General features: G+C 41.2%; 44 protein-coding genes and 2 pseudogenes (2 of these 46 running past the window's edge). 19 read left to right on the top strand and 27 right to left on the bottom strand.

All coding sequences use genetic code 11. From position 1 onward, the window contains the following. From B4Z90_RS12235 to B4Z90_RS12215, 5 genes are all read right to left on the bottom strand, one after another. Positions 1-974, bottom strand: the 5' portion of a protein-coding gene (locus B4Z90_RS12235; RefSeq protein WP_070567410.1) for a hypothetical protein. The gene continues 139 nt to the left of window position 1, outside the view; 974 of the gene's 1,113 nt are visible here — the first part of the coding sequence; the start codon lies at positions 972-974; the stop codon falls past the left edge of the window. Positions 975-1,017: 43 nt separating this feature from the next. Beyond that, complete coding sequence (locus tag B4Z90_RS12230; protein ID WP_070567412.1) at positions 1,018-2,700, bottom strand: RagB/SusD family nutrient uptake outer membrane protein; 1,683 nt, start codon at positions 2,698-2,700, stop codon at positions 1,018-1,020. A gap of 45 nt (positions 2,701-2,745) precedes the next feature. Continuing rightward, positions 2,746-5,871 (bottom strand): SusC/RagA family TonB-linked outer membrane protein, encoded by a 3,126-nt coding sequence (locus tag B4Z90_RS12225; RefSeq protein WP_286802370.1) that lies wholly within the window; start codon positions 5,869-5,871, stop codon positions 2,746-2,748. A gap of 86 nt (positions 5,872-5,957) precedes the next feature. Then, on the bottom strand, positions 5,958-6,908 hold the full coding sequence (locus tag B4Z90_RS12220) for a carbohydrate kinase family protein (protein ID WP_088160623.1): 951 nt from the start codon (positions 6,906-6,908) through the stop codon (positions 5,958-5,960). A 199-nt stretch (positions 6,909-7,107) separates the two neighbouring features. After that, positions 7,108-8,430, bottom strand: coding sequence for a sugar porter family MFS transporter (locus B4Z90_RS12215; RefSeq protein WP_075991614.1), 1,323 nt, complete (start codon positions 8,428-8,430; stop codon positions 7,108-7,110). Positions 8,431-8,722: 292 nt separating this feature from the next. Here B4Z90_RS12215 and B4Z90_RS12210 point away from each other — a divergent pair, with 292 nt between their 5' ends. Then, on the top strand, positions 8,723-11,476 hold the full coding sequence (locus B4Z90_RS12210; RefSeq protein ID WP_286802369.1) for a hybrid sensor histidine kinase/response regulator transcription factor: 2,754 nt from the start codon (positions 8,723-8,725) through the stop codon (positions 11,474-11,476). A 29-nt stretch (positions 11,477-11,505) separates the two neighbouring features. Here the strand turns inward: B4Z90_RS12210 and B4Z90_RS12205 are convergent, their stop codons facing one another. The 7 genes and pseudogenes from B4Z90_RS12205 to B4Z90_RS12175 form a co-directional block, all read right to left on the bottom strand. Further along, positions 11,506-12,276 (bottom strand): ABC transporter permease, encoded by a 771-nt coding sequence (locus tag B4Z90_RS12205; RefSeq protein WP_286802367.1) that lies wholly within the window; start codon positions 12,274-12,276, stop codon positions 11,506-11,508. Beyond that, a pseudogene (locus tag B4Z90_RS12200) lies at positions 12,269-13,174 on the bottom strand (ABC transporter ATP-binding protein). Before B4Z90_RS12200 ends, B4Z90_RS12205 begins: the two are co-directional and overlap by 8 nt. A gap of 4 nt (positions 13,175-13,178) precedes the next feature. Next, positions 13,179-14,369, bottom strand: a complete 1,191-nt coding sequence (locus B4Z90_RS12195) for an erythromycin esterase family protein (RefSeq protein ID WP_286802365.1) — start codon at positions 14,367-14,369, stop codon at positions 13,179-13,181. Positions 14,370-14,670: 301 nt separating this feature from the next. After that, positions 14,671-16,287: a RagB/SusD family nutrient uptake outer membrane protein gene (locus B4Z90_RS12190; RefSeq protein WP_286802362.1), complete on the bottom strand. Its 1,617-nt coding sequence runs from the start codon at positions 16,285-16,287 to the stop codon at positions 14,671-14,673. 9 nt (positions 16,288-16,296) lie between these two features. Next, a complete protein-coding gene (locus B4Z90_RS12185; RefSeq protein ID WP_286802361.1) occupies positions 16,297-19,410 on the bottom strand; it encodes a SusC/RagA family TonB-linked outer membrane protein in 3,114 nt (1,037 codons plus the stop codon). A gap of 402 nt (positions 19,411-19,812) precedes the next feature. Then, entirely contained in the window at positions 19,813-22,068 is a 2,256-nt protein-coding gene (locus B4Z90_RS12180) for a GH92 family glycosyl hydrolase (protein WP_286802358.1), read from the bottom strand. A 97-nt stretch (positions 22,069-22,165) separates the two neighbouring features. Further along, complete coding sequence (locus B4Z90_RS12175; protein WP_286802355.1) at positions 22,166-22,291, bottom strand: hypothetical protein; 126 nt, start codon at positions 22,289-22,291, stop codon at positions 22,166-22,168. Positions 22,292-22,481: 190 nt separating this feature from the next. Between B4Z90_RS12175 and B4Z90_RS12170 the strand changes: the two genes are divergently transcribed. From B4Z90_RS12170 to B4Z90_RS12135, 8 genes are all read left to right on the top strand, one after another. Next, positions 22,482-24,311 (top strand): right-handed parallel beta-helix repeat-containing protein, encoded by a 1,830-nt coding sequence (locus B4Z90_RS12170; protein ID WP_286802353.1) that lies wholly within the window; start codon positions 22,482-22,484, stop codon positions 24,309-24,311. 33 nt (positions 24,312-24,344) lie between these two features. Next, the gene (locus B4Z90_RS12165) at positions 24,345-25,946 is read left to right on the top strand and encodes a sulfatase (protein ID WP_286802350.1); all 1,602 of its coding nucleotides are present in this window, start codon (positions 24,345-24,347) and stop codon (positions 25,944-25,946) included. A 586-nt stretch (positions 25,947-26,532) separates the two neighbouring features. Further along, positions 26,533-27,123, top strand: a complete 591-nt coding sequence (locus B4Z90_RS12160; protein ID WP_075991593.1) for an RNA polymerase sigma factor — start codon at positions 26,533-26,535, stop codon at positions 27,121-27,123. A gap of 83 nt (positions 27,124-27,206) precedes the next feature. Continuing rightward, on the top strand, positions 27,207-28,223 hold the full coding sequence (locus B4Z90_RS12155; RefSeq protein WP_286802348.1) for a FecR family protein: 1,017 nt from the start codon (positions 27,207-27,209) through the stop codon (positions 28,221-28,223). 24 nt (positions 28,224-28,247) lie between these two features. Next, positions 28,248-31,598 (top strand): SusC/RagA family TonB-linked outer membrane protein, encoded by a 3,351-nt coding sequence (locus B4Z90_RS12150; RefSeq protein ID WP_286802347.1) that lies wholly within the window; start codon positions 28,248-28,250, stop codon positions 31,596-31,598. An 11-nt stretch (positions 31,599-31,609) separates the two neighbouring features. Then, the gene (locus B4Z90_RS12145; RefSeq protein ID WP_083663526.1) at positions 31,610-32,995 is read left to right on the top strand and encodes a RagB/SusD family nutrient uptake outer membrane protein; all 1,386 of its coding nucleotides are present in this window, start codon (positions 31,610-31,612) and stop codon (positions 32,993-32,995) included. A 28-nt stretch (positions 32,996-33,023) separates the two neighbouring features. Further along, positions 33,024-34,496, top strand: a complete 1,473-nt coding sequence (locus tag B4Z90_RS12140; protein ID WP_286802344.1) for a redoxin domain-containing protein — start codon at positions 33,024-33,026, stop codon at positions 34,494-34,496. Positions 34,497-34,728: 232 nt separating this feature from the next. Then, positions 34,729-35,352, top strand: coding sequence for an MBL fold metallo-hydrolase (locus B4Z90_RS12135; protein ID WP_286802342.1), 624 nt, complete (start codon positions 34,729-34,731; stop codon positions 35,350-35,352). 2 nt (positions 35,353-35,354) lie between these two features. On the opposite strand, the gene B4Z90_RS12130 is transcribed toward B4Z90_RS12135, so the two are convergent. The 9 genes and pseudogenes from B4Z90_RS12130 to B4Z90_RS12090 all read right to left on the bottom strand — a co-directional run bounded on the left by B4Z90_RS12130 (position 35,355) and on the right by B4Z90_RS12090 (position 45,269). Continuing rightward, entirely contained in the window at positions 35,355-36,164 is an 810-nt protein-coding gene (locus B4Z90_RS12130; RefSeq protein WP_286802341.1) for a helix-turn-helix domain-containing protein, read from the bottom strand. Positions 36,165-36,435: 271 nt separating this feature from the next. Further along, positions 36,436-36,639 carry a hypothetical protein gene (locus tag B4Z90_RS12125; RefSeq protein WP_286802339.1) on the bottom strand — a complete coding sequence of 68 codons (204 nt, stop codon included), beginning with the start codon at positions 36,637-36,639 and terminating at the stop codon, positions 36,436-36,438. 146 nt (positions 36,640-36,785) lie between these two features. Continuing rightward, positions 36,786-37,241: a hypothetical protein gene (locus tag B4Z90_RS12120; RefSeq protein ID WP_286802336.1), complete on the bottom strand. Its 456-nt coding sequence runs from the start codon at positions 37,239-37,241 to the stop codon at positions 36,786-36,788. A 5-nt stretch (positions 37,242-37,246) separates the two neighbouring features. Continuing rightward, the gene (locus tag B4Z90_RS12115) at positions 37,247-37,504 is read right to left on the bottom strand and encodes an Imm32 family immunity protein (RefSeq protein ID WP_286802334.1); all 258 of its coding nucleotides are present in this window, start codon (positions 37,502-37,504) and stop codon (positions 37,247-37,249) included. Between the two features lie 126 nt (positions 37,505-37,630). Continuing rightward, complete coding sequence (locus B4Z90_RS12110; RefSeq protein ID WP_286802331.1) at positions 37,631-39,397, bottom strand: RagB/SusD family nutrient uptake outer membrane protein; 1,767 nt, start codon at positions 39,395-39,397, stop codon at positions 37,631-37,633. A 12-nt stretch (positions 39,398-39,409) separates the two neighbouring features. Further along, positions 39,410-42,646, bottom strand: coding sequence for a SusC/RagA family TonB-linked outer membrane protein (locus B4Z90_RS12105; RefSeq protein ID WP_286802328.1), 3,237 nt, complete (start codon positions 42,644-42,646; stop codon positions 39,410-39,412). Between the two features lie 591 nt (positions 42,647-43,237). Then, a pseudogene (locus B4Z90_RS12100) lies at positions 43,238-44,027 on the bottom strand (alpha/beta fold hydrolase). A gap of 268 nt (positions 44,028-44,295) precedes the next feature. After that, positions 44,296-44,805 carry a DsbA family protein gene (locus B4Z90_RS12095; protein WP_182982482.1) on the bottom strand — a complete coding sequence of 170 codons (510 nt, stop codon included), beginning with the start codon at positions 44,803-44,805 and terminating at the stop codon, positions 44,296-44,298. Positions 44,806-44,807: 2 nt separating this feature from the next. After that, a complete protein-coding gene (locus B4Z90_RS12090) occupies positions 44,808-45,269 on the bottom strand; it encodes a redoxin domain-containing protein (protein ID WP_286802322.1) in 462 nt (153 codons plus the stop codon). Positions 45,270-45,478: 209 nt separating this feature from the next. Between B4Z90_RS12090 and B4Z90_RS25200 the strand changes: the two genes are divergently transcribed. Then, on the top strand, positions 45,479-46,090 hold the full coding sequence (locus B4Z90_RS25200) for an SDR family NAD(P)-dependent oxidoreductase (RefSeq protein ID WP_422663642.1): 612 nt from the start codon (positions 45,479-45,481) through the stop codon (positions 46,088-46,090). Positions 46,091-46,781: 691 nt separating this feature from the next. Here the strand turns inward: B4Z90_RS25200 and B4Z90_RS12075 are convergent. Next, positions 46,782-47,306: a hypothetical protein gene (locus B4Z90_RS12075; protein ID WP_286802320.1), complete on the bottom strand. Its 525-nt coding sequence runs from the start codon at positions 47,304-47,306 to the stop codon at positions 46,782-46,784. Positions 47,307-47,539: 233 nt separating this feature from the next. Here B4Z90_RS12075 and B4Z90_RS12070 point away from each other — a divergent pair, with 233 nt between their 5' ends. Further along, positions 47,540-47,677, top strand: coding sequence for a hypothetical protein (locus B4Z90_RS12070; RefSeq protein WP_286802317.1), 138 nt, complete (start codon positions 47,540-47,542; stop codon positions 47,675-47,677). A 610-nt stretch (positions 47,678-48,287) separates the two neighbouring features. Here the strand turns inward: B4Z90_RS12070 and B4Z90_RS12065 are convergent. From B4Z90_RS12065 to B4Z90_RS12055, 3 genes are all read right to left on the bottom strand, one after another. Beyond that, positions 48,288-48,887 (bottom strand): hypothetical protein, encoded by a 600-nt coding sequence (locus B4Z90_RS12065; protein WP_286802314.1) that lies wholly within the window; start codon positions 48,885-48,887, stop codon positions 48,288-48,290. Between the two features lie 53 nt (positions 48,888-48,940). Continuing rightward, positions 48,941-49,192, bottom strand: a complete 252-nt coding sequence (locus tag B4Z90_RS12060) for an FUSC family protein (protein ID WP_153846684.1) — start codon at positions 49,190-49,192, stop codon at positions 48,941-48,943. 259 nt (positions 49,193-49,451) lie between these two features. Continuing rightward, a complete protein-coding gene (locus tag B4Z90_RS12055; RefSeq protein WP_153846683.1) occupies positions 49,452-49,841 on the bottom strand; it encodes a DoxX family protein in 390 nt (129 codons plus the stop codon). A 105-nt stretch (positions 49,842-49,946) separates the two neighbouring features. On the opposite strand from B4Z90_RS12055, the gene B4Z90_RS12050 reads away from it, so the two are divergent. Continuing rightward, the gene (locus B4Z90_RS12050) at positions 49,947-50,948 is read left to right on the top strand and encodes an energy transducer TonB (protein ID WP_286736601.1); all 1,002 of its coding nucleotides are present in this window, start codon (positions 49,947-49,949) and stop codon (positions 50,946-50,948) included. A gap of 6 nt (positions 50,949-50,954) precedes the next feature. Here B4Z90_RS12050 and B4Z90_RS12045 read toward each other — a convergent pair whose 3' ends face one another. Further along, a complete protein-coding gene (locus B4Z90_RS12045) occupies positions 50,955-52,319 on the bottom strand; it encodes a hypothetical protein (protein WP_070567511.1) in 1,365 nt (454 codons plus the stop codon). A gap of 258 nt (positions 52,320-52,577) precedes the next feature. On the opposite strand from B4Z90_RS12045, the gene B4Z90_RS12040 reads away from it, so the two are divergent. The 3 genes from B4Z90_RS12040 to B4Z90_RS12030 all read left to right on the top strand — a co-directional run bounded on the left by B4Z90_RS12040 (position 52,578) and on the right by B4Z90_RS12030 (position 54,354). Then, positions 52,578-53,288 carry a DUF6454 family protein gene (locus tag B4Z90_RS12040; RefSeq protein ID WP_070567514.1) on the top strand — a complete coding sequence of 237 codons (711 nt, stop codon included), beginning with the start codon at positions 52,578-52,580 and terminating at the stop codon, positions 53,286-53,288. A gap of 62 nt (positions 53,289-53,350) precedes the next feature. After that, positions 53,351-53,527: a hypothetical protein gene (locus B4Z90_RS12035; RefSeq protein ID WP_157698392.1), complete on the top strand. Its 177-nt coding sequence runs from the start codon at positions 53,351-53,353 to the stop codon at positions 53,525-53,527. 215 nt (positions 53,528-53,742) lie between these two features. Beyond that, positions 53,743-54,354, top strand: coding sequence for a DUF1269 domain-containing protein (locus B4Z90_RS12030; protein ID WP_286736607.1), 612 nt, complete (start codon positions 53,743-53,745; stop codon positions 54,352-54,354). 218 nt (positions 54,355-54,572) lie between these two features. On the opposite strand, the gene B4Z90_RS12025 is transcribed toward B4Z90_RS12030, so the two are convergent. Continuing rightward, a complete protein-coding gene (locus tag B4Z90_RS12025) occupies positions 54,573-55,118 on the bottom strand; it encodes a helix-turn-helix domain-containing protein (protein ID WP_286802311.1) in 546 nt (181 codons plus the stop codon). 7 nt (positions 55,119-55,125) lie between these two features. Here B4Z90_RS12025 and B4Z90_RS12020 point away from each other — a divergent pair, with 7 nt between their 5' ends. The 4 genes from B4Z90_RS12020 to B4Z90_RS12005 all read left to right on the top strand — a co-directional run. Continuing rightward, complete coding sequence (locus B4Z90_RS12020; RefSeq protein WP_286802310.1) at positions 55,126-55,941, top strand: TonB-dependent siderophore receptor; 816 nt, start codon at positions 55,126-55,128, stop codon at positions 55,939-55,941. Between the two features lie 2 nt (positions 55,942-55,943). Then, positions 55,944-57,107 carry a PepSY-associated TM helix domain-containing protein gene (locus B4Z90_RS12015; protein ID WP_286802309.1) on the top strand — a complete coding sequence of 388 codons (1,164 nt, stop codon included), beginning with the start codon at positions 55,944-55,946 and terminating at the stop codon, positions 57,105-57,107. A gap of 319 nt (positions 57,108-57,426) precedes the next feature. Beyond that, positions 57,427-57,630, top strand: coding sequence for a type II toxin-antitoxin system Y4mF family antitoxin (locus B4Z90_RS12010; protein WP_070567525.1), 204 nt, complete (start codon positions 57,427-57,429; stop codon positions 57,628-57,630). Beyond that, positions 57,630-57,671, top strand: partial view of a HipA N-terminal domain-containing protein gene (locus B4Z90_RS12005; RefSeq protein ID WP_286736611.1) — the 5' end (the start) only. The gene runs 294 nt beyond the window's last position; only the first 42 of its 336 coding nucleotides appear in the window; it begins with the start codon at positions 57,630-57,632; its stop codon lies off the right edge, out of view. The genes B4Z90_RS12010 and B4Z90_RS12005 overlap by 1 nt, the downstream gene beginning before the upstream one ends.

Below are 57,671 nucleotides of genomic sequence, written 5' to 3'. Positions count from 1 at the left end.
ACCAACTCTTGCCACTCCCCAACGTGCTCCTTTGCATAATTAGCACGCAACCAATCTTTTTGCTGTTCACCATCCGATTGAATCTCCAATTGTACATCTCCCGCTACATCCTTCAATATCATAATGGAAAAACGGCCATATTCTGCCGGATTGATCGTCACTTTATTTGCATTCCACAGCGCACCACCATGCCAGCCTTCGCCCGTTTTATTATCCCGTACAAAAGACGCACAGAACGGTGTTGCATTAATTCCCGTAGTTTTCGGGTTGGGATAAGGTGAATCTACGGCGCTCACCCCTAACCCGTCGAAATGTGGAACGCTTGTTTCGCCATTATAAATCATCAGGATCTGTTTGGGTTCCGTGCCCAAAATCGCTGTTACCGTATACTGGAACGTCTGCCCCATATACGCAAGGCTGTATTTTATCGGAGAACTTAAATCCACGGGGCCACTCTGATTGGGCGTTATGCTCGCGCCAGCTGTAAATTCTATCGCAGGTGATAAGTTCTTCAGGTCTGTCCCCAGGGGTAGGTAAATTTTAATGCTTTTATTTTTCTGATCGATGATTCCAGCTTTTTCTCCGATATGGAATGCCGTTATTTCCGCTTTGATTTCTTTGACGGTTACTTGATAGGTGTTGAATAGATTTCCATTAAACACGCGGTAAGTAATTGGTGTTGTTCCAGAAAATGAAAAGTTCTGGGCGATACCTGAAGCTGGAGAAACCTTGGCATTATTGGGCAATTCAATCGTCGGAGCCACCGCTGAAAGATCTGTGCCTTCAGGAACCATGACAAGAATGGTACCTTTTGCCGGATCTATTTTTCCAGCGGTATTACCGACCTTGAAGGAAAGTACCTCTACATCTGCGTTCAAATTGAGTGTGCTATCGGCATCACGCTTGCAGGCAGCAATAAGCCAGATAAGCAGGATAGTAATCCCTACTTTTATCGTATTTTTTAATGTGTGCATTGGAATAATTGGTTATGCTAATCGTTCAACAATAAATGCTTATTTAATAGCCTGGATTTTGTTTGTACAGATATTTACTTAATCTGATCTGTGCTTCAGGAATCGGCAAGTATTCGTTCCTATCTGCAGTAAAATGTGCCGAAGAATAATAAGATCGACGTGACTTTTCCGCATCATAATAGGCATTCATGGCCTGGTCTGCAATTCCCCAGCGTACAAGATCAAAGAACCTTCCGTTTTCCATCGCAAGCTCCAATCGTCTTTCCCAACGTAACGCCTTCCGGGCATTTTCTTCGTTCCATACAATATTATCTCCATTTTTGTACGTTTCGATCAGGGTTTTATCATTTGCATAGCCCGTAAGTGCAGTGCTATTTTTTGCCCGCGTACGTACTTGGTTTATCAATGGCAGTGCTTCAGCCGAACGATGCAGCTCGATAAGCGCCTCTGCCCGCATCAACAGCACATCGGCAAAGCGCAATACAATTCGATTTTTTGTATTGGCATAGAAAGGTACCATCGGGACAAAGCAATCGCAATCGGGATCTACATTGTCTTTCAATGAGGCGTAAACCGAATATTCTGCCGGGTTACGGTTCCAGCTTTCTTCATACGTTCTTTTGCTACTATACTTGTACGGTAAGCCCGGAATTGCAACCGTATGAAATAACCGTGGATCGTACTTTTCTGAGGTATTAAAGCTATTCAACGCATTGTAGTTATCCAGTGGTAGACCTTTACCCGTTGTGCGAAACGCGTTGACAAGGCTTTGACTCGGTTTATTGAAATCACAACAGCCTACGCCCATAGGTACTGATAGCACATCAGAAAAATTAACACGCCCAAATTTTGTGCCGTCATCTTTTGAAAACTGAACTGAAAACAGGGCTTCGGTCCCATTTTCATATTTGCCCGGCAAGAAATTAAATGCAAAATCGGTTTCCAGCGTATGATTGGATGAAAGTACAACATCCGTATTTTGTACAACCTTTTCCAAATCTCCGGCATCGATGCCCGTCACCACATTACGTTCGGCATTGTCCTGACGGTATCCCTTATAGAGATAGGTTTTGGCAAGATATGCCGCAGCAGCAACACGGTTGGCACGCCCGACCTCCGTTTGTACAGCCGGGAGATGATCTACAGCATACTGAAAATCATCCACAATCTTTTGCCATAGCGCATCGTTGCTCAAGGCCCTATTCGATACGGTTTCATAGCTGTCTACCGCGACATTTTCATCAATATAAGGCACATATTTGAAAAGGATCTTGAGCATAAAGTAAAAATGACCGCGTAGAAAGCGTGCTTCACCCAGCTTTTCTTCCTTCCCATCGAAATTATCCATCTCCTGTATGGTCTTGATTGTTGTATTGGCACGCGAAATTGCAACGTACAATTGAAACCACAATTTATCCAACTCTGCAAAATTGGTTGTAATGTTATTGGAGACCTCCAGGAAATGAAAGGTCTGGATATCCTGTGGTCCCGATCCGCCTTTATAAGCATCGTCCGACCGAACCGTACCATAGGGCCATAAGCTAAAAGGGACATCATAATGATCGTTACCCAATGCCGCATAGGTAGCTGTCAATAATCGTTCAGGCTCCTTAACCTGATCGGAGCTTAGTACACCATTGGGTGTTTGATCTAAAAATTTGGTGCATCCTGGAAGTAGTCCAGCAAGAACCATGAATATCGCTATTTTAGTGGTTATTTTTTTCATCCGTATAAATTATTTAGAAGTGTATCGCCTTATTTCGCTCCCATTTTAAAATCCAATATTTACCCCAGCTGTCCAGGTCGTTGGAATTGGATAACCCCAACCTACATTTTCAGGATCCACACCGGTGAAATTTTTTGATTTAACGGTAAATAGATTCTGACCAGTTACATAAATCCTTAATCGGCTCATACGTAGGTGTGCGGCGGTTGCTGTTGGCAAAGTGTAGCCCAGAGACAAATTCCGGAGCTTCATATAAGATCCATTCTCGATAAAGTAATTTGACAGACGGCCCTCGTCGTTGTTATTTGTTGTTTGTAAGGCCGGGATCGTTGACGTTGGATTTTGTGGTGTCCAGGCATTGAGCAGACGTACACCTTTATTGGAATTGACGTCGTCCACACTCCAGAAGTCCGTTTGCTTTTTCAGCCAGTTTTCAACATCTATTCCCTGTACCCCCTGAAAGTACGCAGATAGGTCAAAGCTTTTATATTTTAGCACAATGTTCAAACTATAAGAAAAATCAGGATGAGGACTACCAATCCATGTACGGTCCATATCGGTGATCTGCTTGTCCGCATCATAGACGTTGACATAACGTAAACGCCCTATCCCTTTACCGGTCTGATTGACGTGCGCATCCACCTCGTCCTGATTCTGAAAAATGCCGTCGGTGACATAGCCATAAAATGACCCCAGCGGCCGGCCGATAATATTGTCTCCTTGACGACCACCATAGGAGTTTTCTACTGCTTCGGGTAAATGTGTCACCTTGTTTTTATAGGTCGAGAACACAGCCATTACATCATAATCCAATCCAAAGGTTATTTTATTACGATATCCGGCCGATATGTCCAAACCTTTATTTTCCATGGAGGCACCATTCGCCCAACGGTAACCGCCCTCTCCGACCACACCGATATAGGCTGGATTGATCAACATATCTTTGGTTGCTTTAACATACCAGTCAATCGAACCATAGAGACTTTGATTAAACAATGAAAAGTCCAAGCCTATATTCGTCTGCGTGGTAGTTTCCCATTTCAGATCATTATTTTCCGTTTGGATTTTGCGGTATCCCGATGGTAACTTTCCCGTTCCTGCACCCGATAGATCGTATGCTGTACCGTCCACGATATTCCATGTTGGATCAGCAACACCATATTCGGGGACGAACAGGGCATAGGTAGCCAGATTACCAATACCCTGGTTGCCTGTCTGCCCCCATCCCACACGTAACTTGAGGTCAGAAATATAATTTTTTGTACTTGCCATAAAGCGTTCAGAAGAGATCCGCCAGCCTGCCGTTACTGCTGGAAAAGTGGCAAAGCGGTTATTTTTACCGAAGCGGGAAGAGCCATCGTGGCGTACGGTGAAAGAAGCCAGATAACGGTCATCATAGGAATAATTGGCCTTTCCAAAATAGGATAGCAGCGAGAAGCCTGTAGAGCCACCTCCTACTGCCGCTGTACCCGTACTCACACCTGGCCACATATACTCTGGTGTTTCTATGGCAAATGCACCATCACCAGCGGTATAGGCGTTAAAATTAATATCATTCTGACGGTTCATTTCGATACCAGCAAGCACATCTATTGTATGTTTGTCGATTGCCTTCCGATATGTCGCCGTATTGGACCAAGTCCACTTCATTCCATGGGACTGTTCCATATTAACCCCACTCCGGGTGCTATTCATAAATCCCGAACGATAGGATACTTCCAAATTACGTTTGTAAAAATTACTATAGTCCAAACCGTAACTGGTGCGGACATGCAGACCTTTTATAAGCTGTAGATCCGCATAGGCATTTCCAAACAACCGCCAATAATTATATTTATTGTTCCGGTTATCATAAAGTACACGCATGGGATTATGGCGGTCGTTCATTCCCAATGCTGGTCCACCCCATCCTATTCCATCTACTGTATGGACAGGAATAATGGGCAATGCTTTTAACGAAAGGTCAAGCACATCGCCCGGTACCTGCACTTCACCGGTATTGTTTACCGTAAAATTCTCGCCCACCACCAAGCGTCCATCAAACAATTTATAATCGGCATTCATCCGGGCAGATATCCGCTGGAAATCCGTGTAACGGAGTGTCCCATTGTTGTGCAAATAACCTAAGGAGAAAAAGGAACTGGATTTTTCTGTCCCGGAGCTTAATGTCGCATTGTAAGATTGTTGCAATCCCGGTTTTGAAACTTCCTTAAACCAATCGGTATCGGAAGCGTACATGGTATGTTCACGGTCGATATACTTGGAAACAAAAACAGTATTGAGCTGAGGTACGCCATTTGCGTCGTTATTCCATTCAAACTGATAACCAATATTATTTCCGTTGGGGTTTCCGCCATTATTGATGGTGGCCTGCCACAATGCACGACCATATTGTTGGGCATCCAGCACTTTCATGCGATTATTAAAATGCGTACTGGTGGCATAGGCGTCTACTGTAAGTTTAGGGGCACCCATCTTTCCTTTTTTTGTCGTGATGACAATAACACCATTCGCTGCGCGCGAGCCATAGATACTCGCCGAAGAAGCGTCCTTTAAAACCTGAATACTTTCGATATCATTCGAATTGAGTTCATGCATTCCTCCCTGTGTGGGGGTTCCATCAATGACATACAAGGGATCCTGACTACTGTTGATGGAACTGATTCCGCGCATACGCACTGTTGCCGCTCCACTCGGACTACCATCCGAAGTTACTGTCATACCAGCTACCCGTCCTTGCAGCGCTTTCATCGGGTTATTTTCCGGAGCCTTCATCATCTCAGCAACATTAACAACACTCACAGCACCCGTCAAATCCTTCTTCCGTTCTGTTTGATATCCCGTAACGACCACTTCATCGAGCCCCTTTTCGGTAGGCGCAAGCTGAATATCGAGGAACTTTCTTCCTGCCACAGCAATCGTCTGGGAGGCATAGCCGACATAGCTTATTTCCAATGTACCCTGATTGCCCGAAGTCTGAAGGACAAATTCTCCCTTTTCATTTGTCTTGGTGGCTATTGTGGTTCCCTTCACCACTAAAGATGCCCCTACTATAGGTGCTGCTGTCCCACTATCCGTAATTCTTCCCCGGATTTCAGTCTGTTGCGCAAATGCGACAACAGAAAAAAGTGCCAAAGACGGGAGCAGCATTGCTTTCTGTCTTGTAAACATAATTGGTTATAAGTAAATGGTTAATGATTTAGATTGATTATTTGATTATGATAGCGGGTAAACTGCTTCGTAAAGAAGCAGTTTACCTACTGTTGCTTCTGAGCTCCATTGAAGATCGGATGCAACCATTGGAATCGATTGATGACCTCATCGTTATATTCAGGACAAGCCCCCCGGCTCTGTGTCACAAATCCACTTAAGGTGGCCGCAAATTCCAGTACTTCCTCCAGCTGAACACCTTCCTGCATCTGAAACCTTTTGGTCAGGAAAGCCGCCAAAAAAGAATCACCACTTCCGATGGTATCTTCTACCTGAACTTTCAAGGCTGGAAAATGATAACTGATATTGTCTTTTTTATAATGATATACCGCACCATCTGCACCATAGGTTACTATTGCCTCCTGAATTGCAAAACGCTCCATGATCAAGTCCACACGCTGCTGATCGGTATAGGCATCCGTTGCGCCATTCCAGTCGGAAATAACATGCAGTTCCTCGGCATTCATTTTCACAAAATCAGCGTATCCCAACAGTTTATGTATTTTTTCCGGACCAAAATAAGGTGTACGCAGGTTGACATCCATCACCCGGAAGCGGGCTTTTTCCAGCAGTAATAGCAAGCTTTGAAAACTTACTTCATCCCGACAGGCTAGACTACCATACACCAAAAAATCCACCGCTGCAACTGCCTCAAGAACAACATTGTCCACCGCTATTCTATCCCAAGCTACAGGATAAACGATATCGTAATGCACGTCGCGTTTTGCATCGATCGAAACCTCTACTGTTGAAGTTGGTAACAGGTCATCGTACTGGAAGAAATCGGTCGGGATACCCAGATCTTCACATACGTTACGCAACTCGTAACCATTATCGTCACGCCCTATGCGCGTTAGCATACGCGTCGTAACCCCCAATTTATTGAGGTGATAAGCCACATTCAAAGGCGCACCGCCTAATTTTTTACCTGTAGGAAGATTGTCCCAAAGAACCTCGCCAAAACAAATACCCTGTATTGATTTATCTCCGTTTTTCATATTTTCTCCTTTTTATACGAAGCTTCGGCCGAGCGCCAAAAACCAAGTAACAAATTGATTATTATATTTCCCTTTAAATTCAATGTTGACAATAGATACACACAACATGTTATCACATTGTCTTTGATTAAATAACTTTCGATAGGCGCCAGTCGCGTCATGGCTACTTCGACACCTATTGGTGTAGTCCAGCTAAAGACTAATGTAGATTGATGGTATGCCCAAGATCTTCCAATGATTTCCCTTTTGTCTCCGGCATAAACTTAAGCACATAAACAAGCTGCAGCACCATAAATAGGGCAAAGATCAAGAAGGTACCCCCGCCACCGAGCATTTCTGTCAAGGCTGGGAAACAAAAGGTGATAATCGCCGCCATCACCCAATGTGTCAAGCTACCAAATGTCTGCCCTTTGGCACGGACATCATTCGGAAAAATTTCCGAAATAAATACCCAAATCACCGCACCTTGCGAGAATGCGAAAAAGGCAATGAAACTCATCAGATAGATTGTGATCGCAAAACCCGTCGTTTGGTTGGTATAAAAAGCATGTGAAACGAGTGCCAATGAAACAATCAGCCCGATCGAGCCCACCAACATTAATTTTCTTCTGCCCACCTTATCGATGAAATTGATCGCCAGCAACGTAAAAATAAAATTGACAACCCCTATACCAACTGTCGAAAGCAATGAACTCTGTGAGCCTAAACCAGCCATTTCAAATACGCGGGGCGCATAATATATAATCGCGTTGATACCTGAGACTTGATTGAACAGCGCAAAACAAAAGGCCAATAAAATAGGTTTGGCATTTTCGCGAACGAAGAGTTTGCCTTCTCCTGCGGAATTGTTTTTGGACTCCTGAATTTTTGAAATCTCCAGCTCGTAACCATCCGAATTAATTTTTTTCATAATCCGCGTTGCCTCGGCCAAATTCCCTCGGTGCAGCAGCAACCATCTCGGACTTTCCGGGATGAGGAAGATCAAACAGAAGAATAACAACGACGGAAAGCACTGCACCCCCAGCATCCAGCGCCAGGACTCTTCGCCAACCTGACCGATAAAATAGTTGGACAAATAGGCTATCAAAATACCTAATACAACGTTGAATTGAAAAAGCCCTACCAACTTACCTCGCGATGCTGCCGGGGAGATTTCTGATATATAGATTGGTGCCGTTACCGAAGAGACGCCAACTCCTATGCCACCCAAAAAGCGGAATAAAATAAATATCGTCCAGTCATTCGCCAGTGCACTACCAATCGCTGAAATAAAGTAAAGGGCTGCAACAGCAAATAAGGTATTTTTACGGCCTAATTTATCGGAAGGCAGTGCACCTAATGCTGCGCCGACAACTGTCCCTATCAAGGCGATGGCCATTGTCAGTCCATGCTGAAACTCACTTAAATGCCAGTGTTCCTGCACGGCCTTTTCTGCTCCTGAAATAACCGCTGTATCAAATCCAAATAAAAATCCGCCTAAAGCCACTACAAAGGACCAAGCTAGTACCGTGTTTTTGTTCATGTTATGATCTATAATTGATTAATCCAAATTTAACCCTAGTTTCATCTTAACTTAAATTTGAGCTTCGCAAAAACATTTATTTATGTAACATTTTTTAAAAAACGTTAAAACACTAAAAATCTGAACCTTATACCAGCATTACTTTTTAAAACTTTCACTTTTTAAACAGAAAATTTAGAAAATGATACATTTTTGAAAGTTTCCATATCAGTGTAAAGAATACACTAACAAAGACGAGGTTACCCTAAAAAAACTAAATAATGTATATTCGGATATTGAAGGGAAAAAAATCATGGGAAAATATTTCATTTATGGTGGCATATTGATCCTGCTTCTTTTTTGTGGATGCCAACCAATGGTCCAGAAGAAAAAGCGGATTATTGCTTTTTCACAGTGTATCGGAAATGATGCCTGGCGACAAACCATGCTCGAAGAAATGAAAAGGGAACTTTCCTTCAATCCGGATATTGACTTTCTTTATCGAGATGCCCATGGCGACAATAATGTCCAGATTAATCAAATTCGCGAATTAGTCAAACAGGATATCGATCTTCTGATTGTATCGCCAAATGAGGCCGAGCCCCTTACCCCTATAGTAGATTCGGTATTTCAACGCAATATACCCGTCATCGTAACTGACCGTAAGACATCCTCAGGCCAATATAATGCCTATGTGGGGGCAGACAATCTTGCTATCGGAAAACTGGCGGGCCAGTATAGCCGCACCATTTTACAAAACAATGGTTCGATCGGCCTGGTTACTGGATTATCGGGTACATCCGCCTCCATAGAACGTGAAAAAGGCTTTATGCAGCAAATTGGAGATGCTAAAGGGATTCGAACGAGCGGAATCATTCACGGCGGATGGGAAAAAAACAAAGCTTATTTGGAAACGCGTAGGCATATAGACCAAATGATCCAGAGTGATATCATCTTCACCTTCAATGATCAGATGGCCATGGGGGTAAAAAAAGCATTGGACGAAGCCCAGATCAAAAAGGACATTAAGATAATCGGTGTTGATGCCCTTCCTGGTCCCGGAAATGGCCTTGAACAGATCATACAGGGCAAAATGTTCGCTTCCATACTCTACCCCACTGGCGGAGCCGAAGCCATTCGAACGGCCTTGGCTATCATCAACCACCAAAACTACCGCCGCGAGAATATACTCGCAACCTCTGTCATCGATAAAACCAACGCGGAGTTGCTTGCCCTGCAGTCGGATAAAATAAAGCAACAGCAGCTCGATATAGACAAAAGACAGGAATTCATTACGGAACAGAATAAGATTTACCAAAGTCAAAAGTCGGTTCTTAATGTACTGGTCGTTAGCTTGGTGCTTGCTGTTGTCTTTGGTGGCATTTCTATTATCGTGATCAGGAGCAACTGGGAAAAGAACAAACATCTGGAAATCCAAAATAGTGAGATCCTTGCGCAACAAAAACAGATCGTCGAGATGAATAGTCAGATCCAGCAAGCGGCAGAAATCAAGAATAATTTCTTCACCAACATCTCACATGAATTTAAAACACCACTGACGCTTATTATAGCGCCTATCGAGGACCTTGAATTACGAAAAGACCTGCCAGAAGAAGTCAAAGAACAGTTGTCGCGCGTCAAGCGGAATGCAAAAAAACTACAGCGTTTGGTTACCGACCTCATTGATATCCACCGAATCAGTAAATCAAAAATTAGGTTACATGCGTCTATCGTTTATATCGATCCATTCATCCAGCAGGTAATAGGTAGTTTCAAACCGCTATTTAAGAAAAACAGAATCTCGGTCAGTTATGTCAACAAAACAAGTTTGAAAGAGGTTTGGATGGACGAATACCTCATGGAACAGGTCCTATCCAACTTATTATCCAATGCGATCAAACATACGGCGGCAAGTGGCAGAATTGAAATTATATTGGAAGAAAACAATTTCAAAGACTATTTCTATCTACGGGTTTTGGATAATGGTCTGGGAATTGCGCCGGTTGATATTGAGCATATTTTTGATCCTTTTTACCAAGGAGCCGGCAGCCGTAACGGATCCGGAATCGGACTCGCATACAGCAAACAGATCGTCGAACTGCATCATGGCCAGATCACCGTGAGCAGCAAGCCCGGCCATGGATCGATCTTCACCCTCCGCATGCCAATTGGGAACGGTCATTATGAACCTGCTGAACTGGCCGGTTTCGACAGTGGAGAAAAACCATTGTTTCAGCAACAAGATCTACTGGACACGACAGCAAAGGTGGTAGACAACAATCTTTCTTTTCGATCCAACAAATCGAAGAGCATTATGATCGTCGAAGATAATGATGAAATCAGAGACTATCTCCGCTCGTTATTGGAACAGGATTACAACCTGTTTCTGGCGAAGGATGCCCAGCAAGCCACTAGTATGATGAAGACACATTTTCCAGACCTGGTGATCACCGATATTATGCTTCCTGATGGAAGCGGACTGGATATTTTGAAAGACATCAAAGCCTTTTATCAGACCGCACATATTCCCGTCATCTTACTGAGTGCACTTGCCAACGAGGAGACCATGCTTGAGGGGAGCAAATTAATGGCCGATGACTATATTACTAAGCCATTCAATGCCGAACTGCTGCGGATACGTATTTCAAATATCCTTCAATCGCGTCATCAGCTTAAAGAAAAATATAGCAGCAACGTCGAACAGTTTGAGCGTACTCAAGCCGAACAGGTCAACGATAGCGACAGAAGATTCCTAAACAATCTCTCCGCCATTGTCGAATCCAAGTTATCGGATCAGCGGTTAAGCGTCGACGGGATTGCCAACGACCTCCATCTCTCACGCGTTCAGCTCTATCGTAAGGTGAAACAGCTGCTCGACTGCAGTGTCAATGAGTATATTGTGGAACGAAGATTAAAGAAAGCCAAAAGCCTGATGGCTGAGGGTCTAACCATCAACGAAATATTTAGTAGTGTCGGCTTTTCATCAGCATCTTACTTCGCGTCGGCCTTTAAAAGGAAATATGGACAGTCACCAAGCGCCTATAAAAAAGAATTTGACAAAAAATAGCCGATCAGGGGGCATGCACGAACGAAACGTTAAAACTGCCCCTTTCGTTTAAATAGATAAAAGCTGATCAATAGAAATACAATAACCATCACCATGTTGCAGTAATCGAGCCGTGCAAATGAGTCATTTTCGGATAGGATGTTCATGACCGCATTATAAGCACCCGTATAAGGTATAAAATCCGAAAAGCTTTTTTGCGCCACCAGCACTGAAAACACCAACATAAACATCCCCACCCCAATCGGGTAAATAAAGCTTCGGAACAATAGACTTAAAGCCAGCTGGATCATCCCAATAGCTGATAAGGTAATGAAAAGCTTCAGAAATGTATAAAAAATCACCTGCCTATAGTCGTAATTCTGGAAACCAAGGACGGGATAAATCAGACTGAGCAAATAGCCGCTGATCAAAAATGCAGCGTACGCAAAAAGAATTGAAAAAAGTAATGTTAGTAGAATAAAGGTCGCTTTGGAAAAGAAAATATTCGATTTACTGATGGGCACAGTAAAGAGTATTTTATAATTGTTATTCTTATACTCCACATCACAGCAAGCATATACAAACAAAGCGACAAGAATGGGGTAGAGTAAATAAAAAAATTGAAATACATATCGACCCAATAAGACTTTCCAGGGATTGGGAATGGCGCTGGCACCACCCGAATCGACAATATCATAGATAATATAAGCGCTAATCGCAAAAATGAGCAGCATAGGTGCGATCAAGACCCCAAAAATTTCCCTGTTACGAAGAAGTTTGTACTTTTCAGACAAAAAAGCAGTATAAAATGTATTAGCCATTTGCACGAGCGATTAGGTTTATAAAAATTTGTTCAAGGTCAGCACCACGGGATTCCAGCCCATAAATAGCAATCTGCTGTTCAACCAATGATTTGATCACAAAATCAAATTGTTGATCATCCCCTATACTGACGACAACATTTTGACCATCGATCTTAACGGTAGAAAAACCTGCATTTTGCAAAATAGAAACTGTTGCAGCAGGATTGGATGTCCGTAAGAACACTTCTCGGTCAACCTGTCCCAGCAGCTCATGCTTAGTTCCTTGGAAAATCATTTTCCCACCTTCTATGATACCAATGTGTGTTGCTATTTTTTCAAGCTCACTCAAAATATGGCTTGAAAGAAAGATCGTTTTACCCTGTTCATTGAGGTGACAAAACAAGTTGCGCATTTCCACAATACCCTGTGGGTCGAGACCATTTAATGGTTCATCCAGAATGAGTAATTGGGGATCATGAAATATCGCCATTGCAATCCCTAACCGCTGTTTCATACCCATAGACAAAGCATTCGTTTTTTTCTTTTTCTCCCGATGAAGATCAACCATTTCCAACACTTCATCAATGCGTTTATTCCCTTTTTTATGAATGATATCCAAATACTTTAAATTTTCAAAAACGGTTAACTTAGTATAATAACAAGGCGATTCGATCAGGTTTCCAACATTCGTATAGATACGTGTTCAATTTGTCCTAAGACTATTTCCCTGAATAAAAATCGTATCTGCCTGATCCTCCAAAAGACCTAAAAGCAATTTGATTGTTGTGGATTTTCCCGCCCCATTTCGGCCGAGATATCCATAAATACTCCTGTCTGGAACTTGTAGGCTAATATTATCCAAGATTGTTTTTGTGCCTATTTTAAAACTAAGTTGTTGTGTTAAGATACTTTCCATGCTATTAGCGGTAAATTGGATCTTTATTGATATCGATATAGAAAATGCCATCGATAAACTCGTGCCATTTTCTTTCTTCATCAATCCCCTGATTAATGACTGAACTAAAACGCTGTTTTAACATACTATTGTTGGGCAACTGACGAAGATCCAAAAAGAAATAGGGTGATTTAGTGGCATGAAATACATTTTCCACTGCCAACTTACCCACTCTATCGACAACACGGCCAGTTTTATCGTATCGTCCATAGGAGGTAAAGTCCAAGCTATACGCTTGAGCTCCATATTTACGCTTTATATAAGTCCCGAGCGGTCGATAATCTGTATTGTATGGGGCAGAAAAACTATGGATATTGGCACACCAGACGATAATCTTTTTGCCGGCGTAAAGCGAATCGATCTGATAGGTTAGATTTTCCGCCATCAGTGAATCTCTAAAATGCATGCTCTGCATCGACCCAGTTTTAAAGCGCCAAGATTTGTCAAAGTTGTTTTTCATATCAGACAGATACCGACTATAGATCAAATGTTCTGAGTCTTTTACGCCGCTGCGGATCCTACGGTTCAACTCATCCAGTTCTGCCAGAAACTGTTTTTTTTCGTTCGCATTGAGCCGTTTACTGGCAAAACGTTCATATGTCAGGTATTCCAGTTTGTTTCTATTTTTTTTCAATAAAGGATACTTGGTTGAATCAATCCCATTTTTGACTAAGAAATCTTCTAATAATTTCGCCCGCTTATCAGACAATTCCCTACCCGAAAACTGAATATCAAACCCACCGAGAGAAATAGGATTCTGGGATGTTTTCGTATTTTTATAATAAGTTAAGAGCAGTTGATTTTCCTCATTTTGCCACCAAAAGTCAAATAGACCGATACCGCCGACCGTTTTTACTTGAGACCGACTCGTAGGGGTATCCATCTGTGCATTCATCATCCACATATCATATTGCCCTGCCTCATATAAAACTACGTCATAATCGAGATGCTCATGCAGATAACGGATGAGTCTGGCTTTCGCTTTGAAAGTTTCGCCATCATTGTGCAGCATTTCACCCAACATCAAAATTCTATTATTTTTTAGCGTAGCATCAAAAAAGCGTAGATCCGAAAAATTACTATCGGTCATCAAGATACTTTTGATTTCTTTTTTATGGCGATTCACTTCGGTTAATAATGTTGCATGATTCGCCATGGGCGTATCATTATAGACAAGCTTATTAAACGATAAAATTAAAACTGTAGTTATCGCAAGTGCACATAAAACACCTCTCATGCATTTCAGCTTATATAATTCATAATTGATCTGTCTACTGCGTATCGCGCTAAAGTAGGACATACTTAATATAAGATGATCATTTTTTCTTTTTCCACAAAAAATTACACAAAAAAATTAGAAATATAACATGACAATAAAAAGGCGGTTAAGTGAGTATAACACTTAACCGCCTTGCTTGCTTGCTTGCTTGCTTCGTAAAAAATATAGCAGGAGAAAATTAATACCCTACATTTTGCTTCAACGTTCCTTTGCTATTATCGATGACAGCTTGTGGAATTGGCCACAATTCATTTTTTCCAGCTTTGAACGATCTATTTTCAGAGAAAAAACGATCAGTTAACGAAGTATAGGTAACCTTGCCTGTTTTAGGATCCACCGTACCTTTGGACAGCGCGCCATTTACAGGACCATTCATTACGTCTTTGGCTATTCCCCAACGAATAATATCAAAGCGACGACGTCCTTCTCCGGCGAATTCTACACGCAGCTCACGACGTACCAATTCACGCAGTTTGCTCTGGCCACTGTATACGGCTTTGTCTACTTTTGGCATCTTAGCGCGCTGGCGAACTAGATCGATATTATCATATACGGTATTATCGATAATCCCCAATTCAATCTTTGCTTCCGCATTTAACAAAAGCATTTCGGCATAACGCATCACAATAATGTTGGTACCTACGTTCCAAATGTTCGCATAACTGCTCGGATTTTGGATATATTTTTTATAGTTGTAAGCTGTGCTGGATGCATTATCTGGACCAGATGGATAATCTTCCGATTTCGGATTTAATGGATCGAAATATTTACCATTGTACAGTGCTCCTGGGTAAACAATTGTTGCGCCCAGGCGTGGATCTCTTTTTTCATATGGACTGGCAGGGTCATAAGATTTTGACTCGCCAATAGTCTGTCCATCGGCAGTTTCGTAAGCATCTACCAGACTCTGTGTTGGTACAATAGACCCCCATCCCCCCATTGAATTGGGCAGCATAATACCAAGTGAAGTATATCCTTGAATATTTACCAAATATTCGATATTCATCATGACCTCACTGTTATTTTCATTTGCCTCTTCAAATAAGGTCGCATAATCATCGAATAATTTATAATTAGCCGAAGAAATGATCTCCTGTGTTGTATTGATGACATCCTGGTATTTCTTCTCAAAAGCATAACAGCGCGCCAATAAACCAAGGGCAGCACCTTTGGACATACGGCCGCCACCCTTAGCAAACGACAAATCTGCAGCAGCTTCTTTCAATTCTTTTTCCACAAATTCCAATACTTCCTTTTGCGTATTTGCAGGCACGAACGAATTTTCTGTGGTCAAAGTTTTCGTAATGATAGGTACTCCCCCAAATAAGGTCGCCATATCAAAATACTTATATGCGCGTATGACGCGTACTTCAGCGGTCAGCCGTTTCTTTTTTTCAGCATTAACCGGCGATTTTTCAATATTTTCAAGGATATAATTAGCACGACGGATATGCTCGTACGTATAGCGTGCCTCTGCGTTTCCAGAGTTTGTCGGTGTTGCCGTCCCATTTCCCAAAGCTTGGAATCCTTCCCAAGGGAAATCACTATTGGAGTTATCCGAAGTACAGTCCATGTAAAAGATCTGTGTACCGTCTTCCCAAGCAGATCCTTCGGCCAGCTTACCGTCGCTTCCCCTTGTACCGCTGTACAAACCTGTTACAGCAAAATCGGTTTCTGCTTCCGTTTTCCAAAAATTATCGGCATTATATGCATCCAACGGTTCCTGATCGAGTTTTTGACAAGAGAACAATAAGGTGGCTACGCTCAATGCAATCGTTATATTTCTAAGTTTCATGATTTTCAATTAAAAGTTTACGTTAAGACCAAACACATTTGTTTTCACTTGTGGGTAGTAATTACCTCTAGAATCCGCTGGAGCCTCCGGATCAAATCCTTTAGCAAAACCAGTAAAAGTCAAGAGGTTTTGCCCACTATAGTATACCTTGGCCCCTTTAATACCGATTCTATCCGTAAACGTTTTTGGTAAGGTATAACCGAAGGTAATGTTCTTCAAGCGGACATAACTTGCATTCTGTATCCAAAAATCGGAAGGAGTGCCTGAAGGACTATTTTGTGACCAACTGGTCAATGCCCTCGGCATCGATCCATTTGGATTGGTCTCTGCATTGAAACGATCTGCAAAAATGGTTGTCGGTTTATCAGATCCCGAGATCCCGCCAATGGCTTCACCCCAAAGATAGCCCTGTACTTTAGCGGCCCCTTGGAAGAATAGGCTCAGATCAAAGTTTTTATAACTCATATTGGACGTCAGACCAAAGATGAATTTCGGATCAGGCGAACCTAGATATACACGGTCATTTCCATCGATTTTTTTATCGCCATTCTGATCTTTATAGATAATATCACCAGCACCTACAGTTCCATTTACGCCTTGAATGCCACTGTTTTTATATTCTTCATCCGAACGATAGATTCCTGCTGTTTCGTAGCCATAAAACGAACGGATTGGTCGGCCCTGCTCATAGATATAGAAAGTTCCATTGACCTGTGGTTCGTCGCTCGCCCATTTTTTAATCTGGTTGTTGATATAAGAACCGTTTGCGGCAATGCTATATTTGAAATCTCCGATACTATTTTGATAATTTACTTGTAGCTCTACCCCATTATTTTGTACTTTCCCTGCATTTTGGTAAGGTGCTGGAAGACCATATAAGTTCGATACAGGCAGTTTTAACAATACCCCATCAGTTTTACGGTCAAAGTATTCAAATACAAAGCCTAGATTATTTTTGAAGTTCAGGTCCAAACCAATGTTGGTGCTTGTCGTTGACTCCCATTTTAATATTGGGTTTGCCGATTCTACGATGGCTCCACCGGAACTGATCTCACCACCAAAAGAATAGTTATAACCAGGAGAAATGGTAAATAAGCCTGGATAATAAGCGTCTGAAGAAGGATATGAATTGTCTGATGTTGCCGCTAATTGTTGGTTTCCTAGTTTACCCCAACCGCCCCTTAATTTCAATTCTGAGATTACATCAGACAACGAGGATTCTTTAAAGAAATCTTCCTGAGAAATACGCCATCCTGCTGAGAAAGACGGGAATGTACTCCAACGATTGCTTCCCAAGAATCGCGATGTTCCATCACGTCTCACATTGGCTTCCAATAGGTACTTATCCGCAAATGCATAATTGATACGACCGAAGAAAGAGCGTAATATTAGCTTTTTGGCTCCCCCATCGACTTTCATTCCGTCTTTGCTGCCCAAATTCAGTTCTGAAAAATCATTATTTAAGAAACCTTGTGCATAAGCACTGGAGTAATCCGCACGGAATGTTTCATCCATAAAACCACCTAAAACATTGATCTGATGGTCACCAATCTTTTTGTCATAGGTCAACAAGGTTTGAAAAGTCAATCGTTCAGATTGAAAGTTGTAAACAGTCAGATTATTCACCCCTTGCTTAGGTCCCAAATCACCGTTCGGTGCATAGTATTGGATGTCTTTGACGAATTTGGAAGACATATTGTCGATCGGTTGAAAGCCAACAACTTGTTTGATCTTCAATCCATCCATAATCTTAAATTCACCGGAGAAATTGACCTGCGTATGTTTATTGATCATATTGTCCTTTGCCTCCAGATCCATCCAAGCGATTGGGTTACCGTCGCTACCACGACCATACACACCATTGCTATATTTGTATGGAATAAAACTAGGAATACGATTTACCTGTCTAAAGATCTGTGCCATGTCACCTGTATAAGGGTTTACGGGTTCGGTAATACGTTGATAGTTATACGCCAGCCCTAAATCAAATCGAAGCCTGGAAGACACTTTTGCCCCCACATTTGTGCGTAAATTATACCGGTCCGAACTCGCTACTTTAATAACACCTTTCTGCCCTAGATAGCCTCCGGAAGCCATATACTGCACATCTTCTGTTCCTCCTGTAACCTGCAAATTATGCGATTGCTGGAAACCTGACCCTTTATACAACAACCCTAACCAATCTGTATTGGGATGACCGTCCGGATCAGATCCATTTTTGAAAAGTTCTAGATCCTGCTGGGAGAAACGCTGCGTCTTCCCTTCATTTTTAAGAGCCTCGTTTAAGATGACAGCATGGTCATAAGAGTTCATATATTCCGGTAGACGTGTTGGATCCTGAATACCGGCATAGCCTGTATAATTCAATTGCGGCTTGCCACTACCGCCCTTTTTCGTCGTAATCAAGATAACGCCGTTTGCAGCCTTAGATCCATAAATTGCTGCACTAGGTCCATCCTTCAGTACCGAAACACTTTCAATATCGTTGGGGTTGATGTTATTCATCGAGCTTTCTATTCCATCGACAATAACAAGCGGATTTGCATTATTGATAGTACCTAGGCCACGGATTCGGATCGTACCGTTGTCTTTACCGGGCTGTCCTGAATTTTGAGTAATTGTTACACCCGAAAATTTACCCTGGATCGCTGAGGATACATTTGTAACGGGACGGTACTGTAGATCCTTTGACGTGATCGCCTGTACAGCACCAGTTAGATTTACTTTCTTTTGTTTAGCGAATCCCACAACGACCACTTCCTCCAAAGCCTCATTATTACTTTCCAGCTGAATTGATAGGGTCGTTCCTGTAACTGTCACTTCTTTGGTTTTGTAGCCAACGCTGCTAACAAGCAAAATATCTCCCGCTTTAGCTCGAATTGCAAATGTTCCCTTTGCATCTGTCGATGTCGATACCGATGTCCCTTTGACCGAAACAGTCGCAGCCGCAAGAGGACCATCTTCTGCGGTTACTTTCCCGGTAACTTGGTTCTGAGCGGCCTCTTTTGCTGTATGTTTAAATGCAATCGGCATTTCTTCGGCCCACAAATTTTGCGAAGACGCAACAAGAAGAGCAATAGCAAGCAGGCTTACCTTTTGGTTACTTGTAAATTTTGAAATCATAATTAAATAGTTAGTAAAATTGAGTCTGTCAGTTTAGTATTAGAGTGACTGGTTCAGTACGTTAAATTAGAGGGATATTTTATGGGAACAAAACAATGGTGTCACGAAATCGATTGCGCAAATAACGCAATCGATTGTCTTTTATTTATTGAAATTCACTTTGTCACTTTTTTAGTATAAAAAACAATGCAACCGGCTGCATCCAAGCTGAAACGCTGTTGTTATATTAAAAACAAATACTTATATGTTCCATTAATACTTTATTAATGGACTATTAATTGGGTTAATTGTAAATAGCTAATGGAAAACAACTATCTATAACAAAAGCGCTGTTGATCGATGATCAACAGCGCTTTTTACTTTTTTACTTTCTGGCGTGATTATGCTGGTAAGCAAGCTATGTTAGTTTCCCAAATTTCGATTTGCTCTATCCCCCATCACAAATTCCAATGTGCCACCTTTCAGCACGTCGGCATGGGTCAGCTGTGGAACGTTCAGCGGCTGCCCATTTAATTTCGCCGATTGAATGTATTTGTTTTTTGCAGATGCATTCTTGCCGATAATTACAAAAGACTTGCCATTAGGAAGCTGCATGCTCACTTTCTGGAAAAATGGAGAGCCGATGCTGTAGGAAGTCAGACCTGGTGTTACAGGATAGAAGCCCATTTGGGAAAAGACCACAAAAGCTGACATCCCTCCACCGTCTTCATCGCCCGGTACCCCCATAAGATCGTTTCTAAACCACTCACCGATCAGTTTATGTATCCGTTTCTGTGTCATCCAAGGTTGTCCGGCGTAATTGTAGAGATAAGGAATATGCAAAGCCGGCTCGTTCGCCATGGAAAATTGTCCAACATTACCTGTATGATCGGGAAGCTGCCCATAAAAATCAAATTTCGACCGACCCAAAGGTTGCTGAAACATCTCATCAAGGTATTTGACAAACAATTCATTTCCCCCCATCAATTTGATCAGATCCGGAATGTTGTGCTGTACATCCCAACGATATATCCACGCATTGTTTTCACCATAATACTCCCGTGCTCCCTGTCCGCCAGAAAACACATAATCAAAAGGCATGATAAAATTTCCTTTGTCATCTTTGGGATGGAAAAATTTGGTCTGTTCGTTGAAAAGATTTCTATAATTGAAAGATTGCTTCATAAAGAGATCATAGTCAGCCTGGTTACCCAATTCTTGAGCAAGCTGTGCCAAGCACCATAAGTCGTAAGAGGTACCCAAGGTTACAGCGACAGGCTGTCTCCGTTCAAAACCGTTTACTTCTGGTATCGTTTCTTTCTCACCTGGATATAATGCTGGAATATAGCCTTTCTCCTTAAAAAATTCGTCTAATTTCCCCGCGGCTTTTCCCGACCAAGGAGCTAGCGTCTTTTCTGTAATCGCACCTTTTGCTGCCAGATAGGCTTTCTTGATATCAAAATTACGTACTCCTTTGCGGTAAGCATCCAACAAAGTTGCTACACCATGATTGGAATTCATCCGTCTACTATCACCCGTAATCTCAGGGAAAGTAGGTAACCAAGGCTGCTCCATCTGTTCAGACATCCGGACAAAAGAATTAAGGATCAAGGATTCTGTGCCAGGCTCTAACAGTACCCGCAATGGATGATGTGCCCGGTAGGAGTCCCAGATCCAGTCATCGGTAAAAAAAGGTTTGCCCTCGTCCTGATGGACCTTACCGTCGAACGCACTATAATAACGGCCATCCTCAGAAATATTGACTGGCCTTTCGTAGGTGCGGTATAAGGAGGTATAAAACACATGTTTATTGGACTCATTGTCGCCTTCCACGGCAATTTTACCTAAAGCGTCGTTCCATATTTTACGGCCTTTTTCAGCCAGCTTCTTTTGATCAAAGTCGCTGATTTCACGCTTTAAATTGGCTTTTGCCTGTGCGACATCGATAAATGAAACACCATATTTCATGCGCAAGCTAGTCCCTGCCTGATTGAACTCCAATACCATACACGAATTCTTACCAACAGCTTCTGTTGCATTTTCAAGTTGTTGGCCTTGCAGTCGCTTTACCGCAACAGGCTTGGATTCGGGAATAGCATAAATATACACATGCGTTCCATTACCAATATCCTGTGTACCCGAAAGTCCCTGTCCGTCCCATTGAAGTTTTCCTTCCTGCGAGTTGAACTGAAGATATTTTGTAGAAGTTGTTGGAAACGTAAAGGTATACATCCCCGACTGATGCGACAGCGCATAGTCTACCTGAATATTCTCCTGATCCAACAGCACCGAATAGGCATACGGATGTATTTCCTCCTGATCGTAACTATACAGTTGTACCGGTTTCAAACTGCCTGGCAATTTCACCATGGGACTAAGATTGAATGCCGATTTTCCACGATGGCTGGTAACGATAAGCGGCAGACCGAACAGACGGTCTGACGTATAGTCTCCACGCTCAGGATAAACGCGCAAAAGGCTGTTTGGCAAGTGGACTGTTGGATAGGTTGGCACCAATAAATGGCTGATGTTGCCCATATAAGGATTGACATAGTCAACATAATCTTTCGTCATTTTAGCTTGGGAAAAACCTTTTAGCATACTGACCGAAAGAAGAGAACAGCAGCATATTGTGCGTAACAATGTATTGGTTTTACGTTTGATATTCTTCGTTAGCATTTTAAACAATTAAGTGTTCGATGGTTTAAGGGCGAAACAGTTGTTCCGCCCCTAAAGTTAATTTTTTTTGGCAACATATCGTCTTCGTGTCCATCGATTATTTGGGACCTGTCAATAATCCAGTCTGCTTTACCTTCTTGATACTGCCGTCCTTATTGTACTCTAAGCGGTCTACGCAGATAGAGCGAAGCCCATCGGTGAATTCGCCATTTTTTTGTGACATTTCACTGTGATGGTAAAAAGCATACCATTTACCTTTGAACTGCAAGATAAATGTTGATTGATGTAGTGCGTAAAAAAAACGCTACGCTTTACGACTTAATTTGGATGTTGAACGATTATCCCTATATTCGACAAGCCAATCCCATAGGGAACTTGTGCGATATAAACCAATTTATCAATAGCAGGACATCATGAACATCCTAAAACCTTATTTACTTATCCTTCTCCTACCATTTATTTATTTTGACAGCCTTGCACAGTCCGCGACGAAGATTATCGATCTTTCCACCTATGGTGTTGTTCCCAACACGGGCAACAATAGTACTGCATTGGTCAATAAAGCTATTCAATCCATCTTCAGCAAGATTGGCAAGAAAGAACCTATTATTTTAAAATTCAAAAAGGGACGTTATGACTTTCATCCAGAAGGGGCGCTAACCCGCGAATACTACATCTCCAATCACGATCAGGACAACCCCAAAACCGTAGGTATGGCATTTGAAAATCGCGACAACATCACAATTGATGGACAAGGATCAGACTTTATCTATCATGGACGCATGTTACCTATCGCATTGATCGAGAATAAAAACCTCACGTTGAAAAATATCCACATCGATTTTGAGCGCCCTCAGATCTGCCAGGTCAAGATTTTACAAAACGATACAATCAACGGTACAATTACTTATCAAACTGCACCTTGGGTAACCTATACGATCAAAGACAGCATATTTTACAATACCGGTGAAGGCTGGCAACTGAGACCGACATCGGGGATTGCCTTTGAAGAAAAGACCAAACGGATAGTCTATAATACAAGCGATATCCGCGTGGGCACAACCAAAGTGAAAGAGCTCTCTCAGGGTATTATTCAAGCGCAGCAATGGAAGAATAGCAAGCTTATACCGGGTACCGTCGTTGCCATGCGCGCGGGATTTCGTCCCAGTCCGGGCGTATTTGTCCATAAAGGAAAAAATATACGACTTGAAAATATCGCCGTCCATTACGCCGAAGGCATGGGTTTGCTAGCTCAATTAACGGACAACATCACATTGGAAGGTTTCCGAATTGCACTTCGCAGCGATCAGGATCCGCGTTATTTTACAGCTCAGGCCGACGCAACACATTTTTCGGGTTGCAAGGGTGTTATTGTATCGAAGAATGGACTGTATGAAAATATGATGGATGATGCCATCAATATCCATGGCACCTACCTGAAGATCACCAAACGACTAGACGACAAAACATTGATCGGTCGTTATATGCACGATCAATCCTACGGATTTGACTGGGGCTACCAGGGGGATACGGTCCAATTTATCCGCTCCAGTACAATGGAACTCTGGGACCAGAAAAATAAGATCCAATCCATTAGCGTTTTACGCGAGAAAGCCTCAGATCCAATACGCGAATTCATGATTACATTAAGTAATGCTTTGGACCCAGCTATTGACCCAACAAAAATGGATATTGGCATCGAAAACCTCACATGGACGCCACGTGTGCTATTTAGTGGCAATACCATACGCCACAATCGAGCACGGGGTGCTCTATTCAGTACGCCAAAAAAGACCCTGGTAGAAAACAACCGCTTTGATCATACTTCAGGTACAGCTATTCTCCTGTGTGGCGATGCCAATGGTTGGTACGAAACGGGTAGCTGCCACGATATTCAAATCCGGAACAATACTTTTATCAATGCCTTGACCAATATGTTCCAATTTACCAATGCGATTATATCGATCTATCCAGAAATTCCGGATTTAAAAAATCAGCAGAAATACTTCCATAGCCATATCGTCATCGAAGACAACCGCTTTGAAACCTTCGATAAGCCTATTCTTTACGCCAAATCAGTCAATGGATTGGTCTTTCGCAACAATCAAATCAAGACCAATAAGGAATATCCTGCATTTCATTGGAATAAAAAGCCCTTATTTTTTGAACGTGTCGCAAATAGCATTATTTCAAACAATACGGTAAATGGCAAACAAAGTGATTTACAAACCTTGGATCAATAACAAGTCCCGATATTTAAACTATAAACTGTCCCTATGTTATTTCACAAAAACAATTTATCATTCACCCTTGCGGTGTTATTTATCGGTATGCATGTAGGAGGCCATGCGCAAACAGTCAACCGAACTAAAGTTAAGCAGAAGCACCAATCGGTATCCACAACAGAACGCCCCAATATTGTCGTGTTTTTTGTGGACGACCTCGGTTGGCAGGACATGTCCGAACCATTTTACAAGGTCAAAACGCCAATCAACGAAAAGTTTCATACCCCCTATCTGGAAACATTGGCCAAAGAAGCCATTAAATTTACCAATGCGTATGCAACACCGGTGTGCACACCTTCCCGGGTGAGCTTTCTGACCGGTTTAAATGCTGCTCATCATCGTGTCACCAATTGGACCCATCCCAAAGCTGACACCCCGACCGATAGCAAAGATGAATTGTTGAATCCACCGGATTGGAATATCAACGGACTAAGCCCTGTGCCCAATATACCACATACGATATATGCTACTCCATTTCCAAGCATCCTTAAGGCCAATGGTTACTATACCATTCATGTGGGTAAAGCACATTGGGGATCTGCCGGAACACCTGGTGCCAGCCCTTTAAATTTGGGTTTTATGGTCAATATTGCAGGACACTCCGCTGGGCATCCACAAAACTACTATGGCGAGCAGAATTACGGAAACCTTCCTGGTAAAGCAGGTTATCAGGCAGTTCCCGATCTTATGGAATACCATGGCACATCCACATTTTTAACGGAAGCCTTAACCCGGGAGGCGCTGAAGGCACTGGAGGAACCTATACGCCGTAAGGAGCCTTTTTTCCTTAATTTTTCCAACTATGCGGTGCATGTCCCGATCCAACCCGATCCACGTTTTGTACAAAAATACCTCGACCGCGGCTTAGATTCCACTGAAGCAGCTTATGCTTCACTAGTCGAAGGTTATGACAAAAGTATGGGTGATATCGTTCAATTTCTTAAAGACAAAAACCTGTACGATAACACCGTCATTATTTTCCTTAGCGACAATGGCGGACTAAGCCTCAGCCCAATGCGCACCGGACCAAGCCATACACAGAACCTACCATTAAAAGCTGGGAAAGGGTCGGTTTACGAAGGTGGAATCCGGGTTCCTCTGTTGATCAAACAGGCCAAACAGCACCCTGCAAGCACAGATGCTACCCCTGTTATGGTCGAAGATCTCTTTCCAACGATTCTCAGTTTAGCCAAAATAGATCGCTATCAGCTCGTACAGGAAAAACCAGATGGAAAAAATCTTTTGCCCTTAATGGAAGGTAATAGGTCCGACAATTGGAACAGCCGTCCATTGGTATGGAATATCCCCAACAAGTGGACAGTACCAGATGGCCCTGGAATCAACTTTTTCTCGGCAATAAGACAAGGAGATTATAAGTTACTTTACGACATGAAAAATGGGAAGCTTGAACTTTACAACCTGCAGCAAGATATCGGTGAACTCAACAACCTTGCCCCAAAAATGAAAGGAAAAACCAGCGAGCTCAGCAAATTACTTTCTGATCAGCTCCGGACTTGGAAGGCTCAGTTGCCGACCTACAAAGCTACGGGACAGCAGATCCCCTATCCTGATCAAATTAAGCTGATGGATTAAGGGGCCTGCTTGGATGACTTATACAGCGAAGCCCCGATACAACGAAGCCCCGAAAGTACATATCGGGGCTTCGCTGGTTTATCCTCTCCTTCGAAGATACGATTTAGCAAAATCTGTTGCTATCCTGACAACTATCCTTTTTTTTCTTTTTTTGCAGATTCAATCAGTTCACGCATTTCTAATTTAATGTAATCAACATTAGGGGTCTTTTATTAATTTAAAATATTATTAAACCTTGACAATAAAAACCGAATTTTTTATGGCTCTGCAAGCATAAAACAAGATAAATTTCAGCACTCATCCAAAAACAAATGTACTTTTGACTATTTATTCGAAAAATTAAAAGTGAATTCTATTTTAATTTTATTCAACCTAATTTTGAGTTAATTACGGCTCAAAACCAATTTCTTATGAATATAAGCCCAAATGATAATGTCAAATGTTTAACGAATTTCAAAAGATTAAACACAAAAAATAAAAAATACGTACAGATCTTGACCTTATTTAATAAAATCTGTAATATTGAAAAAAAGTTACATTCCTCAACCCTACCAATCTAAGGAATTCAACTTCACACTATCATATCATGAAAAACGATAAAGATCCAGCTCATAATGATGCAAGCTTGTTAGCTAGGCTCCGAGAAGGCGATTTAGAGGCTTTCAATATTTTGTATGATAAATATTGGTCTTTACTTTTAGATGAATCTTACAAAAGACTCGAAGATTTAGCTTCCTGTGAAGAGATTGTTCAGGATGTATTTATTGAACTTTGGGAACACTGTCCCAGTAGAGAGATTCACAACCTGAAATCCTACCTCATTGCATGCATGAAATACAAAGTCTTTGAAACCTATAAGAAAAACAAACGCAGAAATATCCTTATCGAAGAAAATCATCACCTTTATCGAAGTTATGAAATTCTGGAAGGAGATCAGTATGCCGAAAAGGATTTAAAATCTTTAATTGAACAATGGGTAGCCCATCTCCCACAAAAAAGAAAAGAAATCTTTAAAATGAGATACTTAGATGGACTTACCACAAAAGAAATTAGTGATTTGACAGAAACTTCCCAAAATACAGTTCAAAATCACCTCGGAGTATCAATTCAAAAATTAAAAAAACTTGTTATCCAACATTTTTTGACGCTACTCATAATTTTATACAACTGTAAATAAGTAAATTACAAATAAACACCAATTTAGACTAGTACATTTTTTCCTTTTAGGGGCACTATTTAAGTGAACATTGTACTAATCATATGCAATATCCTAACCAAGAGCTCGAAAAGCTAATTGACAAATACTTAAAAGGCGAAGCCAATTCGGAAGAAATGGACGTCGTGGAACGTTTTTTCGATTCATTTTCATCCCGACCGAATTTAATCAAAACACTACCCGATCATGTACAGAAAGCACTCAAAGCACGCATTCATGGCAGAATTATAAAGAAACTGACTCGGAGGAATCAGAAAACATTCAATTTCCCTAGAATTGCAGCAGCTGCAGCTATCCTCTGTATCGCTTTTACAGCTCTTTATCTTTACAAAATTGCGCAACCAAACAATCGAGAAATTACGCTAACAAACGGACAACAGCAGCGAATTGTTCTAGAAGATGGTACAAAAGTTACACTTAATGCTTCGAGCAAAATAATCTATCCCGCCTCATTCAAAGATTCCAGCACACGTGAAGTTACTTTGATTGGGGAAGCATTTTTCGATGTCGCCAAAAATCCATCCAAGCCCTTCCTTATTCATACACCAAGAATGGAAATTAGCGTACTGGGAACCGCTTTCAATGTGCGCGATTATGCCAAAGAAAATAATGCCCAAACAGCTTTGGTACGTGGCAAAGTATCCATCTGGAAAAAAGGAACTGACAATCAGAAATTTATATTAAAGCCCAAAGAAAAGTTTGTGATCAGAAAGGTATATGGAGTTGAAAAGGAATTCCCATCTACAACTACTAAAACCGCATCGGCTCCTATGGCAATAGCTATTCAGCCATTTTCCATCTCTGAAAAAGACGGATCCGCTTTAGAAACCGAATGGTTATTAAATCGGATTACCATTCAAGATGATAGATTACTGGATATCGCCTTAAAACTAGAACGCATGTATGGCGTGGAAATTAAAATTACAAACAAAGCAGTGGCTAACCAACGCTATTCAGCAACATTCGAAAACGAACAACTAGAAAATATCCTAAAAGCATTACAAACTGTCAATTACTTTCAAATTAAAAAAACGGGGAAAAATCAAATACAACTACTCTAAAAACAATCAACCTATATAACTCACATGAACAAAACAAAACCCAAATTTAGAAAAGAGTCGAGATTGGCTTTACTGCTCATTTGTCTTAGCGCCATGCATATACAGAGCTTCGCCTATTCTCAAACTGAAAAAATTGATGTCTCCGTCCAGGGAGGAAAACTCGAAGATGTATTTCAAACAATCATTGACAAGAGCAAATACAAAATGTTCTTTAGCAAATCGACCCTCCCAAACTCGACAATCAATATTGTTGGAAAGAAAATCAGTGTAAAAGATCTTCTTTCCCAGTCTCTGGCCGGGAGCAACCTAACATGGGAAGTATTGGACAATGACATTATCGCTATAAAAGAAAAAAAAGAGAATCAGCAACACATTGCGGGCCAAGTAGTCAATGAAAATGGAACGCCTTTGGCAGGAGTATCTGTTATCATAAAGGACTGGCAAAAAGCAGAATACCGCAATCTGCAAACGAGTACCGCAACGGATGTCAATGGACAATGGGGACTGCGTATTCCAAATGACGATGTCATTATTACTTTTTCTTTTATTGGTTATCAGAAGGTTGATATCACTGCAAAGCAGCTTATTGCCAATTCTACTCCTATTAAACTGAAACCGGAAGAAGGAAGCTTAGAAGAAGTGGTTGTTATTGGCTACGGTACGACAACACGTAGACTGAATACGGGATCAGTTGCTTCGATCACAGCGAAGGACATTACCTCTCAACCTGTAAGTAATCCCCTTGCCGCACTATCGGGAAGAATGTCCGGTGTATTGATCGCCCAAAACAATGGTGTGCCCGGAAGTGCTGTTCAGATTCAGATTAGGAATCAAGCGTCATTAAGTGGAACAACCTCTGGTTCAATACCGCTATACGTGGTTGATGGAGTTCCATTTACCAATTTTAACGGCGGACAACCTGCAACAGATAACCTCAATTCATTTGGTATCTCAGCTTCTTCAGGCGGCTTAAGTCCCTTCAGCATGATTAATCCAGCTGATATTGAACGTATCGATGTCTTGAAAGATGCCGACGCTACAGCGATCTATGGTAGCCGGGGCGCAAATGGTGTCGTATTGATCACCACAAAAAAAGGATCTGCAGGTCGTACTCGCATTGGTGTAAACTTTAACACCGGATTTACCGAGGTCAACCACTTTATCCCTATGTTGAATCTAGAACAATATCTCACGCTAAGAAAAGAGGCTTTTGCTAATGCTGGAGTTACACCTACAGCCGATAACGCTCCAGATCTTATGTTATGGGATCAGAACAAATCGACAGATTGGCAGAAAATGCTGATTGGAAACAAAGGACATATTACCGACGTTCAAGCGAATATGTCTGGTGGAAACGAATCTACCCGTTTTTTCTTTAATTCGGGATATAGACGCGAGAGTACTGTTTTTTATGGAGATAGCAAAAACAGTCGCTTTACCTCACGGTTAAACTTGGATCACACCTCCTCTGACAAAAAATTCAATGCCGCTTTATCAGTTAGCTATGCCAACGACAATTCCGATATGCCTTCCTCTGATGTCACATCTCTCTACAATTTGCCCCCCAATTATCCAATCTATGGTGACAATGGAAAATACTATTGGTTACCGTCATCAGCTTTTATTGACAACCCAATCTCCTTGCTCGAACGGAAATACTTTGGTAATACCAATAATCTGATCTCGAACGCCAATCTGAGTTACAAAATTCTACCTGGACTGACAGCAAAAGCAAATTTTGGCTATACCATCACACAGTTGAACCAAAATAATCAACGCCCAATTACTTCCTTAAATAACACCGTCTCCAACCCGCTTGGATCTTCCAGTTTCTCTAATACAAAGGCCGAAAATTGGATTATTGAACCGACATTGGATTATGTAAAAAGTATCGGCGAAGGTAAATTTACGGCATTAATTGGAACAAGTTTTCAGCAAAATTCATCCCGTTCACAGACAACCAATGGTTCTAATTATTCAAACGATGCACTTTTAGGTTCGCTCAGTGCCGCAGGATTATTCACTGCCAGCAATAACCTCGTATATTACAAATACAATGCACTATTCGGAAAAGTAAATTACGACTGGAAAGAGAAATATTTGTTTAATGGAACTTTTAGAAGAGATGGCTCATCTCGTTTTGGACCTAAAAACCGATTCGGAAATTTTGGAGCAATAGGACTAGGATGGGTCTTTGGAAAAGAGGATTTTATACAAGATAATCTAACGTTTTTAAGTTTTGGTAAATTGAGAGCGAGCTATGGAACTACAGGTAATGATCAAATTTCAAATTACCTTTATCTTCCACTCTACTCTTCAACAACCGCATATCTGAATAATCCTTCCATGAATATTGGAACACTTCCAAATGAATATATCAAGTGGGAAACAACCAAAAAACTGGAGTTTGCTTTAGATCTAGGTTTCTTGAAAGATCGAATTTTGTTTACTGGAAACTTTTTCAGAAATCGTTCTTCTGATCAGATAACTGATTTAGTTTTAAGTACTCAAACGGGCTACAACAGTTACAAAGAAAACCTACCGGCATTGATCCAAAATACAGGCTTGGAATTGGAGTTGAACACCACCAATATTACAAATGAAAATTTTACTTGGAAAACATCTGCTAATTTCACGTTTTATAAAAACAAACTTGTCGAATTTCCTGGAATTGAAAACACATTTTATTCAAGTAGCTTTCTAGTTGGTGAGCCGCTCAATATGGTCCGTTTGTATCACTATCAAGGTGTAGACCCCACAACAGGAAGAGCGTTATACGAAGACCGCAATGGCGATGGGGCTATAACGGGCGATGACCGATACGTTGCTAACTTAGGTACACCTTTCTATGGTGGATTTAACAATACTTTTTCCTACAAAGGCTTCGAGCTCGGCGTATTTTTTCAATTTAACCACCGCTTTGGAGTAACTAAAATCCTCAACACGAGACCGGGTGCTATGCTCAACCAAAATGATTACTGGTTGGACAGATGGACACCAAATAACAGCAATACCAATATCCCGGGAGCAATTATCCCGACAGTACCGGCATCTTCAGCTGATGGAGTTGCATTAAGCAACTCTTATAATCAATATACCAGCTCTGATGCTGTCTATGGGGATGCTTCCTATATTAAATTGAGGTCTGTCAATTTATCTTACAACCTGCCCAAAAGCTGGACTTCGAGATTAAAAATGTCTAATTGTAATGTATTTATGCAAGGGCAAAATCTCTTTACTTGGGCCAAGAACAAATATGTCCTGGATACCGAAACGACCGTGCAAGGCGGTCCATCTGGTTTAGGAACTGGAACGATTGCCCAGGTATTGCCTCCATTGCGGACGATTGTATTTGGATTTAACTGTCAATTTTAAAACTAGAGATCATGAAATTAAACATCAATAAAAATATACTATTATTAGCAATTACCAGTGGAACTCTTTTGACCAGCTCCTGCGAAAAATTTGTGGAATTGGGCGCTCCACCGACACAAGTTGTAGCTGGCGAAGCATTCTCTACAGATGCTTCTGCAAATAGTGTCATACGCGGATTGTATACCACAACATTAAGCATCAATCTCGCTGGGACTTCAACCTTTTATACAGGAATCGCTGCAGACGACCTTCAATACAATGCGGCTGATGCAAATACCTCGGAATTCGCCAGCAATAACCTGCTGAACACAAATGGGAATGTCGCTAATTTCTGGTCAAATTGCTACCAACTTATCAAGAATGCAAACAATGCGATATCGGGTCTCGACGCATCCACCAGCCTTACCCCAAGTGTAAAAGATCAGCTCCTGGGCGAAGCGAAATTTTTTAGGGCTTATACCTATTTCTATCTCGTCAACCTCTATGGTGATGTGCCATTGCAATTACGTGATGACCTCCACGCTTTTGAAGATGCAATTCTTCCGCGAACTTCTGCACAGCAAGTATATGATCAGATTATTGCTGATCTAAAAGATGCGGAAAGTAAGATGGCGACGGCCTATGATGCAACGGCAAGCCCCAGAGGAAGAGCTAACAAAACTGCTGCAAGCGCACTATTGGCAAGAGTTTATCTCTACCAAAAGGATTATCAAAATGCCGAATCTTATGCGACCAAAGTATTACAGTCATCTGATTATGGCATGCCGACACCAGATAAAAATTTTGTAAACTCAAGTAATGAGGTTATTCTTCAACTTGGCAATCAAACGGGAGTAACGACATTTGGCTCCAATTATATTACCGCGGCTACAGCTACACCCGGCTACACTCTACCGGACGCTGTGTATAATAGCTTTGAGACATCTCCGACGGTTGACTTAAGAAAAACAAATTGGACAAGTTCAAAAACGGTCTCCAACAAAATCTATTATGCCATAACCAAATATAAAATATCCTCGGGAACAGGTTCCGAATACCATATTATGCTTCGCTTAGCCGAGCAGTATCTTATTCGCGCGGAAGCGAGGGCTAAACTGGGAAAACTTGCCGAAGCCCGAACAGATGTGGATGCTGTCCGTTCTCGCGCTGGACTTGCAGGACTTAATTCAAGCTTAAACCAAACACAATTACTATCTGCAATAGAAATGGAACGCCTGCACGAATTTTTCGGGGAGTTCGGCCATCGTTGGCTCGACCTCAAGCGGACAGATCGTGCTACCGCTGTATTGTCTCCAATCAAATCAAACTGGCAGGCTACGGATGTCTTGTATCCTATTCCACAAGCCCAGATTTTGATCAACAATAAACTGACACAGAATCCAGGATACGAAGATTAATGAATTTAAAAAATCATACAGACAAAAAATGAAAACAAAAATCTTAACGGCTGCATTGGTGTTTTCGCTAACAGCATCTTTTGCACAACAACCAGCAAAAAACAAATACCAACAGTATCTCCCCATTATAGAAAAAGGTACGTTGGTACAAAAGGATTCGCTTGCTAATGTATTAATGAGCGAATTAAAGACGTATAAATCGGAAGAAGACTACCGTACTACAATCAACATTTTGCGTTCTTTAGGGAAAGAAGATCTGCAGGCATCTGCAGAAATACTGGCTAAGAAAAAATATCCAAAAGGATCACTAACGCGTGATGCCTTTATCACAGATGTTTTTTACAATGCAAGTACGCCAGCACAAAAAGAAAAAGCATATAATGAGCTCATAAAAAAATGGCCCGTTAAAAACTTCAAGGAAGAACCACTGACTTATGATTATGTATTGGCTAATTTAGCACAAAGTTTTGCCAACGAAGGAAATGCCCCAAAAGCATTGCATTATCTCGGTGAAATGAAAGAACGATTCTGGCGCGGAAATGGCTATATCCCTGTTGGTCAAATCCTCCTGAGAACAGGTGATACGACTACTGCAGCACCACTCTTAAAAACAGCTATGGATGATAGTTATTACTATTTAACCCTTCCAGAGGATCAAAAAGACAATAAGGCTCGGTTTGCGGCCATGGGATATGCAAGCTCCATGTCAGCTTATGTCAATATACTCGTTTCACAGAAAAAATTTACTGAAGCGCTAGGTTATATAGAAAATGCATTAAATGCAGCACCAGAGCAAGCGGATGGTCTAGCGATGGTATACTACAAATCTTTAATGGGCACAGGAAGAAAGCTTGAGGCATATAATATTCTCACCAAGTTATATGCTAAAGGACAATTTGCGGTCGAAAATGATCTTAAAAAATTATATACTGAATTGAATGGATCTGTTCAAGGTTACGAGAATTTTAATGCATCCTTAAAAATAGAGTTAACGCAAAACATTCGCAACCATATCAAAGAAATGGCAACTTTTAAACCTGCACCTAATTTTGAATTACTCAATCTTAAAGGCGAAAAAGTATCCCTAGCCAGTTTAAAGGGAAAAGTTGTGGTATTGGATTTTTGGGCAACTTGGTGTCAGCCATGTATCCGTTCATTCCCAGGAATGAAGGCAGCACAGGACTCTTATGCAGATGATAAGGATGTACAATTCTTATTCATGAATACCTGGGAGCGTGATAAGAACTATAAGGAAAATGTGATATCCTTTATCACCAAGAATAATTATCCTTTTGAAGTTCTCTATGACGATCAAAAAGATCCACAAACCGGAGAAGTTATGGCCGCGAAATTCGGAGTCAAAGGAATTCCAGCAAAATTTATTATTGATAAGGAAGGAAATATACGTTATTTTCTTACGGGATCTACCCCAAATGTAGATTACATTAAATTAGAAATGAAAGAGCTCATCGAAGCCGCTAAAAAACCTTACAAAGGGTAAAAAAAGGGGGCGTCCAAAAAGATCGGACAGCCCCCTTTTTTTTAATATCCAGCCAACTATAATCCAACCAACTCCCGAGCGTAAAAGAAGAATTTTTATGGGCTTTAAGACTTTCTTTATATTGTGGATCGGATGAATCCGCCGAAATGAGCCATACAGCACATAAATTTGAGCTATCAGCAAAAATAGATCTGTCTCAGCAGTCTTATCTTTGTTGCTATACAATATGCAGATGGCAACAAGAAACAACAGGAAGAAGTGGCTTCTATTTTTGAAAAGAACAATCTTAGGACTGGCAGTTCTCATCGCTCTTATCGGACTATATATGATGCATCCACAATTCGGCAAAAGACCCTCGGGTGAAAGACTTCAACGCATACAGCTATCGAAACAGTTTAAAGACGGAAAATTCCAGAATAGCAGCCCTACACCACAGCTCACGCAGCCCTGGACCGTCGCCCTATACGATTATTTTTTTAAGCGCTCCAAACACCTTCCATACGGGCTCTATTTAGGCGGGGACAGTGGCTACGATAACCACTTCAAAGAGATAGGTAATCAATTGGGCCCTTTTGACCTGGCTATATTGGAGAATGGCCAATACGACCTCAGTTGGAAACACATACACATGATGCCGGAGGAGGTTGTCCAAGCGGCACATGATCTCAAAGCTTCCTTACTGTTTCCGGTTCATTCGTCCAAGTTTGTATTGGCCAATCATGCCTGGAATGAACCTCTAGAACGTATTTCCAAGGAAGCAATACGACAACAACAGCCTATGCTTACCCCCATGATCGGCCAGGTCATCGACCTCGATCAGCCCCCTTTAACACCTAGCTACTGGTGGCGGAAATAATGTTAAGCAACGGAATTGATCGTCGCTGGTGTTATGCCAAACTTCTCCTTGAAAGAAGCATAAAAATGAGAAAGGTTTTCAAAACCCAGATCAAGATAAAAATCTGCAGGTTTTTGTCGCTTATTTTCAATTAGATAATAAGCCTCAGAAAGACGTCTTTCTTGCAGCCATTTTCGGGGAGAGGTCTGGAATATTTTCTCAAAATCACGTTTAAAGCTTGCTAAACTCCGCCCAGTTAGTTTGGCAAAGTTTTCTAAAGGCACATTGTACCGATAGTTTTCAACCATAAACTGCTCGAGATCAATCTTATGCGGCTCCGAAAAGTCAAAAAGCAGGTCTTTTAACTGTGGATAGCTTTCCAACAACAAGGTGATCAATTCATAGATCTTGATATTTTCCATCTGCGGGCTCACTCGGTCGATGGCTTCCGCATAGGGGGTCAATGACTCAAAATAACTTTTTATAAACAGGTTACTTTCCAGTACAACATTGGACTCACCCTGATACTTTTTGTCCGAACTGAGGTGATGGTCCATCGCGTATTGCTTCAGCCGATCAGCCCCCAGCAATACTGAAACAGATTTGTAAATATTATTTTTCGCGGGATATTTAAAAGCTTTGGCCAGTTGGTTTCTACGGGCAACCACAATCTGCCCTTCTGTCGCCACCAATTTTCCTTTCTGATGGTCCAGATGTGTTTCACCAGATAGCTGAAAAAAAACGACATGTTCGGGAATGAACTGTTCGTGCCCAAATGCTTTCTCGACATAACAGGAATACAAAAAGGCATTCCCAAAATCTTTCTCTTCCATGCTCAATACGATTTATTTTAAACGGCTCTGCGATTATGGGTACCGATAGCTAAAATCAGTCCCAGCCTAAAGGTAGCAAATATCTCATACCTTTTGCAAAGTCTAGTTGTCCGAAAGCTCAAAATATAGTTGGTACACAGCTCAAATCAAGCTACCGAAAAACTCAACGCATAAATACATTCACTTTTTGGGAAGCATCCTTCTTTTTTCTAAATCGAATGGCCCATGTCATCACCTACGTGTTTCAACATGGAGCCATTCGAACTGCTTGTTATTTCTTTGCAGCAAGCCGCTTACGTATAATACTGACAAATTCGGGTGAAACCCCCAAGTAGGATGCAATATAGTATTGCGGTACCCTTTGGGAAATAGTCGGGTATAGTTCAATAAATTCCAGATAGCGATCGGCGGCTGGTTTGGCGATTGTATGGATCAGCCTATTTTGCAGAACAGCGAGCCGACGTTGCACCAACATACGAAAAACCCGCTCAAATTTTTACCGAAGGAAAAGACAATCCTTCACAGTATAAAGAATCAAAAACTTCTTTGCTATTCTCCCCCTATAAAAGTCTATATCCACCGACTTTTATAGGGAGAGATTTGTACCCATGGCCTGTTATCCTATTCTTTCAAAATCGCTCCATTTTTAGTGAATTTCACGCTAAAGCCATGCATCAGAACCCGCGTACGTTTGACCTTTCCTTCTCGTTTTCCAAAAGTCCCCAAAGCCGTCTCTTCTGGTGCGCCGAAATCAAAATCCACATCAATCAACAGGGGATATTTCTTTGTATTAACTAAACCCAAGCGATTGCTCGCTTTAATCCAACGGGTCACATCATCATCCCGGTCAACAAAATAGGTTCCGATTGTTAACCGATAAAATTTATCGTTTCTAGCGAGATCCAAATAAACCCTTTCTTTATCATTATTTAGGCTGTATTTACTTAAATGTTGTTCCAGTATTCTCTCTACGGAATCTGGAAATACATACAAAATTTCCTTCCCAACAGCCATCAACGTCATGCAGTTTAAAAATAAAAAAAGTAGGCTGCTTCTTATGAGGTGATGTATTTTCATGATCTTTATCGTTTTTCTAAAATCATCGGAACAGCGTTCATTTCAAGGGCATTCGTTTCATCCAAATGGAAATGGGCGCCTTTAGGCACCTCATCCTGCGCGAGTATCAAAAGTTGCTTGGCCAATGAAATAAGTCCCTGTTTGTTGGCTCGAATTACAATTTCGTTGGCAACAACGTGAACTGCAATTTCGAATCCAGGTTCCCATGACGCCTGTAGCCCCAACTCTTCGGAATAGGTGGGTAAATTAATTTCTAAGTTCATATATACTGGTTTTGCTCCACCTAAACTTAATTAAAATTACCTAGATCTAGCGTCCATATAATCTAAAGTCCCCATAAAAGAAGGCTCCNNGGAGCCTTCTTTTATGGGGACTAATAGGTTAAATTCCTATTTACTCCAACCTGGGTTTTGTGTCAGATTTCCGTTCAGCACAATCGCTGCAGACGGAATTGGGTAAAGGTATTGCTTGTTGTTGTCATCCCAAGTACGCTTCACAGCTTTAAACCATTCCAGGTGATTGTCCGAAGTCATTGTCTGGAAATTGGTACTTTTACCCCCTATAGCCACCTTGGCTACTCCTGCAGGAACAGTTATCGAAGGAGCTGATTTACTTCCATCATAGAACACAACATCTGGAGTTCCATTGTGGTCGATATCAATCAGCTTATCTAAAGCAGGGATATAAATTCCCGTCCAAGGCAAATTTGCCATAAGCGGTCCAAGTTTCCATCGCTTCAAATCATTGAAACGGAAACCCTCAAGGGCTAATTCCACCTGTCTTTCACGACGTATTTCTAAAAGCACGGGGCTATTGACTTCGGGGAAGAATGTATTTTTCAAGTAGGTATCCACTTTGGTTGGCAGTGTATTCGTTCCACTTGTTATTCCAGCCCTTGAACGTAATGCTCCAATAGTTTTCGACCAATCCGCATCATTGAAAGTACCTAGTTCCTGTTTCGCTTCAGCATAGTTTAATAATATTTCCGCATAACGCATTAAAGGAACTGCATTGGTATTGTAACCGCCATTGTCGTAATAGGGATCGTCTAAAGTATACTTGATCGGTTGATACCCCGTATAAGTAAAACTTGCAAAATTTGGGGGAGCAGGCTGTCCATTACGGGAATATCCTGGCGTCCGGATCAACTGCGCCAAGCGCAAGTCGCGATTTTGACACTCCTCATAGAATTCCTCAGTCTGAAAGTTCGGTCTATCCGTATAAGGAGTACCGTCAACATTCAAAAAACTATTGATAAAAGGCCTTACCAAACTTAAACGTGGACCATAGGTTGCAGATGTCCACCACCAGTTGGCGTCGTTCAAAAGCGCAAGATCTTTACTGAAAGTTACGGCCAACATGACCTCTTTTGTCACTGGCGTATTACTGATAAACAACTGTCGCTGTGATGTTTTAGGGTCTGCGGAGATATTAAGCCCATAAGGACCATTTTCCATTAAAATCTTGCCAGCGTCTACCGCCATCTGGAAAAATACTTCCGGCTGTGTAGCCAAATTGAGCTTTTGGTATTTACGAAATGTTCCTTCGAACAGCGCGATTCGGGTCTTCAAACCAAGTGCTGTCCATTTATTAATCGTACTACCGTCACCCGCCGTATTTGTGATATTGGCGTAGGCAAAGTCCAGATCTTCCATGATGTGTTTCATGACCACTTCGCGCGAATCCCGTGGTGCTTTAAGAATATCCGTCTCATCAACCGCCAAAGGGTGATCTACCCAAGGCACATCGCCAAAACGAACTACTTTCTCATAATAGAACCAAGCTCTGAAAAAGCGGGCTAAGCCGATATAATTATTTTTGATGGCATCGCTCAATTTGGGACTATTACATTTAGCTATCAATTGGTTGATATTACGCAGGGTAGTCCAGGACCACCCCGAACTGATCTCAGCACTGTAAGCGCCGCCGACCATAAAATCATTGAGGCTATTTACGGCCGAATAGTCAGCCATAGCGTCACCTTTATAAGCGTCACTACCAGAGGTAATATTCCGATAGAATGAGTTGCTGTAATTTTTTAATCCACTTTCGCTCCCGAAGATATCCTCCTCGGTGGCACCTGCCTTCGGCAGCTCGTTTAGTTCACAGGAGGAGAACAAAAGCGCAACAATAGGTATATAAAATAATTTTTTCATGATAATAAAAAACTATAAGCCAATAGATAAATTAAAACTAACACTCTTCATAATCGGATAGTTAAATCCGTCGCCAGAACCCGTTCCGATCTCCGGATCAGATTTACCCAGATTACCGACATCGAGATCCTTCGTTTTTTTGTAAAGAGGCGACCAGGTCCATAAGTTTTCGCCCGAAAGTCCAGCCCGAAGACTACTAATTTTTAACCTGTTGGTTACAGATTTAGGAAAACTATATCCGATCTGTATATTTTTCATCCGTATATAGGCAACGTTCTGAAGATATCTTGTCTGTGGCGTTGTTTTGATAGATTCATTGTACCCAGCATAGCGAGGAAAATAACCGTTTGGATTGTCTTCAGTCCAATAATTGTTGAGGTGCCATTCCGGCAAGTTGTTGTAAGGTCGATTGTATTGTCCCCAAAAAATAGATTCATTGCTCGGGTACCAATTCTGCTTACCCACCCCCTGGAAGAAAGACGAGAAATAAATACCTTGCCAATCCAGATTAAGGTTAAAACTATAGATATATCGTGGATCGGCATTACCGATTACAGTTCTGTCACCATGGCTATAAATCGTATTATTTCCATAATCAATTACACCATCACCATTTAGATCCGCAAAACGTACGTCACCTGGATATATTGTACCATTGTTTGACGATTTGATCAATTTTTGTTTTGCAGCACCATCAATTTCCGCCTGATTCTGAAATAAACCCTGCGTTACATAGCCCCATATTTCACCGATTCGCTGACCTTCATAATACGATCCATCTTTGATTAAACCCTCTTTATTTTCGTAACGGTCTATATTGGATCTATAATCAGCCAAAGTACCCCTTACGGACCAATTGAAAGGACTACCGTTCAGATCGAATCTATCCTTATAAGTCAAGCTCACTTCAAAACCTTTTGTGGTCATGTCAGCATAGTTCCCTTTCGGCGACTCCGCACCAAAGATATCAGGCAAAGCTACACCTAAGGTATACATATTTAAGGTCTTGCGTTGATAGATATCGCCCGTAAAAGTCAGTTTTCCATTTAAAGACGATAGATCAAGACCTAAGTTTGCTGTGCGCGCTGTTTCCCAAGTTAAGTTATCCGGGATCACCTTAGGCACCGAGGTATATGCCGGCTTCTGTCCGTTCAATACCCGATCCATAATCTTGATCTCGTAAATATCCAAATAGGAATACGGATCGACATTACCATTACCCAATGAACCATAGGACGCTCTTAACTTCAGATCAGAAAGTGCTCTTTTGTCCACCTGGAAGAATGGCTCTTCAGAAATACGCCAGCCCACGGATGCGGAAGGGAATAATCCCCATCGTTGGTTTGTCGGAAATTTGGACGAACCATCGTAGCGGCCATTGAATTCAAAAAGGTAACGGTCCTTGAAAATATAATTGGCACGCATAAATACCCCGACATTACGGTACTTGTTATATCCCGCTGTCGCTGTGGTATTCTGCCCTACTGCCAGGTTGATATTTTCAACATCATCATTGAGTAGACCTGTTTTGGTAATATAGGTTGAATTATACGTACGCTGCTCATAATTGTATCCGAGCAAACCTTTAAAATAATGATCGCCTATTGTGCGTTCATATTCACTGTAGAGATTTCCAAACAAGTAACGGTAGCGTTGGTCTACTTGATAAATATTGTCGTTCATACTTGTTTCCAACCGCAACATTTTTCCCTCCTGTGTGCTATACGGAACAGGTACACGGACTCTTACCGAATTAAAATCGCGATTTCTAAAAGTCAGATCCCCTTTAATGCGGAACGTATTGTTGAAAAACTTAGTCTCGAAAGAAGTTGTGTTGCGGAGATCCTGATTTGCCGTATTCGTACCATTTTTACCATAGATAAAATCCCCTACTGTATAGGCTGCAGAGAAGCTCATAGATCCATCAGGGTTAAAGATCGGCGAAGAAGGGTGTCCCTCATCGGCAATATTGCGCCAGATATTTCCACCTTCACCAGCAGTCGATGGGTCTCTGTATTTGGCATAATTAAAATCGATGTTATTGCTTATCCGTAACCAGTCGTTGACCTGAAGTCCTGCTTTTGCACGGGTATTATAGGTCTTATATTTATCACTGTTGTAGCGGTACAGGCCATTGTAGTCGTAAGCACGTCCAGAAATATAGTAATCCATTTTTTCTGAATTGCCACTGATGGACAGGTTGTGATCCTGGACAAACGTATTGTCCTTGATCAACGTACCGTAATAATCTTCATTACCGTAGTATACATAATTACCTTTATCGTCGACAGTGACCTGTTCGGTAATGCCCTGTTCTTTTCTTCTCTTAAATTCTTCCAGCCAATCTGTTGTAAAGATCTGTGTCTTGTTGAGCTTGCTCGGAATCGAAGAATAATTGTTCCAGGCATTATAGGCTGTAAAGAAATGCGAAGCATATTCGTAACCATCTGTCACGAATTTAGGCAAGGTTACAGGTTTTTGAAAAGAGCCACTTCCTGAATAGTTGATCGAAGTTTTTCCGGACTTGGCACGTTTCGTTGTAACCAAAACTACCCCGAAGGTACCGCGGGAGCCGTAAATCGCAGATGAAGCCGCATCTTTGAGTGTAGTTACACTTTCAATATCATTGGGATTGATCGCCGAAAGGTCACCCTCGACACCATCAATAAGCACAAGTGCACTTCCACCCTGACCAATGGAAGTTGTCCCACGGATATTGAAACTTGGTGCACGATTGGGCTTACCATCTGCAGGAGTTACATTCAAGTTGGGAATTACACCTTGGAGCATCTGGCTTGCATTACCCAGTACGCGTCCCTCAAAAGCTTCCGATCCCACTTGGTCTACTGCACCGGTAAGATTCACTTTTTTCTGCGTACCATAACCGACCACCACAACTTCCTCCAGTTCGGTATCTTTAGATTCCATGATGATATCGATCTGCCCTGCCGTCACGCTGACGATCTTTTCACTATAGCCTATCCCTGTCAATTTGAGTCTTTGCCCTATAGTGGCTTCAATCGTGAACTGCCCCGCTACATTTGTTGAGGTTGTTTTTTGACTGGTTAAATTGGTAATGGTAATTCCGGACAAGGTTGTTCCGTTTTTGTCTTTTACCACCCCTTTCACGGTAGATTGAACTGCAATACTATGCACCTCTTGATTCAATTTGACATAATCGCGCTCCACATTAGCCCAAGTGGGGTATGAGAGACCCAATGCCATACTGATTAGTAATGTTTTTTGCATTTTTAGTCTGGTTTAGAATTTTGCATCAAAGTTGATGCTTTGACTTGGTTTATAATTTACGGTAATGTTAACAAATATTTAATTAATATCAACAACATTACTACCTAAACAGGTTTAGCAGACCATTAAATAATCAAAATTTATCTTTTATGTAACATAAATTATAAAAACAAGTATTGACACACCTAAAATTTAATCCATTCAATTCAAAAACCTAAAGTCCCCTTTTTCATAATCCAGAAATACACTAAGTGACCGAGAAGGGCAACAGACCATATTCAATTAAATCCGTCAAGCGGGATCGCATTAAAGGTACTCAGCCTATTTCTGCATTTTTCTTAGGGTCAAACCTACAAATTAATTCGTTTAGAGGTCTCTGTGTACGTAACGATAATAAATTTAAAAATCCTACCACCCGTCAGTTTTGCTAAGCAGCTGATTATACTTTCTAGCATAGCAATGCTCATCTGTTACTTTACTTCCAGCCGTAGTGACCAATAGAAATAGGCCCAAGATAGCATAACAAAAAGATGCCGCCTCGAGTATTTTTTCAAGGCAGCATCTTTTTGTTATCGTTTTTTTTGTATGCGCTTATTTTTCGCTAATAAAAGCCAGGATATCTTTATTGATGGTATCCCTTCTGTAGTAGGCATTCCATGTGGAAACCGGGATAGGTAATTAAAGTACCATTTTGGACTAACTTAGCCGCTCTTCTGCCCGTTATATCAATCGGTACGATCTGATCATCTTTACCATGCAATACTAAGACAGGAATTTCTACTTTTTTAAGTTCTTGCGTAAAATCAGTTTCAGAGAAAGCTATGATACAATCATAGTGAGCCTTAATACCGCCCATCATCCCTTGCCGCCACCAGTTGTCCATCACGCCTTGTTGTACATTCGCGCCATCGTGGTTATAGCCATAAAAAGCGAGGGTAAAATCCTGAAAATACTGCTGTCTACGTGTTGCAGCATTCAATCTTATTTCGTCAAAAACCTCCATAGGTACACCATCGGGATTTGTAGCACTCTTGGCCATTGTAGGGGTAACCGCACTGATCAATACAGCTTTTGAAACCCGAGAAGTACCATGATTTGTTATGTAGCGAACAACCTCGTCACCACCTGTTGAGTGACCAATATGGATGGAATCTTTTAAGTCCAATGCTTCTACCAATTGTGCAATATCCGACGCATAGGTATCCATCTCATTACCTGTCGCCGTCTGCGTCGAGCGACCATGCCCCCGGCGATCGTGTGCGGTCACACGGTACCCTTTTTCGAGGAAGTACATCAACTGCGCGCCCCAATCGTCACTGGATAAAGGCCAACCATGATGAAATACAATCGGTTGTCCAGTTCCCCAGTCTTTGTAATAAATTTCTGTTCCGTCTTAAACTTTGAATGTTGCCATGATGATTAGTTTAAGAATTTTATTGTTTACATGATATGTTAATTGGATTGCAATTTATAGTCCAACCACAATGTACCACTGTATTTAAGCATATTAAAAAAGCAAAAGTTAATTTAAAAACAACGATAATTCATTATTTATACAACAGATTTATCCGTTTTTTACGATAGGTCCTATTTTCCTGCAAAAGGCTTCTCGTCGTGTGCGCACCTGTGTTTAAATAGTAATCATATATTCAGTTTTCACCTAATATTTGAACCAGATCTTCCGCGCCACCGTCAAATTTCTGTCCATTGACAAAAAATGTCGGTGTCCCATTAACGCCACTCAGCATACCACTTTCAAAATCGCCATCTACCCGATCCTGTAACGCCTCGTCCTGCAAATCAGATTTAAACTTTGGCATGTCCAAATCCAGTTGCTCGGCGATATCCAACAGCAATCTCGCACTCAGCAAGTTCTGGTTTTCGAAAATGGCATCATGCATCTCCCAAAATTTTCCCTGCAGTGCTGCCGCTTCCGCCGCCAATGCTGCGGGTTGAGCATAAGGATGCATTTCCGAAAGTGGAAAATTACGGAATACAAACCTGATCTGGCTTCCCAGTTCGGCCATCATTTCTTTTATTATGGGATGGGCTGCACCGCAATGTGGACATTGATAATCCCCATATTCAACAATGGTCAGATCGGCCTGGCCATTTCCCAATATATGGTCAGCATTGCTGACCTTCGGTTTCAATGACATAATTATTTTAATTTAAGATTCTCCAATGCTTCGATAATACCGTCTGCACCTGGATTGACCGCCGTTGGAGATAGATAACTCCAAGCAATAATCCCTTCCTTATCAATTACAAAGAGTGCGCGCTTGCACTCACCTTCTTCATCATCATAAACACCATATTTTTTGGCAACCTCGCCCTTAGCTTCAAAATCGGCCAGGAGCGGAAAATGCAGCTTTCGCGACTGTGCGAACGCCATATGACACCATTTGCTGTCAACGGAAATACCCATAATTTCGGCATCATATTTCTTAAAATACTTGAGCATTTCATTATATAATGCCATCTGATCGCTGCATACAGGACTCCAATCTGCAGGGTAAAATGCCAATATCACATTATGCCCCTTGAATTCTGATAAGCTAATTTTTTGATCGGGGGTCGCATACAAGGTAAAATCAGGGGCAACATCATTTTTTTTTAACATATCAACGTCTTTAAAGTTTAACTGCCATCTCAAGGTGCACAACCTTAAAAGATCTGCATCACCTTTAAATAAAGCACTTAAAAGCAAAAATTGTTTTAAAGAAAAAATAGCTTATCCACTATCTGACTACAAGATCCGTTGATCTGCCTACATCCAAAATCGGTGGGTTGGCCATCTTTGTGTCATCAATTTATTTAAAACAGAAACACATGAAATCACAAAAAGTATGGTTCGTCACTGGTGCCTCCAAAGGGCTTGGTCTCAACCTCGTTAAAGAGCTGCTCGCCCAAGATTATTCTGTAGTTGCCACATCACGAACAAAACAGGCGCTGGAAGATGAAATCGGCGATCAGGAAAATTTTCTGCCGCTTGAAGTAGACATTACCGATGACAAAGACGTTGCCCGGGCAGTACTATCGGCCATTGATTATTTCGGAAAGATTGATTTACTGGTCAACAATGCCGGATATGGCCAAACTGGAACCCTAGAGGAGCTCAGTGACCTGGAAACACGTCGCAACTTCGAAGTGAATGTCTTTGGATCCCTCAATGCCATCCGACATATCGCCCCCATATGCGACGTCAACAAGTGGGACATCTTTTCAATATACCATCTATCGGCGGACTCGCAGGAAATTACCCAGCCTTTGGTGTTTATTGCTCCACCAAATTTGCTGTCGCAGGCTTTACCGAAGCCCTCGCTGTCGAAATGGAACCTTTTAGTGTACACACGACCTTGGTGTATCCCGGCTACTTCTGAACTGATTTTTTATCCGTGGGATCCTTACATACCGCAGCCAATCCGATCGCAGCTTATGTAACTGCCCGAGAAAACGAATCCACCCATCTGCATTAGATCCATGGGAATCAGGCAAACGATCCCAAGAAAGCAGCAACCCTATTAATCGAGCTTAGCACGCTGGAGCAGCCTCCAATCCATTTTTTAATGGGCGAAGATGCGTATGAACTGGCCAAAAACAAGATCAACATGCTTAGGGCAGAAATCGAAAAATGGAAAAGTTATACCGTGTCAACAGGTTTCGAGCAATCCGTATAACAGCTTAGTTCAGCATATGGAGCTTCCTAGGATATTTCACAATAATCAAATTAAAAATTCAGTAAATTTACAACATGAAGAATACATTTTGCTTTCATTCCCTTTCGGAATTCCGCAGCTTTTGCGGACTACCTAAACCCGACCATCCATTGATCAGCCTGGTTGATTACAGTCAGTACATTACCCCGTGAGGTTCAATTATGGACAGCAGCACTATGACTTCGACTCGGACATACTCACCTTTGTCTCACCATTACAATTTCTAAAAGTGGAGATCAATCAGGAAGTACAGGCGCAACCCAGCGGCTGGATCCTGTTGATCCATCCCGATTTTCTCTGGAACAGCGAATTGGCAAAACATATTCACTCCTACGATTTTTTCCAATATCAGGTCAATGAAGCGCTTTTTAAAGCCCCGTGGAATTTAGGCAACTGTTTCAGTAGGTTAATCATTTTTACTCCGCGTAATATCCCGCTACGCCAATGCCAATCGTCCAAAAGAACTTTGACTTTTTAAGGTCCTCCAGCAGCATATCCGCATTGTCTTCGTATTCGCCATCGGCTTTGATTTCCTCAATCTCCTCCTGAACATCCTCTTCAGTAATCTGTCTCCAGACACCAACAGAGCTATTTAAAAATGTATAGCAATATCCCGCTTCGGCATCATCAACCTCACCCGCGTTTTTATCACTCAGGATGCTTATAAGTTCAGTCGCTTCGACCTGAAATGGATTAACACCATAGATACTGATTTCAGTTTTTTCTGGATAGGGTCCATTGATGCTTTCTATAAATTCCAATGTTCCCTGATCATTAAAATCAAGTCTCAATTCGAGTTCATCATAATAATATTGGTCGTCCAGCGCATCCGAAGGAGCACCAAGTACACGTTGAACTTCAGTACGGCCCGCACCGAGATTAACCTGACCAATACCTTCAATTTGAATCCCAACAAGTGGGACTAGTTCGATCTTTTTCATCCGTATTCAGTAAATTATAAAAACGACAACTGCATAAATAACACTTGAAGATCCGCTATCGTTTTATCCAATGATGAACATAGCTACAGCTTTATGCTGCCATAAATTTACACTAATTCCCATTAAATAATTATTAACATTTTTAACTTTTCTTACGACCCTAAGCGCACATGATAATTCGCATACTCAGCCAATTATGACTAACTTTATGCATGCATCAAAAATCGACGATTATGCAACAGACGCTAGCGACATTAGACAGTTATATCCAAAATCTAAGACCTGAACTGTATACCGATCTACAATCCCCGTTATCGGCAGATGAGTTTAGGGCCCTTGAACAGAAATATGATATTGAGATGATTTTTTAGCCTAGATACCACAGGCGAGTATCCCAAACGGTTTAAGGTGGACTAACAGAAACTCATCGCCTTCATTTTTTTGGGCATTCCTATCAATTTGCCATCAATAGTACATAATATAGTACATAATAATACAACTCAGGTATTTTTAAGATTAGCAAATAATTATTTGACACTTCATTATAAGCCTTGAAATCTCCTGCATTAATTGCTCGACGCCAAAGCGAATCATTTACTTTCCGAGGCAGTTCCAGATCGTTGGGGTCATCGATTACTGCCTCTAGCTTTTTTTCGATATGATGGCTACAACTCAAGAAAAACACAAAAAATAACAGTAAACAGTTTTAAAATCTTTATCGTTCTTCTTTTCATCATAACTATATAACCTTTTATGTTTTAACCAATTCGCTTCCCACGCATCCATCGGTTTTTGTTGACCGCGTTCACCTTGCGCACCTGTCATTAAACATTACTTTTTTCACATAGTTCCTTTTTCCACTCGAGGCCAAAGCTGCCGAATCTGCCGAAATGTAATTACCAAAAAAAGAAATCAGTTCAGGAGAAGCTTACCTTATTCTGCATGAAAAGTAAGCCTAAAAGGCTCTTATAAGGGCTTCCATTAGGATTTTCTTATGACAGGATCGATCCAGTAATAGTCGTGGTTGGTATGAGCGAAAAACTCCATCGGCGTAACATGGCAATCAATGGTATCGCTAAGCCCGTCGTCGGTATAAGTGACCACATCTTCGGATGGCATCACCATCCCGCTCATAATGGATCCATAGTCCAAGCAGTGAAGATCAGATATCAGTACATTGATTGTGTGGGCCAGCGTCCATTTTTCCATTTCTTCCTTGCTAACACGTTTCACACGCTCGGCCAAAAACCGTGCTTCCTCCAGCTCTTTTTCGACACTGTCCGGAAAAAAAAGCAACAGGAAGGCTTCATACTTATCAAATTCTTTATTTCGGATTGCTTCATTTCGCAGAAACAGCTTCTCGCCCATCTGTCCGTACTGATCGGCATATTTTTTCAGTTCCATTTCTGCAAGTTCCATATCCGACCATTCCTCCAATTCAGAAAGCGCATATACATCGGTACCATGGCCGTCACACTGATTGAGATACGCCCATACATCGCCCTGTACAACTTTGGGCTTCCTGTGCTCCAGCACATTGTAACCTTGCGCTACCCATGCTTCTATTTGTTCCCTTCTCATCTTAAGCTGTTTTTTAAAATAAACAACAGCGCAGCTGCAATGGTTTTCTTTTTCTATTTCAGATTTCGGGCTTTCAACTCCGCATCTAGTGCTTTCTCATTTTTTCCAAAATATTTAAAGAACAAAATGGCCAATATCAATGGGAAAATTGTAGGCCAGGTTAAACCGGCTACGAATATACTGTAGGCAGCAATGCCCAAACAAAAGCCAATAATCGATGCATTGATTATTTTCGTGGGTTTAGCTTTCTTTTTGAGAACCAACAACTCTTCATTGCTCAGTTCATTTAATTTCTTTTCTTCCATCTGGTCTGTACTTTTATAGGTTAGTTATTTTATATGTTGATGCGAATATAATTATTTAAATGAGCAATAAAAAAACACAAAAGGTTGGAAATTAGCAAAAGAATAGCGCAAAAAAATAAAAAAGGTCGGATGAAAATGGAACACCCGACCTTTTAACTAAGTTACTCCTTACATGGATACCTATAGGACAACAGCCGCAGACATATGGTTTGTTTTTTACAATTTTGTATCAACTTCTGTTCAACCAGTCTTCACCCAATCAGCTCTTGCATGTACTTTTCAAAGCCCATGCAACCAATATAGGCTGAAAAAATAAACGGGCAAGCCGCTTTCCATCCGTATCCAATCCAAAGCCGTCGCGATGGTCTTTATATTGAGCAATATTTCCGGGAAACACAGCTGCAAAAAACGCTGCTGCGATTTTTCCAACGTTCGATCGCTGTTTAGCAGGTGCGAAAATCAGTGTAGCACCCAAAGCAATTTCCGCAATACCGGAATATACAACAGTATCATCTTTGGAGATCGGAACCCAGTCCGGCACCTGAGCCTGAAATTCCTTGCGGGCGAAGGACAGATGTCCAATACCGGCTACCACCAAAAAGGTACCTAGACCAACTCGTGCAATCTTCTGCATAGGTGAATTATTCATAATCTTTTACTTAGAGGACATCATTCCACTCGAAATAGTTTGTCCAACGCTGCGGATTATTTCACCTAAAAAATATATATTTGATTAAATAAAATTAACCATATCATGCACTATTATCCCTTAAATATACACAAATACATTATTTTCCTCCTTTTTACGGCCCTTGTGATTCATGCAAAAGCACAAGAAACAATTGTCACTTATATAAAGAAAAATCGTGGTATTACTGCTATAAAAGATTCAGCCGCTTACACAAACATTATTCGGTTAACAGCAAATGAATTGGGGCTTTACGAAGTAAACGATTACTATCCAAATGGCAATTTAAAAAGACATGGCTGGACAAAAGTAGCTGACCCACGAAGATTATATCTGGAAGGCATTATTGAAAGTTATCACAACAATGGCAACCTAGCGGTATCAGCCGGATATAAAGACAATAAACTGAGCGATACTGTAAAAAGATACCACGAAAATGGTCTTTTAAGAGAAATTAGATTTTTCTCCGGTTCTGAAGCCAGTCCCAACGAATTTCTGTTTCAGGACCAGCATAGCCGACTAATCTATTATGCGGATTCAACTGGCCGAAAGCAGGTCGAAAATGGAAATGGCACGTTCGAATTTAAAAACAATATAAATACTGAAAAAGGTGTATATGTTGATGGATTACGTCAAGGACATTGGGAAGGTACTTTAAAAAAAGGAAAGATCAAGTTTGAAGAATGGTATGAAAAAGGTGTGTTAAGCAAGGGAACCAGCACAGATAGTATGGGCAATGTGCATCCCTATACACGTCGAGATGTCCAACCGGAATACCCTGGCGGGATAAAAAACCTTATGATCTTTATTGCCCAGAATTATAAATATCCCAAAGAAGCTTTAAATGCAAAAGTATCAGGACAACTTCTCATCAGTTTTGTCATTGAAAAAAATGGTCTGGCGAATGAATTTGAAGTGATTAATGACCTCGGGTATGGAACAGCAGCAAATGGTATAGCAGTACTGAAGAAAGCCGAAAAATGGGCTCCGGGTTATCAATACGGTATGCCTGTACGTGTGCAGTTTACCATTCCAATCCGTTTACATACAGGTCCCGCTCCAAATTAGCCCTGATCATAATCGTCTGGACTGCATCTGCTTCAATACGGCCTTCATTTTTTCCTGATAGAGCTTATTTGACTTCGATAATTTCACAGCTCTCTGTTGTTCTTCTTCTGCCTGCGCATAAAAGCCAACCCGATACAACAATAAAGCCATCGTATAACGGAATGCTGGCACATCAGGTTTGAGATCTATTGTTTTCTTTTGCCAACGGATCGCATCAAATATAACCGAAGGATCATTTCTCTCAAAGGCCAAGATCTGTTTAGCACCATAATTCAAATTATTTGCCAGGTCATCCTGATAATATTTACGTCCTTTACCAACCAACGATTTGAACTCCGCATTTTGTGCACTGTCCAACACAAGTTGATTTCCTGAAAAATTGATCTTTCGATCTTGCGCAAAATCCATTCGAGACAAGGAATCGGGGTCCACCTTATAAAATGATTGTTCATAATAATTCCTTGCCATCCGGACGTAAGACAGACTATCTTTCATTAGCCTTTTATACTCCAAGGGATAATAACCTTGGGAATTGGAAGCGCGCAAATAATTAGATGTCCATGTCGTATAGGCAAAATAACCAACGTTTTGAGCTAATGAAAAGTTTCTCTTGTCAAGCGATTCGCGAAATGTCCGCTGAATAATTCTATTGTTTATTTTTTTACGAACGGGCAATGGCAACGAGGAATACAGACTATCCACCATTTTACTATTGGTACGTGCCAATAAATAAGATTTACTATTATATACAGGGCCACAGCTCAATAAAAAAACAACCGTCTCAAAATTATTCAATTGCTCTATCGTCAGCTGTGCTATATAGTCACTCAACAGTTGCTGGTCTGTATATTGATCAAATGTCTGATTATAGCGGAGTATTTTGTTCAGCAAGGACTGCTGACGGATCCCCTTTCGATATTCTGCTATAAGCTTACCGAGAGTTTCAGCTTTTGCAAGCGTATTTGCCGAGTCTATGAGTCTTTCCAGCTCATCTCCCCCATCAACCGCCTTGTCTATTCGTAAAATAGGAATCCCATCTTTATCAGTAACAAGGTACATCGGTTTGTTCAAATAGAAAGCCCGTTGCAACGGATGGTCAAATTCATCCCGATCCACCTGAACAATTCCCGACACAAACTGCGTACTGAGGATATCTTTTGCTTTTTTTGAAACAGAGCCTCTAAAAGGAATAAACTGATCGTCCCGTTGATGAACCACCAAGAACATCGGCTTATTTTCCTTTGCTGCGCGCTCCAGCAGCTGTAAATAATCTTCTTTTTGCGGAAATGTCTGCTGCTGTGCTATTGCAGGGTAAACAAACACCCAACACAAAAATATGAATACAGCAGATTGGAACTTGAAATGATTCATTATCTATGAAAATTAACTAGCAATAACTTATGATATAATTTATAGAATTGGATAAAAGTTTCAATTCTTCTATTCAAGAGACATCGAATTGGGAGGCCAAGCGAACAATTAAATAGCAAAAATGAATGTATAAAGCTAATAAAATACAGGCAAAAAACCACAACGAATTTAACTCTATATATAAAAAATTAATAAAAAAAGAAAGCTCTGCAATAGCAGTTCCCGTAAGCCACTAGACAAATACCGATAAAAAAAGCTTTGATAGCTAAACAGCGGCCGATCTACGAAGAGCAGGCCGTCGGCCTGGGAACGGGGTATCTCATGAAATTTAATTTTAAAGGAGAGCTTATTGCTCAACTTCGTTTAGGAAAAGATAGCGTTTATCATCCCGGGGGGATAGATTTTGATGGTCAATATATTTGGATCCCGGTCTGTGAATATCGTCCCCACGGCAGGTCGCTGATTTACAGAATAGATCCGACTACCATGGAAGCGAAGGTTGAATTTACGGTAGACGATGCCATTGGAGCCCTTGTTTGCGATCGAGATCGACATGAACTCGTTGGTTTCAATTGGGATGCTATGCAGTTTTATACGTGGAAACAACAATTGCTCGATCGTGGTAAATGGCATTTAAAATCAATCTCTAACAATAATCAGCATTTTATTCATTTTCAGGATGGACAATATGTGGGTCAAGGTTTGATGATTTGCTCCGGGGTCAACAGTTTTTTGAAAGATCCCCACGCAAAGGAGCGCATCGTAATCGGGGGCATTCAATTAATGGATATTCATACCTATCAGAGCACCTATACCCTGCCAATCCACTTAAGAAGTAAAACAGGTCGCATTATGACAAGTAATCCTTTTTACACCGATGTCGTTGACGGAAAGGTCTGCCTGTACTTTGTGCCCGATGATGATCAATCCACACTTTACATGTATGAGATAACTAATTCCAAATCATGAATTGCTCTGGGAGTCGCTATGGCTGAAATTGATATCAGACAAATACAAAAGAAATTAATTCGATGGTACACAAATTTGGTACTAAAACATTTATCAATAGTCTCTGGAATGTCGATAAACTGGTTTTGAATGATCCAGCTGAATTTGGCAAAGTGCATCAGAACGGGGCAAATATAGTCCAAGCAGATTATCCTGAATTATTACTCAGACACCTTCGTTTACATAAACTTCACCAATAGATTACAATTTATCCGGAAGTCTATCGTCCATACTAAAAATAAAAAACCACCCTTATTATGACTTTCGTTCCGTGAGGCAATAGCTGCTCAGATCAGCTCGTTTTATTACGAATAAATAACCCCCGAGTCATATTATTATTTTATTTGACCAACTCAAAAAAAATAATTTAAATTTATTACAACACAAAAATGTTCATTACAAAATTCAAATCCATATGGAAAATATTTTGATTTATATCGTTGATTCGACAGAGAAATCAATCGCGGTAAACCACACATTAGCCGATCTCGACCGTAATGGTGACATTCGTATTTATGAGTCTATAACCATCCGAAAAACAGATCAGGGTGGTTTTGACGTACTGAAAGACGCGACAGAAGAGGGCGGCTGGAAAACACTCGGCGGAGGTGCCATCGGTGCATTGATCGGTATTGTGGGCGGTCCACTAGGTTTATTGCTGGGCGGACTTACCGGAACATTTATCGGGGCGACGATGGATACCGAAGAATTTGTTGTGTCGACCGATTTTATTGATCAGGTCAATAATAGCTTGCAAGTGGGGGAAATAGCAGTGATTACTGTTGTTGACGAAACAAGCCCAGATTTCGTGGATACAGCTTTGCAACCCTTGGAAGGACGATCCTTCCGGACGAGTGTTGATGAGGCCTATGATCATTATCAGGAACGCGTAGAAAAGGCGGCTTCCGAAGAACACGCAGCGGAAAAAGCCAAACGGGAAGCCAAGAAAGCCGAACGGAAAGAAAAACGTGCGGAACTCCGCGAGAGTGTAAAGAAAAAGATTTCAGACTGGTGGGACAAACTTTAATTTAAGCATCTTTAACTTCAAGCAGCTTCGGCTAACGATAAGGGCTGCTTGGAGTTTGGGAAAAATCGCCAAAACTCCACCCCTAGCAAAACGGCCTTTGAAGTAAGCGACAAAAAGACAAAAAACGCAAGGATCGTAGTGAACAGGCGAATAAATAAACCGCTTGGTACAGATACTCAAAAGGACAGGACCAACTCACAGGGTGGTAAACAGAAGATTTAGACTTTTGAAGAACGTTGCACTACTTTTGGTTTTACCCCGAAATGCTTCTTAAAACTTGCTGAGAAATGCGCAGGATTGTTATAGCCTAAAAAGCGTGAAATTTCATTTATAGGCCGGTCTCCTTGTGTAAATAAGCTCCTAGCTTTTTGCATTCTCACCTTGGTCAAATGCCCATAAATGGTTGTACCATAGCAGAGCTTGAAATATTTCTTTAAATAGTTTTCATTCGTTCCTAATTCAGCAGACAATTGCGATAAAGATGGCGGATCGGTCAAACTATTTTCTACTATTCTTTTTGCTTCCGCCATCAGTTTTTTTATTTCCGGACTAAGGCTATTATCCGTTCGAGACACCGTATTACCAAGTTTATGCTGGTCAAATGTTCGCGCCAATAACTCCATGAGTTTACCAAAACAAAATAAGGATTTCCATTCCTGATCAAGCTCCGAATTGAGCAACTCGGTTATAATCCTTTTCTGCTGTACACTGATCAAAGCCGAATTGTCAAACAGGATGCCCGATCGCGACGATTCTAAAAGCATATGAAGTTTGGCCAGAAAAGGGCTTTCCTGCGTCAAAAATGACTCGAATAAGGAGACCGAAATATTGACTTCAACAAAACTTTCTGCAGGATGTTATACTGCCGCGCTTTGGAGCAGTTTACACCATCAACCCACAGATCAATCTATATGGAACTACGTAAAAGGCTATAATCCGCAGACAGCTTCGGCACTGGCAAACCCTAATGCCGGAGGTCCATTTGATCCACTCGAAAATGACATGACCGAATTTGGATTAAAAACAGCCTGGTTGGACGGAAAACTCCAGGCAAGTACAGCTATCTATCAGATCAATCAGAAGAATACGCTTTACCCCGCCCCCACTGCCGACAATGCAGATTTAATGGAACAAATCGGAAAAGAAAGATCGAAAGGGATAGAGTTTGATATTCAGGGTCAAATTCTCCCGCACTGGAGTGTTATTGCCTCCTATGCCTACAATGATGCAAAGATTACCGAAGGTGGAAATAATGAAGAACTGAACAGACAAAAACCAAATGCGCCTCAAAATACGGCAAACATCTGGACCAGATTCTCCATTCCTTCCGGAAAAGCAAAAGGCTTGGGAATCGGCGTCGGGGCCAATTATGTGGATAAGCGAAACCTTTCCCTTAACCAGAACCAGACCATCCCATCCTACAGTTTACTGAACGCAGCATTATATTATACCATTGGAAAAGTACAATTGCAGGCCAACTTTAATAATATCACCAATAAAACCCATTGGGTAGGTGGTTACGATTATATCCGTCTATTTCCAGGTGCACCACGTAATTTACTATTTACACTAGGCTATACCTTTTAAGCATGACTTTAAAAAAGATGATCTTGTTTTTACACCGCTGGATCGGATTATTGTCCGGTCTGGTGGTTTTTATCGTAAGCATTACAGGCGCTATTTATGTATTTGAAAAGGAACTATTTGCCCTATTTCATCCAAGTTATGTAACGGTAACGGCACAGAAAGGCAAGAAAATACTTCCCCTTTCCGTCTTAAAGGCAAATGCGCAGCGTGTCACCGATCATACCATTACCATTATCCGTGTTCCTGCTACAGATGATCAACGACAAGTTCATCTATTTGAAGCACTTAAGCGCCGTCCAAAGAACGATGTCGGGGGTGTATTTGTAAATAAAGAAATCATCTATTGGGACCGTATTTTCGTAGATCCCTACAGCGGCCGCGTTTTAGGAAAAATAGACGTTGAGACAAACTTCTTCTGGATTGTAAGGCAGATCCACCAATTCCTTTATCTCCGGCGCGACGTAGGGAGCGCAATCGTAGGGAGCAGCGTCCTGCTGTTTATCATTACACTAATTTCGGGGCTTTTCCTTTGGTGGCCAAAAAATCGGAAGGTAGCTGTAAAGCGGTTAAAAATAGATTTCAGCGCGAAGTGGAAACGTCTCAACTATGATCTTCATCAAGTACTTGGCTTTTATGCATTTTTGTTCGCGATTGTCATCGCATCAACCGGTTTGGTTTGGTCCTTCAAGTGGTGGGAAACTAGCATCTACTGGCTTATGGACGGTAAGCGGCCCGATACGAAAATAGAAGAACCAAAAATTCAAGGCAGCCCGGTGACAGAATCACGTGTAGCACTTTTAGACCTGATATGGTCTGATGTTCTGAAAAAGGACAGTACACATCAGGGCGTTTTGATCAATTTGGTTCCCGAAACTACTCAAGCTAATGTAAATATCTATACGAAAGGAAATACCTGGTGGTCGGCCTCCGATGCCTATGCCTATGATCTTCGGAATGGGAGTGCATACTACAAACGCCTACAAAATGATAAAACACTGGGCATGAAATGGCGAAACTCCAATTACGATATTCATGTCGGAAAAATAGCCGGGTCTACAGGCATGTGGATCGCTTTTGTAACGAGTTTAATCTGTGCCTCTCTGCCGGTAACAGGTTTCTACATTTGGTACGGTAGAAAATTTAAAAAGAAGAAATCACGCTTATAGCATACAGGTTTACAGCCCTCTGGGCAAATAGTTAACGTTCTGCTGTTCAAAAAATTATTTATATTTTACGTCGACTTCATCATAAACTTTTTTCTCAAAATATCCCGCTTATGCTTCAAACGATATAACCGCTTGAAACAGAAGTTCCGTCTAAATAACACGACTACCCTTAAAGAATTTCTAAGAAGACTACTGCAAACAACAGAAAGAAGTTTTTTCACCCCGAACGGGTATAAAGTATGTAAAAAATATAAAAATTATACCCGATACAGTATAATTTAAGAATATTTACTATATTTATATCAGATAGGGTATAATTATGGATTCATTACGCGTGTTTGTAAAACAGAAACGAAAAGAATTAAAGCTAACACAGGAAGATTTAGCTGCGAATGCTGGAGTCGGCTTAAGGTTTGTGCGTGACCTCGAGCAGGGAAAAAAAACATTACGTTTAGACAAAATAAATGACATATTGGCGTTATTCGGTAAAGAAGTTGGTGTAATTGATCAAATTAAAGAGTGATGGCACGCGAAGCAAAAATATACTTTCATGATGACTTGGCT

Origin of the sequence: Sphingobacterium sp. UBA5639, assembly GCF_002421245.1 — a bacterium.
GTDB classification, from domain to species: Bacteria; Bacteroidota; Bacteroidia; order Sphingobacteriales; family Sphingobacteriaceae; genus Sphingobacterium; species Sphingobacterium multivorum.
Note: the sequence above shows the minus strand (reverse complement) of the source record. Positions and strands in the feature narration are given on the sequence as shown.

What these genes read in the sequence shown, in the direction of transcription:
- B4Z90_RS12205 (WP_286802367.1), bottom strand. Translation starts at nt 12,276, where the DNA reads ATGGCTAATACATTTTATACTGCTTTTTTGTCTGAAAAGTACAAACTT.
- B4Z90_RS12145 (WP_083663526.1), top strand. Translation starts at nt 31,610, where the DNA reads ATGAAATTAAACATCAATAAAAATATACTATTATTAGCAATTACCAGT.
- B4Z90_RS12230 (WP_070567412.1), bottom strand. Translation starts at nt 2,700, where the DNA reads ATGAAAAAAATAACCACTAAAATAGCGATATTCATGGTTCTTGCTGGA.
- B4Z90_RS12055 (WP_153846683.1), bottom strand. Translation starts at nt 49,841, where the DNA reads ATGAATAATTCACCTATGCAGAAGATTGCACGAGTTGGTCTAGGTACC.
- B4Z90_RS12095 (WP_182982482.1), bottom strand. Translation starts at nt 44,805, where the DNA reads ATGTCATTGAAACCGAAGGTCAGCAATGCTGACCATATATTGGGAAAT.
- B4Z90_RS12035 (WP_157698392.1), top strand. Translation starts at nt 53,351, where the DNA reads ATGGTACACAAATTTGGTACTAAAACATTTATCAATAGTCTCTGGAAT.
- B4Z90_RS12140 (WP_286802344.1), top strand. Translation starts at nt 33,024, where the DNA reads ATGAAAACAAAAATCTTAACGGCTGCATTGGTGTTTTCGCTAACAGCA.
- B4Z90_RS12045 (WP_070567511.1), bottom strand. Translation starts at nt 52,319, where the DNA reads ATGAATCATTTCAAGTTCCAATCTGCTGTATTCATATTTTTGTGTTGG.
- B4Z90_RS12105 (WP_286802328.1), bottom strand. Translation starts at nt 42,646, where the DNA reads ATGCAAAAAACATTACTAATCAGTATGGCATTGGGTCTCTCATACCCC.
- B4Z90_RS12130 (WP_286802341.1), bottom strand. Translation starts at nt 36,164, where the DNA reads ATGGAAGAGAAAGATTTTGGGAATGCCTTTTTGTATTCCTGTTATGTC.
- B4Z90_RS12220 (WP_088160623.1), bottom strand. Translation starts at nt 6,908, where the DNA reads ATGAAAAACGGAGATAAATCAATACAGGGTATTTGTTTTGGCGAGGTT.
- B4Z90_RS12090 (WP_286802322.1), bottom strand. Translation starts at nt 45,269, where the DNA reads ATGTTAAAAAAAAATGATGTTGCCCCTGATTTTACCTTGTATGCGACC.
- B4Z90_RS12050 (WP_286736601.1), top strand. Translation starts at nt 49,947, where the DNA reads ATGCACTATTATCCCTTAAATATACACAAATACATTATTTTCCTCCTT.
- B4Z90_RS12110 (WP_286802331.1), bottom strand. Translation starts at nt 39,397, where the DNA reads ATGAAAAAATTATTTTATATACCTATTGTTGCGCTTTTGTTCTCCTCC.
- B4Z90_RS12155 (WP_286802348.1), top strand. Translation starts at nt 27,207, where the DNA reads ATGCAATATCCTAACCAAGAGCTCGAAAAGCTAATTGACAAATACTTA.
- B4Z90_RS12185 (WP_286802361.1), bottom strand. Translation starts at nt 19,410, where the DNA reads ATGATTTCAAAATTTACAAGTAACCAAAAGGTAAGCCTGCTTGCTATT.
- B4Z90_RS12215 (WP_075991614.1), bottom strand. Translation starts at nt 8,430, where the DNA reads ATGAACAAAAACACGGTACTAGCTTGGTCCTTTGTAGTGGCTTTAGGC.
- B4Z90_RS12160 (WP_075991593.1), top strand. Translation starts at nt 26,533, where the DNA reads ATGAAAAACGATAAAGATCCAGCTCATAATGATGCAAGCTTGTTAGCT.
- B4Z90_RS12125 (WP_286802339.1), bottom strand. Translation starts at nt 36,639, where the DNA reads ATGTTGGTGCAACGTCGGCTCGCTGTTCTGCAAAATAGGCTGATCCAT.
- B4Z90_RS12170 (WP_286802353.1), top strand. Translation starts at nt 22,482, where the DNA reads ATGAACATCCTAAAACCTTATTTACTTATCCTTCTCCTACCATTTATT.
- B4Z90_RS25200 (WP_422663642.1), top strand. Translation starts at nt 45,479, where the DNA reads ATGAAATCACAAAAAGTATGGTTCGTCACTGGTGCCTCCAAAGGGCTT.
- B4Z90_RS12010 (WP_070567525.1), top strand. Translation starts at nt 57,427, where the DNA reads ATGGATTCATTACGCGTGTTTGTAAAACAGAAACGAAAAGAATTAAAG.
- B4Z90_RS12175 (WP_286802355.1), bottom strand. Translation starts at nt 22,291, where the DNA reads ATGTCACAAAAAAATGGCGAATTCACCGATGGGCTTCGCTCTATCTGC.
- B4Z90_RS12165 (WP_286802350.1), top strand. Translation starts at nt 24,345, where the DNA reads ATGTTATTTCACAAAAACAATTTATCATTCACCCTTGCGGTGTTATTT.
- B4Z90_RS12135 (WP_286802342.1), top strand. Translation starts at nt 34,729, where the DNA reads ATGGCAACAAGAAACAACAGGAAGAAGTGGCTTCTATTTTTGAAAAGA.
- B4Z90_RS12065 (WP_286802314.1), bottom strand. Translation starts at nt 48,887, where the DNA reads ATGAGAAGGGAACAAATAGAAGCATGGGTAGCGCAAGGTTACAATGTG.
- B4Z90_RS12025 (WP_286802311.1), bottom strand. Translation starts at nt 55,118, where the DNA reads ATGCTTTTAGAATCGTCGCGATCGGGCATCCTGTTTGACAATTCGGCT.
- B4Z90_RS12225 (WP_286802370.1), bottom strand. Translation starts at nt 5,871, where the DNA reads ATGTTTACAAGACAGAAAGCAATGCTGCTCCCGTCTTTGGCACTTTTT.
- B4Z90_RS12060 (WP_153846684.1), bottom strand. Translation starts at nt 49,192, where the DNA reads ATGGAAGAAAAGAAATTAAATGAACTGAGCAATGAAGAGTTGTTGGTT.
- B4Z90_RS12210 (WP_286802369.1), top strand. Translation starts at nt 8,723, where the DNA reads ATGGGAAAATATTTCATTTATGGTGGCATATTGATCCTGCTTCTTTTT.
- B4Z90_RS12190 (WP_286802362.1), bottom strand. Translation starts at nt 16,287, where the DNA reads ATGAAACTTAGAAATATAACGATTGCATTGAGCGTAGCCACCTTATTG.
- B4Z90_RS12015 (WP_286802309.1), top strand. Translation starts at nt 55,944, where the DNA reads ATGACTTTAAAAAAGATGATCTTGTTTTTACACCGCTGGATCGGATTA.
- B4Z90_RS12075 (WP_286802320.1), bottom strand. Translation starts at nt 47,306, where the DNA reads ATGAAAAAGATCGAACTAGTCCCACTTGTTGGGATTCAAATTGAAGGT.
- B4Z90_RS12150 (WP_286802347.1), top strand. Translation starts at nt 28,248, where the DNA reads ATGAACAAAACAAAACCCAAATTTAGAAAAGAGTCGAGATTGGCTTTA.
- B4Z90_RS12120 (WP_286802336.1), bottom strand. Translation starts at nt 37,241, where the DNA reads ATGAAAATACATCACCTCATAAGAAGCAGCCTACTTTTTTTATTTTTA.
- B4Z90_RS12030 (WP_286736607.1), top strand. Translation starts at nt 53,743, where the DNA reads ATGGAAAATATTTTGATTTATATCGTTGATTCGACAGAGAAATCAATC.
- B4Z90_RS12070 (WP_286802317.1), top strand. Translation starts at nt 47,540, where the DNA reads ATGCAACAGACGCTAGCGACATTAGACAGTTATATCCAAAATCTAAGA.
- B4Z90_RS12180 (WP_286802358.1), bottom strand. Translation starts at nt 22,068, where the DNA reads ATGCTAACGAAGAATATCAAACGTAAAACCAATACATTGTTACGCACA.
- B4Z90_RS12195 (WP_286802365.1), bottom strand. Translation starts at nt 14,369, where the DNA reads ATGGCGAATCATGCAACATTATTAACCGAAGTGAATCGCCATAAAAAA.
- B4Z90_RS12115 (WP_286802334.1), bottom strand. Translation starts at nt 37,504, where the DNA reads ATGAACTTAGAAATTAATTTACCCACCTATTCCGAAGAGTTGGGGCTA.